We start from the raw sequence: 57,671 nt of genomic DNA, 5'->3' as shown, positions 1-57,671 counted from the left end.
AAGCTTCAAATTTACGTTATAAGATCTTTAGATACTTTAATGTGGCTGGTGCAACTCCAAGTGGTATTATTGGAGAAGATCATCGCCCAGAGACGCATTTAATTCCTCTTGTGTTGCAAGTGGCGTTAGGCCAACGTGAGAAGATTATGATGTTTGGTGATGATTATAATACACCAGACGGTACTTGTATCCGTGATTATATTCATGTTGAAGATTTAGTAGCGGCTCATTTCCTAGGGCTTAAAGATCTACAAGGTGGCGGAGAGAGCGATTTTTATAACTTAGGAAATGGTAATGGTTTCAGTGTAAAAGAAATCGTTGATGCAGTTCGTGAAGTTACAAATCATGAGGTTCCAGCTGAAGTAGCACCTCGCCGTGCAGGCGACCCAGCGCGTTTAGTTGCTTCTTCTCAAAAAGCGAAAGAGAAGTTAGGATGGGACCCTAAGTATGTAAATGTAAAAACAATTATTGAACATGCTTGGAATTGGCACCAGAAGAAACCCCATGGGTATGAGAAATAAGGATTTAAAATTAAAATATAAGAAATTAATTTACTAGTTTAAAAGGTATGTGTTCTATGGCATACCTTTTAAATTTGAAATTGGAGGATAATAGAATGAATTGGAAACAAGAATTTAGTCGCTGGCTTTCTTACGCACAATTAGATGCAGAATTAAAAGAACAGCTAGAAAATATGAAGCAAGATGAGAAGAAAATCGAGGATAGCTTTTATAAAAATCTAGAGTTTGGCACAGGTGGTATGCGTGGTGAACTTGGTGCTGGTACGAACCGTTTAAACGTATATACAGTTCGTAAAGCAACAAAAGGATTAGCAAGCTTTATTGAAAAATTAGGTGAGGAAGCGAAAAAACGCGGTGTTGTTGTAGCCTATGATTCTCGTCATAAATCACCTGAGTTCGCAATGGAAGTTGCTGCTACACTTGGGGCACGCGGTATCACAACATATGTGTTTGAAAGCTTACGTCCAACGCCAGTACTTTCTTTCGCAGTTCGTCATTTACATACAGTAAGTGGAATCGTTCTTACGGCAAGCCATAATCCACCTGAATATAACGGATACAAAGTATACGGTGAAGATGGTGGACAGTTACCTCCAAAAGAAGCAGATGAGTTAATTAGCTACGTAAATGCAGTAGAAGATGAATTAACAGTTGAAGTCGCTGATGTAGAGCAATTAAAAGCTGACGGTTTATTACATATTATTGGACAAGAAGTAGATGATGCATATGCTGCAGAATTGAACAATGTCATCATTAATAAAGAAATGGTGCAAAAGGTCGGCAAAGACTTAAAAATCGTCTTTACACCATTACACGGAACATCAAATATTTCTGTACGCCGTGGTTTAAAAGAAGTTGGATTTACAGATGTGACAGTTGTAAAAGAGCAAGAGTTACCAGATCCAAACTTCTCTACAGTAAAATCACCGAACCCAGAAGAGCACGCAGCGTTTGAGTATGCAATTCGTGACGGTGAAAAGGTAGGCGCAGATGTATTAATCGCAACTGATCCTGACGCAGACCGCCTTGGTGTAGCAGTGCGTAATCATAATGGTGAGTTCCAAGTATTAACAGGAAACCAAACAGGTGCATTAATGCTTGATTACTTACTATCTCAAAAGAAAGAAAACGGAACGCTTCCGGAGAACGGTGTCGTATTAAAAACAATCGTAACGTCTGAGATTGGTCGTACAATTGCAAAAGCATACGGTTTAGATACAATTGATACGTTAACTGGATTTAAATTTATCGGTGAGAAAATTAGACAGTATGAAGAAAGTGGACAATATGAATTCCAATTCGGTTATGAGGAAAGCTATGGTTATTTAATCCGCCCATTCTGCCGTGATAAAGATGCAGTACAATCTGTTCTATTTGCATGTGAAGTAGCTGCATACTACAAATCACAAGGGAAAACGTTATATGACGGTCTATTAGAAGTATTTGAGAAGTACGGCTTCTTCCGTGAAGACCTTGTATCGTTAACGTTAAAAGGAAAAGATGGAGCTGAAAAAATCCAAGAGATGATGGCAACGTTCCGTGAGAATCCGCCGAAAGAAGTAGCAGGCTTAACAGTCGTAGCAGTGGAAGACTATAAAGCAAGCATCGTTACATCTTTACAAGATGGACATAAAGAAGAGATTCACTTACCGAAATCAAATGTGTTAAAATATCAATTAGAGGATGGTTCATGGTTCTGCCTACGTCCATCTGGAACTGAGCCGAAGATTAAGTTTTACTTTGGTGTAAAAGATAGTTCTTTACAAAATAGTGAACAAAAGTTACTTACTATTAAAGAAGACATTATGAATCGTTTATAATAAATTGTGGAAGGATTTGGTTATGTGCCGAATCCTTCTTTTATGATAAAGTTGATTTATTTAATAGGTTGTATGCTGCAAGATAGGATATAAGCTATGACTTGTATAAGAGAGGGTATCGTCGACAAAATATGTTCGACAATACCCTCTCTTTTTTTGTACGATTTTTGCTATACTAAACTGTACTATAATACATGATGGAAGGAGGAAAATAATGAAAATACTTGTGGTTGATGATGAATCGAGTATTCGTAATTTAATTCGGATGCAGTTGGAGATGGAAGGTTATGAAGTATTGGCAGCGGCTGATGGGAGAGAAGCTTTGGAGCGATGGAATGAAGGGCCGGATGTATTGATTTTGGATGTTATGCTTCCGGATACGGATGGGTATGAGTTGCTTCGTTTGTTCCGTGAGAGGGATAGGGATATTCCGGTGCTTATGTTAACGGCAAAGAGTCAGATGAATGATAAGTTGCTTGGCTTGCAGCTTGGTGCTGATGATTATGTGACGAAGCCGTTTAATTATGCGGAGCTTATTCTTCGGGTTAAGAATATGGCGCGGCGTGTAAAGAAGACGGAGGTCGCTGTAAGTCATGAAGTAATTGAGGCTGGAGAGATAGTGATTTGTCCTAAGGAAAGAAAGGTACATGTGAGTGGACAAGAGATTCAGTTAACGTACCGAGAGTTTAATTTATGTCAGTTGTTTGTTTCAAATCCGCAGCGTGTGTTTATGAGGGATGAGTTGCTTGAGAAAGTATGGGGGTTTGAGTATATCGGAAATACGAGAGCAGTTGATATTATGGTGCAGAGACTTCGCAAGAAGCTTGGGACGAGCGGAGAATATATTAAGACAATTTATGGCGTTGGCTATAAACTGGATTGTTAAGTGGTGATGGTATGTCTTTAAAGCGAAATATGGTGTTTGGAATAGTTGGGCTGTTAATTCCGATTTTTGTTCTTTTATATGCAGTTGTTTATATTACGTTAGAAAAGAATATGTATCATAATGCAGCAGATTCTTTAGAAAAGTTAAGTGTAGAAGCACAAATTTATACGATGAATTATTTAGAGAAGGAAGCAGAAGTGGATACGCTTGGTCCGAATTCACTTTTAATTGCGTCGTATTTAGCGAAGCGTATGGATGTCCGTGTGCAGATGATCGGGAAGAATGGCGATGTTGTTGCAGATACACAAAAAGGAGCATTGCTTCACCGTAACATCGACATTGAGAGTTCTTTGAAGGGGAAGAAGTCTTATGTTTTCGAAGAGGCGGATCCCGCTCCCATTCTTTTGTTTTCAAGCCCGGTGTATTATGGAAACGATGTCATTGGAAGTATTCGTTTTATAAATGAGTTAACGGGTGAGAAGGAAGTTTTAACAAATGTGAGCTGGACGTTCTTAATGACGTCCCTTTGTTTAGTAGCTACCGGTATTTTCTTTGCGATTCGTTTGGCGAAGTCTCTTCATAAACCGATTGATCAGTTGAGACAAATGGCACAGAGGCTCGCGAATGGTGATTATAAGAGTAAGATTGAGTTAAATGAGTACGTAGAAATCGCTCAGCTTTCAGCATCTTTTAACGCGATGGCCGATGGAATTGAACTGCATATTAAGCAATTGCAGGAGGAGAAGGAGAAGCAGAAAGATTTCCTAGACCGCATTACGCATGAGCTAAAAACACCGCTAACGGCAATTATCGGTTATGTTGATTTAATTCCGAAGTTACAATCGAAAGAAGATGTACAGGAAAGTCTTCGTTATGTGGCTGTGGAAAGTGAGCGTTTATTATCACTTGTAGAGGAATTACTTAAGTCCTCGAAATATGGAACGAGTACGTTTGAAGTGTCTCCTACAGTTGTGAACATAAAGGCATTGGCAGAGGAAGCAGTTTCAATTGTGAAGCCTCGTCTAAATCAGTTTGAAATTGAAGTGATAAATGAGTTAACAGATGTACATGTTGTTGCGGATTTTGATAAGACGAAGCAAATTTTCTTAAATGTGCTTGATAATGCAATTAAGTATAGTGATGCTTCTCACATTCGTATGAATATAATTGTAAATGAGCATGAGGCGAAGGTTTTTGTTCATGATGATGGGATCGGTATAGATGAAGTGGTGCTTGCAGAGTGGAATGAATCTCCGAAAGGAAAGGCACTTCCTTCTAGTTACGGGAATGGTTATGGTTTGTATATTTGTCAGGAGATTATGAATAAGCAGGGCGGAAGCATGCGGATTGAGAGTAGTGAAGAAATAGGTACTACAATATTCATTACATTTTTGCTTCCGAGAAGGATGGAAGACATAAAAAACTTGAAAGCGGTTAAATGATACATTTATGAAACAATTATGCGGTATTTTCGAAACAACGTTTTTTTATCTTGGAGGTAGGCAGAAATGAAAAGGCTATCATTTCAAATTCTTATGTTTGTCATTTGTATGATTGTTTCTCTTGTTTTGTTTTATGTTATGGAGAAGCAAATCTATAATCGAATTAACATTGTAAATGATAAACAAGCCGTTTTACAAAGGGTGAATGAATCTCTTCCAATTGAAGTGAAAGTAAGACATGAAAAGTGGGGAGAAATTGTTGTAACGGATGAAGTTCGTTTGCATACGATTGTTTCATTCTTTGACCGAATTCGAATAGAGCCTGAGGGCGTTAAGAGCCAAGAACAAGTATTTACTGGAGAAGTAACGTACTTGAATGGACATAAGCGTACTTTTGCAGTAGGTGACTTGTTCCAGTATGGGGAAAATGTATACGGAAAGAATGGCATGGATCCGATGATTTCAGCACTTCAAACGTATTTATTAAGCCTGTATTACACACCAGAGCGTATTAGTGATTTCTTTGCTTCAGCAAAGGATATCGTAGTACGTCAAGGTGATGTGGTACGTACTATCAATCTTACGCACATACTTGATTCTATTCGATACGCAAAGCAAATTACAGATTACGGAGAAATTCAGAAGTTATTACAATCGCAGAATGAACCGATTGCTTATATTACAGCTTATAAAACAGGTAAGCGTGTAAAGAATGATCGTGAAGATATTCTTACGATTTCTGTGTATCCATCGTACTTTGTTGTGCAATATCTCGGTGATAATAACGGAAATGTCATGTATATGAAAAGCTCTCTAGCAGAGTTATTCGTAAAGGAGAATGCGTCATGAGAAAGATAGCCTTTTTCTTCTTTTTGCTAGTAATTGGAGGAGCGATGTCTAGTTGCTCTCGAGATACAACCTCTATTAAATATAGTAAAAATGGTCTCCCTATTTTGGATGATCGTCATATTGTTGCGTATGTAGCGGCTCGTGAGGAAGTTGGTGAAGCGTTACTATCATCATTTTGTAAGCCGCGCGGATGTACGTATGAATTTATTCGTCTTTCAACAGAAGAACTTCTTCGTAGAGTGGAAGAAGAAGCCGGAAATCCGAAGGCGGATATTATTATTGGCGGTACAGTAGATGCGCATCAAATGATGAAGCAAAAAAATCTTTCTATTCCTGTGATAAGCCAACATGCAAATCGTATTTCAAAAACTGTTAAAGATAAAGATGGTTATTGGTACGGTTATGAAGTGGAGAAGCTGGCAATTGCGATTAATAAAGAGCGGTGGAACGAGGAAATAGCGCCGCTCGGTCTCTCGTATCCGTTAAGATGGAAAGATTTATTGAATCCAGTATATAAAGGAAAGATTGTCATGCCCGATCCAAATGTTTCAGGTACAGCATATACGTTTTTTCAATCACTTATTGATACGTTAGGTGAAGAGGAAGCGAAGGAATATGTGAAGAATCTGGCGGAACAAGTTGGAGAAGTAACAGTGAATGGTTACATCCCAGCAGAACTTGTTGCGAGCGGTGAATATATGATAGGCATCAACTTTATGGGAGATCAGAGAATGCTTCAAAAACAAGGTTTTCCGATTTTAAGTAACGAACCTGAGCAAACAGGGTTATCTGTTAATGCGATTTCTAAACTAAAACGTGCACCGAGTGGTATTATTGCGGATTTATTTATTGATTATTGTTTATCAGAAGAAGCGGGGCATATTTTAGAAAAAGTGTCGTTTGGCGTACCAACGATGTTTGCGAAGAATGAGAAAGAAATAGAAGGACAGCCGGTTAGAAGGACGAACCAAAATATATCAAATAGCGGAATAATCGAGATATGGAATAGACAGCGTCTCTCTCTGAAGTGAGAAAAGGAGACGGAAATATATGTTTAAATGGCTCAAGCCAGCACCTGCAATTGAAAGATTGCCAGCGGATATGATCGACCGTGTATATCGATTACTACGTATTCGTGTGTTAATCGGGATTTCAGTTGGATATGCTGCTTATTATTTAGTTCGTAGTAACTTTACGTTATCAAGTACGTATTTAGTACAAGAATATGGTTTTAGCACAGCTGAAATTGGTCTACTAGGTTCAGTAATGGCAATTGTTTATGGATTTAGTAAGTTCTTTATGGGGAATTTATCAGATAAAGCTTTCGCCCAGCGCTTTATCGCAGTCGGTTTATTCTTATCAGGGCTTGTAAATATTTGTTTCGGCTTTGCATCATCATTTGGGATGATTGTTACATTACTTGTTGTTAACGGTATTGTACAAGGTATGGGAGCACCACCTTGTAGTATTGTTATGACGAAATGGTTCTCGAAGAAAGAACGTGGTACGAAAACAGGTCTTTGGAATATTTCACATAACGTTGGTGGAATGCTTGTGCCACCACTTGTCGGAATTGGTGTAGGTATTTTCGGTGAAAATCATTGGCAAGGCGGCGTGTTTATTTTCCCTGCGATTATCGCAATGGTAATTGCAGTACTTGTTTGGATCAATGCGAAGGATACACCAGAATCTGAAGGTCTTCCTCCAATTGATGAGTATCGTAATGACTATGAAAATCTTGAAAAAGCAGATAATGCTAACAAGATGTCACCAAAAGAAATTTTAATGAAGTATGTAGTGAAAAATAAATTTGTATGGTTCTTATGTATTGCGAATGCTTTTGTTTATTTAATTCGTTTCGGTGTTATTAACTGGGTTCCACTTTATTTAACGACAGTTAAAGGATTTTCAAAAGCAGAAGCGCATGCGGCATATGCAATCTTTGAAGGTATGGCAATTCCAAGTTCATTAATCGTTGGTTTTTTAAGTGATAAATTATTTAAAGGAAAACGTATGCCATTATGTATTATTAGTATGGTTGGAGTTGTTATTGGTACGTTTATATATTGGCAAGCAACTAGCGTACTTGTTGTAAGTATTGCAGTTTCTATTATCGGTTGTTTAATTTATGTACCACAGTTCTTAATCGGTTTAAGTGCGATGGAATTAGTACCGAAATTTGCAGTAGGTACGACAGTTGGTATGTGTGGTCTATTCGGTTATGTAGGCGGAAGTCTTGTAGCTAACGCAGCAATTGGTGTTATTGTTGATAGTTCTGGCTGGGATGGTTGTTTCATCTTACTATTAACAGGAGCGGTTTTATCAACAATCTTCTTATTTATTGTTCAACGTGGACATGAGAGAAAAGATCCTAAAGCGGCGTAATATTTTGTTTGAAAAGCTATCCAATTGTGATTGGATAGCTTTTATATTAGAAAAAACAAACAGTATGTAAAATTGCAGTTTAATATGTAAAAGACTTTTGTTACTTAATATAATTTTTTTAGATTCCATAAACCAAATAGATACATGGTTGTACCGAAAAATCCGCCGGCGCAGCCCCAAAGCATAACATCAAATAAAGAAATAGAGATTTCTTCTGAACCTACATAGGGAAGGATATAATTCATAAAAACAAACATTTGAAAGCCCCAAAGCACACCTGCTTTTAAGCCAGCTTTTCTTAATTTTTTCTTGTGTTGTAAATATTCTTCTTTTGTTGCACATTCAGTATCACTTAAACCTTTTTTCTTGAATTTAAAGACTAAATAATTAGCGTAAATCATATTAGATAGAAAAATGAATATTGTTCCTATAGATATTGTGTGGTTCATAGTATCGACAAGTAACATAATAAGCATTACCAACATATTTAGCCACCATAAACCAATTCCAGCTACAGATAATTCTTTATTGATTTCTTGTTTTTGATATTCATCTCTCTCACTCAGTGTTCCAACAAAACTATTATAAACTCTTTCTTTCCATTCAATTTTCATCATTTAATCTCCCTCCCAAAATAGACTGTTTAAATCTGTTTTTAGTGCTTTTGCTAATTCGATACATAAGGCTAAAGAAGGGTTATATTTATTATTTTCAATTAAATTTATTGTCTGTCTCGCCACGTTAACTTTTTTAGCTAACTCTAGCTGCGATAGCCCTTCAGATTTTCGATATTGTTTAACGTTATTCAAATATAACCCTCCCATTTATGGTTGTAGACCTCGTGTACCGAAATGTCATTTATATGTGACATTTTATAATTGAATAAACGAAATGTCAAATATATATGACAAAAATGATAGTAGTACAATTAGGAAAATGATTTTAATAATTTATCTTGGTAAGAAGTTTATTAATAAAAGATGGCTTACATTCATATAAAAAGTACTTGAAAATTCAATTTAAATTATCCTTTTTCCTTTCCTTAAATCTATCTTAAAAGATATAATGTCATATTTCTAATCATTGGAATTTTTGTTACAATATAAATGGATGTGTAAAACTTTGTAAAAAGATTGTAATAATATGTATTTTGTTTTCAGAAAGTTTTATACAATTTTTATATTAAACTATTAAGTTATAAAAAAGGAGCGGTAATATGTTACCAAATACGGTTCGTACTCCAAACAAGAAGAAGAAATGGATTATTATTGGGGTTATTGCACTAATTGTTATTGTAGCGGCAATTAATATTTTTGTTATGCAAGGTAAGAAGAAGGGTGCATCAACAAATGCTGATGCTGTAAGTTTTGAGAAAGTGACAGAGCGTAAGCTGAATAATACGAAGTTAATTTCTGGTCAGGTAAAGCCTGGTAATATTGAAAGTTTTTATGCAGATCCGGCCAAAGGAAAAGTGAAAGATATTGAGGTAAAAGAAGGGCAAGAGGTAGAAAAAGGTACGAAGTTATTCTCTTATGACAATGAAGAGATTAATCTTCAAATGAAGCAAGCTGAGCTTGATCAGAAGATGGCGGATATGCGTTATGATCAAGGAAAAAAGAAGATTGATTCGTTAAAGAAAGAAATTAAGAAGGCGAAAGATAGCGGAGCTGGGAAAGAAGTAACAGATCCGATGGAAGAGCAAGTAAACGAGTTAGAGATAGGACAAAAAACAATTGACCTTGAGAAAGAAAAAGGAAAGTTGCAGAAAGAAGAGTTAAGTAAGAAGCAGAAAGAACTTACGATTTATAGCAATTTTGCTGGTGTTGTTCAAAAGTTAGATAAAGATGCGGCACAAAGTTCATCTCAAGCGTTAGGTGGTCAAGGAAAAGCGTTTTTACAAGTAGCTTCTAAAGATCCATTCCAAGTTCAAGGTACGTTAACTGAGCTTCAAAAGTCACAAATCCAAAAGGATCAAACATTCACTGTAACTGCAAAAGCAAATAATAAGAAGAAGTGGACAGGTAAGATTACAGAGGTAAGTGAGTTCCCAACAAGTGCAGAGATGGCGCAAGCTGGCGGCATGGGTGAAGCAACTCAAAATATGTCTCAGTATACATATAAAGCAAGTCTTGATAGTCAAGATGGTTTATCTCCAGGTTATCATGTTTCATTGCAAGTAAACTTAGAGAATAAGAAGATGATTGCTGTCCCAAGTAAGAGCATTGTAGCAAAAGGCGATGATGCATTTGTTTATGTTGAGGATAAAGGGAAGCTTCGTAAACAAAATGTGAAAAAAGGTTCTACTGATGGAGATTGGACAGAGGTTGTAGAAGGCGTAACAGTGGGGCAAAAGGTGGTTAAAAATCCTTCCGACGATGTGTATGACGGAATGGAAGTGAAAGAGAAATGATTACGTTAAATCATATTGCTAAAACGTATTATCAAGGAAAATTGGCAGTGCCGATTTTACACGGTATTAGTTTAACGATTCAGAGCGGTGAGTTCGTTTCGATTATGGGACCTTCTGGTTCTGGTAAGTCGACGCTTATGAATATTATCGGTTGTTTAGATCGTCCAACAGAAGGTGAATATATGCTGAATGACGTGAATATCTTAACAGCAGACGAGTCAAAGCTTGCTTTAATTCGTAATGAATATATTGGCTTTGTATTCCAGCATTTTAATTTACTACCTCGTCTTTCCGCAGTGGAAAATGTTGAGCTTCCGCTCGTATATGGTGGCGTGAAGAAAGCGGAGCGTCGCAAGCGTGCTTTGGAGGCGTTAGGTAAAGTTGGATTGGCAGATCGCGTGCATCATTTACCAAATGAGTTATCAGGTGGACAGAAGCAGCGTGTAGCGATTGCAAGAGCGATTGCGAATAATCCAACGTTCATTATGGCCGATGAACCGACTGGTGCACTTGATACGAAGTCTGGTGAGCAAGTTATGAATATTTTCACGAAGCTTAATGCAGAAGGTACGACAATTGTTATGGTTACGCATGAAGAGGAAGTAGCAGCGTATTCTTCCCGCCGAATTGTACTGCGAGACGGGAAAGTTACAGAAGATAGAAGGTGTGCGGTATGAGTTTACTAGATAGTATAAAAATTGCCCTGTCTTCTATTTTAGCTCATAAACTGCGTTCAGCTCTTACGATGCTCGGTATTATTATTGGGGTAGGTTCGATTATTACTGTCGTTGCAATTGGGCAAGGCGGGGAAGCGATGCTGAAGTCGAAATTCGCGGGTTCTGGTGGTAATAACCTTATGCCAATTCAATTTAAAGCAGATATTAATGATGAATTTGCTATAGGTGGATTTGAGATACCGAAGTTAACGGAAGAGGATATTTTGGAAGTAAAACAAGTGAAAGATGTTTCACACGTTATTACAACAAATTCGACGACAGAGACACTTGATGTAAATGATAAAAAAGCAAGGCTGAATGTTATTGGTCTTGATAATGAATATTTTGCGGTTAATAAAGTAAAGGTCGTAAAGGGACGTACTTTAAACGAATCAGATATTTCTCATGCAAATAACGTTGTGATGATTAGTACAAAAACAGAGGAGACGTTATTTAAGGATGTAAACCCAGTTGGACAAATTATTGAGATGAAGGGACAGCCAATGCAAATTATTGGTGTGTATACATCTGATAATGAGTTTATGGGATTTGAAATGGAAGAAGCGTTAATCCCTCTTACATTATGGCCTGTTTTATACGGAACAGATGATATTCAAAATATCGCCATTCAAGCTAAAAATGTAGACAATTTAGAAGCAGCAGGGAAACGAGCTGTTGATGTATTAAATAGTCGTAAGCCAAGTGAAATCCCAGGTAAATATGAACTGGTGAATTTAAAAGAACTCCAAGAAAATGTTTCTAAAGTAACTAGCATCATGACGATGATTATCGGTGGTATCGCTGGTATTTCATTAGTCGTTGGTGGTATTGGTGTTATGAATATCATGCTTGTATCTGTAACGGAGCGTACGCGCGAAATTGGGATACGTAAAGCGCTTGGAGCAACGCGTAGTAAAATTTTATTACAGTTTTTAATTGAAGCCGTTATGTTAACACTTCTAGGTGGTTTGATCGGAATTGGCCTTGGGTATGGCGGAGCATATATCGTTTCTACATTCGCAAAATGGCCACCACTCGTTTCATGGGAAGTTGTCGTTGGAGGCGTACTGTTCTCGATGACACTCGGTATTATTTTCGGATTAATTCCAGCAAATAAAGCTGCGAAATTAGATCCAATTGAAGCATTACGTTATGAGTAATTAATAGTGTAGTAGAACTACACATTACCGTTCTAGTGGGCGGTTCGTAGCCTCTATATGAGGAAGTGAACCGCCCGTTAGAACGGGTTATATAAATAGAAGGAGGCGTTATAATGGAAGCTAATATTAATACGCAAGATGTAGGTGCGAAGAAGCCATCATTATTAGGAATGATTACTTCTCCAAGTGAGCAGTTTGAGAGAATGAAGACGAGTAATGCAGTTTGGGGTGCATTTTGGCTACTTGTTTTAATAGCTGGGCTTGTTGGGGGATTTGCTGCTTATGTATATTCTCTAACACCTGAAGCAATTAAGCTTAATAAGGAATTAGGTGTTACTGTTTCAGCTGCAATGACATATGGTATGGGATTTGGGATAATTTCTATTAGTATGGCATTTGTCTTTCTACTTAGTGCTGTGGTGTATAAAGTGTTAATGGTATTTATAAGCAATGATACTTCTTTTAAAAAGTTATTAGCGATTACTGTATATTCAAGTGTTATTTCATTACTAGGTTTATTAATAAATACGATTTTAGCATATATTTTAGGTGGATCAGGTCAAGAAATGTACACTGGCCTAGAGCCAATTTTTGCTTCAAGTAGTGGTGTTGTAAAAGGCATTGTAAGTAAATTTGAAGTGTTTACAATTTGGGGATATGCAGTTACATGGCTAGGTCTTCAAATTACAGCAGGTTTGACTAAAAAGCAGGCAACAATTATTACTATTGTTTTCTTTGTTTTAACTCTTGGAATCGGAGCTTTACAAGGTATGTTCCAATAAGGAAATAAGATAGAAAAGGTGGCTCTTCCAAGAGTCACCTTTTTTATTTTTACCCCTATTTCAAATACCACCAACAAAATTTCAAATACTATCTAGTGTAATTTCAAATTCCGTCGGTAGTATTTGAAATTACTCACAGTGAAATCTTTTCTTTATTTTTATATTGTGAAGGTACCGCGGAATACTAGAAAGGTATACCTTTTAGAAACGGGTACTGTGTGAAGCCAGCGACTTTTAAAGAGGCAGTTGTTTTGTATGAAGGGATGATTGTAAATCAAATAAAGAAATTAGGTATTCGTAAAGATTATGAAGAGTATTATCAATGTGGTTTAATCGGTCTTTGGCATGCGTATGAAAGATTTAATGAAAAGAAGGGGTATTTCCCTGCATATGCAGTTGTAACGGTGCGAGGTTATATATTAGAGAGATTGAAGAAAGAGTTCGCAGTGCAGGAGAGATGTGTATGTGTAGGAGAGTATGAGGATATCTTTCATTTTGAGGACGTTGAAATAAGAGTGAAGGATTTTATGAGCGTGTTAGATGAGAAGGAGAAGTATATTATTTTTGAACGTTTTTTTGTAGGGAAGACGATGGGAGAAATCGCTTTAGAGACGGAAATGACATATTATCAAGTAAGATGGATGTATCGGCAAGCACTCGAGAAAATGCGAGATAGTGTAAAAGGATAAAAATAGAAAATAGAATGGAAGGTAAGGTAAGGAAATACTACCTTCCATTCCATTTATTATTAAGGTGATGAATCTTGCATGTTCATTTGGGATAATACATATCCAGCTTTCCATAATTGCTGGCTTAACTTATGGGGACTAATTTGTATCGTTACGGTAGCTCCATTTGAAAAATGAATTTTAGCTCGTTTAGCTTTTTTGAAAAACTCTATTGTATGAACATGTTTGAAGAAAAGCCAAATGCAATTTGGAGAAGCAGGAGATTCTGTTGGGAAAGCACAAATATATTCTCTATGATTGATCGGAATTGGAACGTTTTGTTTGAATTTAAATTTTGTTTTTACGGCATTACGTCTCCCTTGATAAGTAGAATGAATATTTGTTAGACAAGATTTCTGTATAAGTTGGAGAGCAGTTTGACAGGAGTAAAGATGGTTCCCGCTACTGTCGATAATTTTTGTGCGGTAATAAGGGTGTTTACATGGTTCAAGCATCATTGTAGAACTAGAAATAAAAATGTTGTTTTCATTATCCATAATTCTATATCCTCCCTTATAATTTTCATTCCGAATATAATTATATATAAATTAAGTAAATTTACTGTTAATATTCTATTTCATATTGTAAATTTTGGCTATTCGTTTACAATCAATAGGTGATAGTCTTTCTAATTTGCATCGCTTGTACATATATATGAAAATAGAAAAGAGTAGGCGGTGATATAGTATGAAGAAAAAGTATATTATTATGGCTTTAGTTGTCGTTCTCCTAGTATATTTAGCAAACAGTAATCCGAGTAAGGGCGAATATACAGAATGGGCAGCGAAGCAGTTTATGAAGCGTAATGATGTGAGTAAGAAGCTAGATGAAGTTCAAAAAGAGAATGAAGAGGGTCTCCTTGGCGACTTGGCATCGGCCGGTAAAAAGTTAGCGAAAAAGTATGTTGAGCCACAAGTTGGGTTATTAATTGATCATTATACGAAGCGAAATGATTATATATTCTTCTCAACATATACGACTGAGTTTGATATAGGTGAAGAACATTATAAGTACGTATGCGTCGGTTTCTCAAAGATTTTTATTCCGATTGAAATGCCGAAGAAAAAAGACGAATCTGCAAAATGATGCAGATTCGTCTTTTTCATTTTATAGAGTAATTGGAACTTCAGATACATTTTTTTCTAAAAGGCGAGCTCCCTTTTTTCGTGTATTTTCATCAATGGATGAAAATACAGATGAGGCGAGGATTGTATCCATTACTTGATTTACGACTTGTGCATCGATTGGTGTGATGGGCGTATCGATAGAAAAAACGACTGTTTTTCCATCTTCTTTTGCGAAAATCAACTCTAGTACTTGCATGTGTTATTCCCTCCTTTGTATTTATCAAGCTATTTATGGGATTCGGGTCTGCCGGTTAAATTGCGGTCTAATAATCAGCGGGGATGAATAAAATCCCCACTGATCCGAGTTTTACTTTATAGTTTAGAAAGATCTGATGTGCTTACAAGTTGTACAGCGTGAAGTGGTGATGCTTGTAAGGAAGCTAGAGCATGAGCTACATTGTGTACTTGATCTAAGCTCGCATTTGTTTTAACACGTTTAAATTGTTTGCTCTTGAAAACTGTTTTTCCGTTCTTATCTAATCCGTTGTTTAAGACAAGACGTAAAGTTAAATCCATTACGATTGTTTCAATTGCCATGTGTATCACCTCCTTTCACTTTATAAATAGGGTACAAATGTCATGTTTTGGCGTGAAATTTTTTCTTTTTTTTGGTACCCTTAAAAGATTAAGAGAGGAGAATTCTGGATAATGAATCGTAAATGGTTATTTTGGATTCCTGTATTACTATGGATGGGGCTGATTTTCTATTCTTCGGCACAACCATATAAAAAGCAGGATATGCGTTCAGATATTGAACAATATGTAAATGTTGAATTTGTGAAAGAGCATTTTTCATGGGTATCTATCGATTATGGTGGAGGAACCCCTGTTAGTATTGCGAATAAAGGTGTAGGCGGATTTATTGAGTTTTTCCTTCGTAAAGGTGCTCATTTTATGGTGTTCTTTATGCTAGGTTCATTGATTTATTACGCTTTTCATCGATCAGGTTATTCGAGGAAAAGATGTTTTATATATGCCCTTCTTTTCGTTGCGGGTTATGCAACATTTGATGAGATTCACCAATGGTATACGGGGGACCGTACACCAATGTGGCAAGATTCATTGCTTGATACGTGCGGCGGGTTAACGGGGATTATAATAAGTAATTGGTTTTGGAATAGAAAAAAGCGCTAATCTCATTTCGAGATTAGCGCTTTTTTTTGCGGGGAGTAAAACCTCCACTGATTAAAGTTTCACTTTATCCCGCATTAACGGTCAGTAAGACCCCCACCTCAAAATTCAGCGAAAGCAAAGGAGTTAGGGAGGTGATCAACTGCCCGTAAAAGCCCGATTGGTTCAACTAATAATCAGTGGGGATGAACAAAACCCCCACTGATTAAAGTTTCACTTTATACACCAAGTAATTCTTTTAGTTCGTCTGTTGATAGTTCAGTCATCCAGCTATCGCTTGTGATGACCGCATTGTTTAGAGATTGTTTTCTTTCTAGCATTTCATCAATTTTTTCTTCTAATGTTCCTGTTGTAATAAGTTTGTGAACATGAACAAATCGTTTTTGACCAATGCGATATGCGCGGTCTGTTGCTTGATTTTCCACAGCTGGATTCCACCAACGGTCGTAGTGAATGACATGGTTGGCAGCGGTTAAGTTTAATCCTGTTCCGCCAGCTTTTAAGGATAAGATGAAAATGTCATACGTTCCGTTTTGGAACTCCTCAATCATCTTGTCGCGATCTTTTTTCGGCACACTACCGTTTAAGAAGAGGACACGCTGGCCGAATTTTTCTTCTAGCACACGTTTTAGCATGTTCCCCATGCCGATGTATTGAGTGAAGATGAGGCAACTTTCATTTTGATCTTTTATATTTTCGATGAGCTCCATTAACGTTTTTGTTTTCATAGAGCGTTCAACGACATTTTGTGGCTCTTCTTCTTTTAAATAAAGAGCTGGATGATTACAAATTTGTTTTAGCTTGTTCAGCATAAGTAATATAAAGCCGCGTCTTTCAATTCCACTTAATCCTTCGACATTTTGCAGTGTATCTTGAACAAGTTGTTCATATAAGGAAGCTTGTTCACCAGTAAGAGGACAGTAAGCTTTTTGTTCTTGTTTATCTGGTAAATTTAATGCGACTGTTTGATCTTTCTTCGTTCGGCGCAGTAAAAATGGTGAGATAAACCGTTGAACTTGCTGGATTTTTCCTTCATCACGATCTTTTTCAATCGGTGTGACGAAGCGACGTTGGAATTGCCCTAAGCTTCCGAGATATCCATGATTAATAAAGTCGAAAATGGACCAAAGTTCAGCAAGGCGATTTTCCATCGGCGTACCAGTTAAAGCGATTTTGTGATTTGCTTGTAAGTTTCGTACTGCTTTCGACTGTTTCGTATGTGGGTTCTTAATATTTTGTGCTTCATCCAAAATAACAGCATCCCAGCATAATGAAGTTAGTTCTTCCTCATCGAGCTGAGCCAATGCATAAGATGTTAATACAACATCTGCCGATTGAAGGAAATCTTCAAATGAATTGCCTTTATCTCTATTACTTCCGTAATGTAATTGAACACGTAAATTCGGTGCGAAACGCTCAAATTCTTTTTGCCAATTTCCAAGAACAGATGTCGGCGCTACGATTAATGCAGGGCCTGTTTTGAGATTGTTTTCTTTTATATATAGTAAGTAAGAGATTGTTTGAATACTTTTCCCGAGTCCCATATCGTCAGCTAGCAATGCTCCAAATCCAAGCTTTCGTAAATATAATAGCCATTCAATGCCGTGTTGTTGATACGGACGAAGTGTTGCATTTAGTGAAGTAGGGACATCTACTTTTGGAATATCTCCAATATGAAGTAGCTTTTGGAATAGTTCCTCATAATATCCATCTAGTTCGATTTCAATATCAGTAAACGGACTATCATCTTCTACAATTTCTGTTTCAGCCGTATTTGATAAATGTTGTTGCAAAACATCTTTCATCTCTAGTCCGTATTTATCGGCACGGTTCATGAGTTTCCTTACTTCTTCGATAAAGGCTGGATCTAGTCGCATCCATTGACCGTTTATATTAAATAGACGTTTGTTTTGTTCAACGAGTTCAAAAAACTCGCTTTCTGATAAATCAATGCCGTTCGTCGAAATTCGCCAGTCAAAATTAACGAGCGTATTCATACCGAAGAACGATTGTGTTTGTACTGTATTTTGCTTCAGCTGGACACGTAATTTCGGTTTTGTTGCTTTTAAATTTTGCCACCATGATGGTAGTAAAATTGTAATGCCGGCTGCAAGTAATTCATTGCTTGCTTCTGTTAAGAAGTTCCACGCTTCGCTTTCAAAGAGCTCATTTCGGAACGTATCTCCTTCTTTTAACCACGGTATGAGCTTACTAAAACCTTCTTGTGTTTCTGTAATACGTTCTTCGTAATCGTGCCATCTTTTCGGTAAGGAATCGATGTTTTCGTATACATATATGCGATGCGCCCCGCGCTTTGGTGTCACGATTGTTTCAAGCTTCCACATTTCAAATTCTTCTTGTGGTTCTTGCAGTCTTAGTCCGATTGTAAACGGAAGATCATCTTCAATATAACCAATTTTTCGAAGCCAATCTTCTTCATGTAGTGCTGTTTCCAATTGTCTTTTCGTAAAGTCGTAATGTTCATATAGTCTTTTAGCATCTTCCCAGCCGTCATTTGAGCGATTATCTTGTAATATGCTTTCATTAACTGCTGCTGAGAAAAGAGATGCTAATGTGTCATCTTCAATTGGCGTATTTTGAACTTTCCAAGATGGTTGTTTGGGCCAGTGCTCCATATCTGGTACGAAGCTACCACTCGTAAAGGCATCCCATAATTCATTTGCATCTTTTGTAAGTGCTGTAATAGGGCCGTTCAGTTGAATATGTGCAAAGGAATTCATTGGTTTGTTTGCAATGTATTCAAAGGCTTGTGCATTTGTTAGTAGCACACCTTGTTTTCCTTCGAAGGTTGCTTCTTTTAGAAACGTACCGTAGAAAGAAGTGGAGTGCCATGTGAATGCATTTCGTTTCCAACTTGTTACGGATAATGGAGTACCGCTGTCATCTTCTCCCCAAAGGAACCAACCTTGACTAACATGCTGGAGCCTAATTGTTACTTCAGTTTGATTGATCATCGATTAATTTTCCTTTCCGTAATTCCTCTTGTAGTGCACGCAGACGTGAATGGAGATTGGCGATGTGAATAATGAAAGCATCCCATTCATCGGTGCGTTTTAATCGTTTATATAATGTACGTAATTTCTTTAAGTAACGAACTGCGCGTCTATATGATTTACGATTTCGTTCTTCAATTGCTTCTACAGCAGCAAGATGATAAAGAGGAAGTGCTGCTTCTGGTGCTTCTTTCTCAATATCTTTCAGTGGTTCTTTTAACAGTTCAATTGCTTCAAACCCATATAAGAGATGAAGCTCTGCCCATGTGTGATACTGTTTTTTCGCGAGTACGTACTGTTCATAGTTTGTGAAACTATACGGTAATAGTTCTTGTAAAATCATTTCAAAACCAGCTTGTTCATTTGTATGTGTTGCGTATGTTTCATACATGATTACAAATAGCCGAACGATATCTTTTATAAAAATCGTATTTTCGTGATCTTGGAGCGTTTTCTTTACTTGTTTATACGTAAAGGAAAGCCAGTTTTTTGCACGATCCCACTGCATGGCACTTAATAGTTCTTCTAACCAATAGAAGTATAGACTCACAACAGAAGCAGGCTGTTTTTTTAGTAAGTCCATCGCTAGTAGATCTTCTTCATTTAAAAAGAGAAGGTGAGAAGACGCTAATGCTTTAGATAGTGGATTGATTTTCGTATCGATTCGTTTTTCTTCCTCTTGTATTTTCTCTTTATTGTTTAAAAGTTCACTCCATATGTGGCGATAAATGAAAAATCGCTCTTGTGTATAAGCGTCGGTAGAGAAGAATACTTCATGAACAAGACGAGCTGTTTCTTGCAAAATTATTTCAGACTCTGAAGGAATCGCTTCTGATTGTAAGTCCCGAACGATGGATTCCACTTTGTCTACAAATAGGCGAACGACATTAACAGGTTGGTGATAAGAATACGTTTTGTTTGCTTCGAATGCCTGGATTTCTTCTAATAATTTTTGAAAGCAGTAAAGTGCTGCATGTAACCTGAATAATTCATGTATGGCGATGACGCGCGGAGCTTTCCGCTCAAGCTTCGTATAGAAATCTGTAAAGATACTCATAAGAAAATACATTTGTTTATAAGTAAGGCGAGCTTGTTCTTTTTTAAATGATTCATATTCTTTTTCAAAATATGATTCCCAACTTTTATAATCCGTTTCTTCAAAAGCTGATGATTGCAATACTTGTCTTGCAGTTCGAATAGGAGGAAGGGAAGGTTTCGTATTATTTTTAAATAAAGTTAATACATCTCCTACTTGCCCGAAACTAGACGCTGCAGATAGTAATACAGCGAGCATATGCTCACATTGTGTTGGTGCGAAGCAATCACAATAACTTTCAGCGACATTACGAATCGGAATATGAACGCTATATACGTTGCCTTCCGCATCTACAGTTCCTGATAGTGTATAACCATCAAAGTCAACGTTGTAGACAACACCACTACGATATAGGTGCCGAGCTGTAGCGACATGTTCCTGATCAGCTGTTTGCTGTGGATCTAGTCCTTGAACGAACTCATTCGCAATCATCATAATTTCATCTTTCGTAATTGAGTGTTGCAGCATAATATTCCTCCGTACACATATTTCTTTCCTTTACCATTATAAACAAAAAATGCTCAAAACAGAAAAAATGAAATTTGGATTACATAACTTGAAAATCATGGTAATATATAAAATGTTAATTTCATATATGAATATATATGTATAGGAGGAGAAATGATTTGTCAGATTTACAGACGAAGTTAGGTAGTGGAATGAATAAGTTACAAGAAGGAATAGAACAAGGGAAAATGAAGTTGCAAGTTGCACAAGAAATTGCTCAATTGAAAAAGGGAATGCAAGTGCAAATGCAGAAAAAAGCAGAGGTTCTATTAGAGGTTGGACAGCAAGTGTATGTTCAATTAAGAGGAAGTGGAGTAAATGAAGCGAGCTTAAAAGAAATGATTGCTCCAGTTCAAGAATTTGATGTAGCTATTTATCAAGCAAGAAAGCGCATTGTTGAATTGCAAAAACAACAAGGTGAAAAAGCTACATGTGAATGTGGTGGACCTTTATCAATAAATGATAAGTTTTGTGGTTCGTGTGGAAAGCCTAACCCGATGTTAGCAGTAGAAAATGAAGGTGAAACGGTAAATTGTATTTCATGTAATGAGCATATCGATAAAAACTCTACTTACTGTCCAGTTTGTGGAATTAAGCAAAGTGGGGAGTGAATTAAATGTATTGTCGCACATGTGGAAAACAACATGGTGAAGAAGTAAATTATTGCCCAAATGAAGGTAGTATGGAGATTGCAGGAGCTATAGATGCAGTAACATTAGAAAAAGATACTGCAAAATACTGCAGAGGTTGTGGCAGTGAAAATGCTCAAAAAAATTTATATTGTCAAAAGTGTGGGTATTCTTTATCTGTTGTGAAGAAAAAAGAACAAACTGTAAAATTGCCTACAATGGATGGTGCTCCTAAAGTTGAATTTAAAGCAGATAAAGCCGTTTTACAAAAAGGTTTTATTGGTGGGGCTGTTGCAAGTATTCTCATGTTAATTGCTGGTTGGATTGGTAGTTTATTATTTGCCTCTATGTTAAGTGAGATGTTTAGCAAATTTGCGAAAGAATTAGAAATGTTGCCAAGTTTTTATTCGAGTGCAACTTCTACGATGTTAAGTTACCATTTACTTGGTTTTACAGCTAACGATGATAGTGGATTGATATTTTCTTTATCTTGGCATACTCCATTTACATTATTATTAATCATTCCATTTATTATTTTCGCTGGTACAGGAATTTGGTTAGGGAAACAGCATGTTGCGAAAACGATTAAAGATCAAATCTTTATGGCAGCAACAGTTGGTATTATTTATGGAGTCTTTTTATTCATTATAAGTTTTATAGCATCACAATCTTTTGCAATCCCATTCTCAGAAGCAGGTAAGATTACGGTTGGCTATTCAGCGATGAAGAGTTTATTGAGTGGTTTTGTATGTGGGACATTATTTACCTTATTAGGATTTATTGCTCATACAAGCAAAAACAATATGGCAGCAGCATTTCAAGAGTTAATGCCATATGGAGCGTCTGTTTATTACGGTGTTTCGGCTATGATAAAAGGACTTTTAGTAACAGCAGTAGCGGTTTGTATTATGGCGTTAGTAAGTAAGGAAGACGGTATTGAACCATTAAAAGAAATAACAACTTTAAAATCTGAAAGTACATTATTAGCATTAGAGTTAACACCTCAATTATGGAGTATGGCTCATTTTGCGCCGTTAGAAGTATCAAGTCCAGCACTTAGTAAGGAATTTACTAGAATTGGTAAGAAATCAAATGCATATGAGAGCACACTATCGTTTTCATTTATATCAGGCGTCTCTGTAAATGGCGTAGAGCTTAGAGAGATATTGATTTCAAAAGGAGCAAATGAGGAAAGCCTTGCAGAATTTGATAAAGTGAATAACGTATTCCATTACGGTTTATTACTACTTATTATTCCATTGTTCTTTATGTTTAGAGCGGGAAGAAAGTTAGCTAAATTACCGACTGCCAATATATATATTACATTAGCGGTATGCAGTGGTTCTTACACAATTATGATGATTGTAATGAATATGATTTCTAAGTTCCAAATTAATGTTTCAGGAACTGTAACAAGTTTATTTGGAACAAGCGGAACAGTACTATCTATGCAAAATTCATTTACATATTTAATTTTGTTTAGTTTTATTGTGACATATGTAGCGGCATTTGCTGGAATGAAATTAGCTAAAAAATAGGAGGAGAGCACGTTGAAGTTTTGTGGAACATGTAAAAAGAATGTTGCAGACCATTTGAACTTTTGTCCTGAGTGTGGGAGTAAAGTAGAAGTAATCGTTGATAACACTGCTGCTTCATATACAGAATTACAAAGCGAGACAAAACCAGTGAAAAGTAAGAAAAATTTATTTTTAATCATTGGTTTTGCCATTATTGCTGCATTATTATTTGGGGCATATAAATTTGGAGCATATAAGTTTTCAAAAGAAAAGCAAGTAAATGTAATGATTGAAGCATTCCAAAAGAAAGATATTGATGCAATTGATGAGTTTGTAAAAGCAAATGATTCAAGCTTAAAGATTAAGACAGAGGATCTTAAAGCGTACATGCGTTATTTAAAAGAGAATCCTTCTTACAACAAACAATTACTGTCTTATTTACAGAAAGAGACAGTAGATCAAAAGTTAACAAAAGATAAATCTTCATTTAAGGACGGGGAAATAGTAGAAGAGGGAAAAGAGTGGTTCTTATATCCAAAGTATAAGTTCAGCATGAAATCTTATTATATGAGCGTTAGTACAACTGCAAAAAATGCAGAAATATATGTGAATGACAAAAAAGAAGCAGAGCTTTCTAGTGATAAAACTTCGAAAGAGTTGGGGCCATACTTCCCAGGTACATATGTTGTAAAGGCAACGGCGAAGACAGAACTTACTGAATTAGAAACAGAGAAAGAAGTAGATTTAGCGGATGAACAGAGCGAGAAGGTGAAAGTGGATTTATCGCTTGAAGGCAAGTATGTAAGCATTTCTTCTGATGAAAGTGATGCAACTGTATTTGTGAATGGGAAAAAACGTGGAAAATTAAATTATGGAAGTTATAAACTTGGTCCTGTACCAACAGATGAAACAGTAGAAGTGCATTTAGAGAAAACTACTGATCTTGGTGTGATGAAATCTGAAAGTGTTAAAATTGGAGACCAAAGCACATATTACTTAAAATTCCCGAAAGAAACATCAAGTTCAGCAGTGGGCGAATTTGTAAGAAATCATATTTATGATAACGTACGTGCAATTTCATTAAATGATTTTAGTTTAATTGAAAATAATTATGATAAGGGCGGGAAATCGTATAAGGAAGACCGTGATTATATACAGTATTTACACAAAAAAGGAATTACAGAAGACTTATTAACGATGGAAGTTCGTAATGTAGAGCGTCAAAGTGCTACCAAATATAAAGTAACGACATATGAAGAGTATCATATTCGTTACGGTGATGGATCTGTGAAGTTCAAAAGTTTTAATAACGAACATATTGTAACTGTGAATGGAAATGGAAAGATGTTGTATCATTCTCTTGGTGCAAATAATACGTTGAAATCAGAAGATGTATCTGGTCCAACTCGTTAATATGAGAGAAGCTGTTCAATATTTGAACAGCTTCTTTTTTGTAGCTAAATCGATATTTCGTGTCGAACCGTTGATATATCGTAAGTTATGATAGATATAATCGAAAAATCGTTGATATGTTGCGATTTATGATAGATATAATTGAAAAATCGTTGATATATTTTTTTACAATTATGAGTGTGTTTCCTTTAGTATCGCTTGTACATATGGATCATGTAATATTTGCTCTATAATTGGTAACATGTTTTGTTCAAATGGAATGTCGATAGGAAATGGCTTTTGAGAGCCTGGTTTTATTCCATATTGCACAATTTTGTAATGTGTATTGTTTTCAGACTTGAGCACAATTAACTTATAGCGGTTATCATCGCCAGCGAGTGAAAAATCAATAGAAGTAGCGTTATATGTCACTTCATCTTTATATATGTACGGTTTTGGCGTACCAATCCAGTCTACTTTTACTTGCACATTCATGGGCGTAGCCTCCTTATATGTATTATAAATAAATAAAAGCCAGCTCTCAATAAAGAGAACCGGCTTGTAATTTAGCAGTCATTGGTTATTTTAAAATTTTCACTTTAACAGTTTTGCGTCCCCATTTTTGAGCAGCGCTATCTGATCCAAGTAAGATATCAATACGGTTACCTTTAATTGCACCACCAGTATCTCCAGCGATAGCTTCTCCGTAACCTTCTACCCATACTTTAGATCCTAATGGGATTACTTTCGGGTCAACAGCGATCATTTTCATGTTTGGATTCGCAGTTAAATCATGACCCATTGCAGTTAATACACGGCCGCCATATGTGCCACCGTTTTCGCTCGGGTGAGCTGTATATGCTGTAGCTACAACTGTTAACTCACGACCACCAGATGGTGTGCTAGTTTCAGCAGCTTTCACAGCAGGCTTAGCAGCTGGTTTTGCTTGTGCTACAGGTGCTTGAGCCTTAGCTGGTGCTGCAGCTTTAGCAGGAGCAGTTGTTTCTTGTTTCTCAATTACAGGTGCTGTACCTGTTAAGAAAGGAACATGAACATAAGCTGTTTTCCCGTTATATTCAAATTGTAACCACTCATTTTGTACTTGGTTCGTTGTTTCGATTACATCGTCTTTCTTCAACTTTCCAAGAACCTCTGAGTTTGTGTTCGCTTCAGCACGTACGTTTAATACGTTAGCTGTTACGTAGTAGATGCTTTTTGTGAACTCTGCACTTACGAATGCGTCTTTACCGTCTAAAGTAATTTTTGACCATCCGTTCTCTGTATTTTGAACATCTATTTTATTACCGTTTAGTAATTTACCGACAACTTTTGATTCAGTAGTAGGGTTTTCGCGTACGTTTAGTACGTCTGTTGTTACAACAGTTTCTGCATTAGCAGATGATGTGAAAATCCCAAGACCAAAAACTGCTGCTGTTGCTATACCAATTAATTTTTTCATGATAGCCTCCATTGCGTTTGTTTTCGTGTCCTCATTATAGCAACAGATTTTTTCGGATTTGGGGAAAACACACAATTACAAACCATTCGTAATAAGTCGTTAACATCCTGTAATATAACAAAAAATATAGGAAAGCGTTTTTCATTCTATATGACTCATAGGTTTCTAGTTATATTCAAAATATTTAATACAACATGTTTTTTTCGACGTAAATAAAAATATTACAGGAATGTTACATGATGTTTACTAAACGATTACATTCCTTGAGTATTTTACCGTTTTATGGGTAATATAGTTATATAAACATAAACATTTTGTTTGTGAAGCTATAAACACGTGCTATATACTAGCAAAAAAACCGCATAATTGTTACAAAACGAAAGGGTTGTAAGGAAGAACTTTGCCCTTTTTTACATATGTAACACATCCTTTTTTAGGAAAATACATTCCTATCCGCGTTTTTCTCACACAATTTGACAGCAGTATTTCTAACTTGTAGCTCTTGCAGAGTGAAAAGGTTATACGAAAGGTAAGGCTGTCCATAAGAATTCGAATTGGTGAAGGTGAAAGTAAGAAAATCACCGCAAAATTATAGTTTTCTATCCGATTTTACATATCGGAATTTATGTTATTTACAAAAGCGAAACCTACGAAGGGGGATTTGATGAGGAAACTGACAAAAACATTCATCGTTTCATTAACATTATGTATTGCATTTACAATTTGGGGGATTATTCCCGAATCTATTATTGGAAAAGGTAGCTTAGGAAATGTAACAACCGCAATTCAAACTGCATTAGTTAGTAAGTTCGGGTGGTTTTATATTATTTCCGTGTCTATTATTTTAGGTGTGTCTATCTTTTTAATTGTTTCGAAATACGGTTCTATTCGTTTAGGTAAAGATGATGATGAACCTGATTATAGTTATATGACATGGTTTGCTATGTTATTTAGTGCTGGTATGGGTATTGGCTTAGTTTTCTGGGGCGTTGCCGAACCATTAAACCATTTATACGCACCTCCGTTTGGAGATAGTGCAACTGAGGAAAGTGCGCGCCTTGCACTGCGTTTTTCGTTTTTCCATTGGGGATTACATCCTTGGGGACTATATGCGTTTGTAGCGTTATGTATTGCTTACTTTACTTTTAGAAAAGGAAAAGCAAGTACGATTAGTGCGACAGTAGGTCCGTTATTTAAGGGCGGGGAACACGGGCGTATTGCTCATTCATTTGATGTGTTAGCTGTTTTCGCAACTGTATTTGGTGTTGCAACGTCATTAGGTCTTGGTGCGAAACAAATTGCAGGTGGTGTTAGTTATTTAACATCTATCCCGAACTCATTAACGACTCAGTTAGTTATTATTGCAATCGTAACAGTATTATTTATGTTATCTGCGCAAACAGGTCTTGATAAAGGAATTAAATATTTAAGTAATACGAATATTATTTTTGCATTTGCACTTATGATCATTGTATTATTTGCAGGTCCAACAAACTTTATTATGAATTACTTCACTTCAACAATCGGTTCTTATATTCAGGAATTGCCAAGTATGAGTTTCCGTTTAAGTCCATTAGACGAAGGTGGGAATCAATGGATTCAGTCATGGACAATTTTCTATTGGGCATGGTGGATTGCGTGGTCACCGTTCGTAGGTACGTTTATTGCTCGTGTTTCACGAGGTCGTACAATTCGTGAGTTTGTTATCGGTGTGTTACTTGTGCCGACCGTAATTGGTGCACTTTGGTTCTCTGTGTTCGGCGGTACTGGTATTCATATGGAGCTGTTTGGTGATGCACATATCTTCGACAAAGTGAAAGAAATGGGAACAGAAGTAGGATTATTCGCTATGTTCGATCAGATGGGCAGCTTTGGATCAGCTTTATCAGTTTTAGGTATTTTACTTATTGCAACATTCTTTATTACATCTGCAGACTCTGCAACATTCGTTTTAGGGATGTTAACGACACATGGTAGTTTAAACCCACCAAATCGTATTAAAATGATTTGGGGTATCGTTCTAGCCGCGATAGCTTCTACGCTATTATATATTGGCGGATTAGAAGCCTTACAAACGGCAGCTATCATTGCAGCATTCCCGTTCGTCTTTGTTATTTTCTTTATGATGGCAGCATTATTTAAAGAGTTACAAAAAGAAGGGCGTATGAAGCGTCATTAATAATAGAAGGAAAAGAGCTGATTTCATATCAGCTCTTTTTTATTTCTCTATTTGCCTGTAAAAGTACAATTGGTGATGGCTAATGAAAGTTTCACTTTATATAGAAGGAATTTGAAATGTGGGTAAGGGAAATAAAATACTTTACCATATAAGTAGTATGCCTTTTATACGAAGAAAAAACGATAGGTTTCGACAATTTTCGATATTTTTCAAATTCTATTCATATTTTTGACAAAAAATTGTCGGAAATGTGTTGTCACGTTTATATATATGTGCTATATTATTTCCTGTAAGCGATTTCAAATAGTTTTAAAGCGCATTCAAGGGGGACATCTAGAATAATGAAACGTTACGAAAGAAAGTGGAAGCATATTTGTTTGAAACGTGTGGCACATCGTAGTGTCCAAGAAAGCACGGAACCTAAGACTGAAACGCGCAAAGAACAGCAAGAGAAGCAATTGGTTCTACAAAAATAGCAATCACTTTTTCGTATATAAATGAAGGTCGATCGTTCGTTGGGGGATGGACGTGAAATTACTTTCAGCTAAGGGGTATTGTCTGATATATAATTTATACGGCAATAAATAAGCACAGAGCATACGGCGCTCTGTGCTTATTGTTATTATTTATCTTTTTTGAATCGAACTGTTTTATCCCAGCCAATGACTTGTTTCTTACTCTTTGCACGTAAGTATAGGATTAAGCTACGAATAAATAAGTACGTAAAGAGCTGTGCGTACGTAAAGTACATAATAACGCTAATAAAAATATTAGTCGGTGTAAAGGTTCGTTCGACACTCTGGGCACTAAATAATTGAGAAACATATGTAATATATGCGACATACCACATAAATAGTAGCGGGATGCTATATTGAATTTGGAATATCCCGAGTAGCCCAATTACAAACCAAACGTTTGAAATGATTAGGAATAGCCAAAATACAACATACACTAGAACTTGTTGTAAGGAATGAACAAGCAGCTTTCCTTTAAAGAAACTTAATGACGAGAACATTTTTTCTAAAATGTATAAATTCCCTTGGAGCCAACGTGTACGTTGTTTAATAAGAATTTTTAAATGCTCTGGTTCTTGTTCCCAAGTAACTGATTCTGGGACGATTGGTAAGAGATAACCTTTTTGTGTAATTCTTAATGTTAATTCAGCATCTTCTGCAATTGCATAAGGGTCATAGCCACCAAGCTCTTCTAGTGCGGAGCGACGAAGAAGCATATTTGTTCCTGTCAGTGAGCCTGTTTGGAATAGTAACCAGCGTCCAGATTGCATAAGGAGCTGGAAGATTTGAAATTCCAGTGAAATCATTCGCGTCAGCCAGTTTCGCTTTTCGTTTACTGTACGAACATGTCCAACAGCTCCAACAGCATCTTCAGTTGTTTCAGCGTGCTCTACAAGCATTCGCAGTGCGTGTGGTTCAGGTTGGTTATCTGCATCGTACACACAGAAGTATTCACCATCTGAAATACTAAGCCCATAGTTTAGTACACGTGATTTACCCTTCGGTTCACCGGGGGGAACACGAATATGACGAATATGAGCATAAGCTTTGTCGAAATCATCGCCGATTTCAGGTGTTTCATCTTGAGAGTTATCATTTAATAAATAAATAGTTAGCTTTCCAGGATATTCAATCTTCGCCATCGCCTCTAAAGTATCTTTAATAACGACGCCTTCATTATGGGCAGGTATGAAAATATCGACGCTCGGATAATGTTCTAGCGTACGATCTTTTCGTTTGCTATTTCGATGAATTAAGCCCGCAATTGTTAAGAAAGAGTAGTAAACGAGTAAACCAGAGAATAGAAAGGCCGTAAAAATAAGTACATATTTAATTGAAAATGTGATACTAATCCAAAAAACGAGTACGCAAAACAGAAGGAATAAAAGAAGTATAACGAGAGTCATCATAACAGTGTCTGTCCTTTGTTTCCAATGTGCTCGCGTGAAATTTTTATATCTCGGATTGCTTCAGCAGCAAGCCATTGCTCCATTTTTGGCTTTAGGCGGTTCATTACAATGTCAGCACCAGCTTCATTTGTGTTTTGTAATAAAATAACTAGCGTATTATTATCATATTCAGCAGCAAGGTCAAAATCATTCCTTACCGTTTCAACTAATAAGGAAGCTACACGGTCCATAACACTTTCCTTCGTATATTTACTAAAGGGAGTGAAATCAAAGTAAATGATAACGCCTGTTTCATTACGACGATTCATTGCAGTTGTTAATAATGCTTGGCGTCTCTCGAATTCTTGTCTTGTTAGTAATTTTGATTCTCCAATATATTGTTCTAACGTTCTCACACGCTCAGTTAAAGTTTTATTTTCATGAATCACTTTTTTCAATAGGTGAGTTGTTATATATACAATGAAGAAGTTAGCTGCCATCAGGAAGTGGATAATCATATATTGCCATTGATCTGATGTACTCCATAAATGAAGCCATGCTTGATAGAACAAATAAAATACGGAAATAATGGTTCCTAGTATGAAGAAAACAAATGCTGTTTTGTCAGCTAAAAATAAGAATAGCACATTTACGATTACGTATATTATTGTAAAAATAAGAGCATGCTCATATTTCGTCACATGTACAGTAGTAAAATAAAATACAATTTGTAAAATCCACATAGAGAGGATTTTATAGAACTTATCTTTCACAAAACTTTCCTCCTTAAAGCTATTTCATCAATAGATACTTGTAGTATGCGCAATTATTAAGAAATTGACCATGTCGTTACATTCTTTTGAAGGGCAACAACAAGTAGTATTTCTATTTTCATTAGAAAAATAAAAAGACTTAAACATTATTGTATCATAATGTTCTTATATTTGGCATAAAGTGATTAATAGATGCATAAAAGACATTTGGATTGCATGAAAAAAGTCTCCTCTTGTAGAAAGAGAAGACTCTATATAAGTTTATAGGAACATCATACCTGCAACTGCTGCATTTAAGAAGTTCGCTAATGTACCAGCGATAACTGCTTTAATCCCTAATTGTGCAATTTGTTTACGGCGAGTAGGAGCTAACGTTCCTGTTACACCTAATTGAATTGCGATAGAAGAGAAGTTTGCGAATCCACAGATTGCGAATGTTAAAATTAGATTTGTTTTGTCAGAGAACTCTGCCATGTGTGGTCCTAAGTTTGCGTATGCAACGAATTCGTTGATTGCAAGTTTTTGACCAATAAAGCTTGCTGCTTGTACAGCTTCACCAGGAGAAACTCCGATTAAGATTGCAAATGGTGATAATAAGTAACCGAAGATTAAATCAAGGCTAAGTTTAATATCGAACAGAGAACCAATCAATCCTAATAATCCATTTAATAAAGCGATTAATGCGATGAAAGCCATTAACATTGCTGCTACGTTAATAACAAGTTGCATACCTTCAGATGCACCGCGTGCAGCTGCATCGATAACGTTTGCGTCTTCACGTTCTGTAGAAAGTTCAACGTTATTATCTACTTTTTCTGTCTCTGGCATAATCAATTTCGCAATTAATAAGCTTGATGGAGCTGCCATTATTGCAGCTGCTAATAAGTGCTCTAATGGAATACCCATTGCTGCATAACCGACGAGAACAGATCCAGCAACAGCTGTCATACCGCTTACCATAATAGCGAAGAATTCACTATTTGTTAAACGTGCTAAGTAAGGTTTAATTAAAATTGGAGCTTCAGTTTGTCCTAAAAATACAGTCGTTACTGAGTTTAAGCTTTCTGCTTTAGAAGTTCCAAGAAGTTTACTTAATGCGCCACCAACGACGCTAACAAATTTCTGCATAATACCAAAATGATATAAGATTGCTACTAATGAACTAATAAATACGATTGGAAGTAGTGCTTGAATAAAGAATACAAATCCCCAAGGTCCTTTTGCGTTGACTAAATCCCCAGCAACGAACTTAATTCCCTCGTAAGAAAAATTAATTAATCCTTGAACACCGTCAGCAGCGTGTTTTAAACCTGCTTTACCAGCATCCCATCGTAATACGATAAATGAAAATGACATTTGTAATGCTAGCGCGATTAAAATTGTGCGCCAATTAATAGCTTTGCGGTTGGAAGATAGTAAGAATGCAATTGCTAATACTCCAATCACGCCGCCAATTCCCCATAAAAGATTCATGCAGTGTATGCTCCTTCCTCATAGTAAAAACAGTGTATAAACCAGTTGTCTATACGTTTACGAATATAACATCTTAAGTAACTTATCATAATGGACATCGGAGGTCAAACGTCTAATGAAAAGTTTAAATAAAAAGAAAATTCTTCAAAAAAACACATATGAAATAAATAGACATGAAATAGGTTATGTTTTTTATGGGAATATATACATTATGATAACGTTATGCATTGTTTTTGCAGAATAAAGTGTATGAAATGGAAGAATGGATACATTATTTTTGTAGAGAGAAGGTAGGAGAAAGGGAGTAATATGTTGAACTCATAGCAAAAAAGCCTTCTAGTAAACTAGAAGGCTTTGAAACTATTAATTAAGGTGCTTTCGTGTATCCTAAGAAGTGGCTCTTCCAATAAGAGTTACTTAATGAAGCGATTGCTACACCTTTATCTCCAGCTTGGATAAATGATCCGCCCCCAAGGTAGATACCCATGTGAGAAGGACCAGATTTATAAGTGTTTTGGAAATAAATTAAGTCACCAGGTTGTGGACTTGAAGTTTTTGGTAGGCTACTCCAATATCCTGCAACACTTTGGCGGCTAATGTTATGACCAAATTTCTTAAATACGTGGTAGATGTAACCACTGCAGTCAACACCGTTAGCAGAAGTTCCGCCCCAAACGTATGGTACACCTTGCATTGATTTTGCGTATGCAAGTACGGAAGAACTGTCGCCGCTATTATTACCTGTATTATTATTGTTGTTGTTATTGTTTTGATTGTTATTTTGGTTATTGTTAGGCTTATTATCTACTGCGCCTCCAACTGGTGTTTTAGATAGGTAACGTGTTCCGATATAACCAGTTTGACCGTTGTAGTTAATTTTGCTCCATCCAGAGTTTTCAGAGATTACTTGAACCTTCTGACCTTGTGGAAGTGCGCCTATGATTCTATAATTTGTACCTTCGCCGCTACGTACATTTAGTGCAGAAGCATTAATGTAGTAGTCACCAATCGCACCTTGGTTAGGTTGTTTTGGTTGCTCAGGAGTAGTAGTGCCACCTTTAACGAATTTTACAAATTCGCTGCTAACAAAGCCTGTTTTTCCTTGGTAATTTACTTTAAACCAACCGTTTTCAGATCCAACTACGTTTAATGTTGTACCGTTTAAAACGCCACCAATTACACTATGGTAAGCGGCAGGGCCTGTACGAACACGTAAAGATGTAGCGTTAACTACGTAAGAACCGCCAGTTTGAATACTTCCATTATTGTTTTGCTCTTGTTTGTTGCCTTCTGTAACGTTTTCGTTAGAACCGCCTTTTGTTACGTAGTCTTTGCTTATATAAGCAGTTTGTCCTGCGTAATTGATTTTGAACCAATCTTGAACTTCGCCGACAACTTGTACTACTTGTCCTTTTTTGACAGAACCTACAGTTGTGTGAGAAGTGCTAGGACCTGTACGAACGCGAAGGGAAGATACATTTACTGTATAGTTTCCGCTTGCTGGTTTTACTTCTTGGTTGTTATTATTCGTATTGTTGTTTGAAGAACCCCCATTAGAAGAACCGCCAGATACGAATTCGCCACTTACATAACCTACTTGTCCATTATGGTTAATTTTCACCCAACCATTTTCTTGTCCAATTACGTTTAATGTTTGTCCTTCATATACACGTCCAGAAACAGAACTAGAAGTGTTAGGAGCTGTACGTACACGTAATACATCAGCGGTAACTTTATTATTTCCACCTGTGCTTACATTGTTGTTTGCTGCTCCACTTTTTGATACAAATTCGCCACTAACAAAACCTGTTTTTCCGTTAATGTTAATTTTGAACCAACCATTTTCTTCGCCAATCACGTTTAGTGATTGACCGTTATAAACGCGTGAGATGATGTCGTGAGAAGTGCTTGATCCCGCACGAACATGTAAGACGCTCGCGTTTACCGTATAAGATGAGTTGTTTGACGCAGAAGCTTGGACAGTTGTAGCAGCCTTTTGTGTATTTTGTTCAGGTGCAGCTTGAACACTATCAAGTGTAGGTGCTGCTCCTCCTGCTACAGACACTGCCGCAAGACCGGCAAGATACTTTTTCATAATTTGTCGATTCCTTTCTGTCTGTAATGTAGTGAAGAAATATTTACCAACTGTTAAAAATTCTAAAGAGCATGTCGATTACTGTCAAGGCTTATGTGGGAATCTGAATATGACAAAAAGATTACAAGAAAAAATCAAGGCATAAATTTACACCTTGATTTCCATTTAAATGCATATATTGAATGTGAAAGGACAGAAATTATTCGGGTTTAAGAAGATGCCATATTGGATTGTAACAAGATTTGATTAAATGATTTTTGCAGTTTTTTGGTGATAGGCCCAACTTGCCCATCTTGAATCGCGGTTCCATCAAGGTGGGTCATTGGTAAAATTTCAATCGTTGTGCCTGTAAAAAAGCATTCATCTGCTTGATAAACGTCACGAACGCTGAAAAGTTCTTCCTGTACAGGTATGTGAAGAGTATTCGCTAAAGAAAGGACATATTGACGAATAATGCCATTTAAAATAAGGTGATTGGCTGGATGTGTGTAAAGAGTTCCGTTTTTAATTAAAAAGAAGTTGGAATGGCTTCCTTCCGTTATAATACCATTCCTTACGAGAAGTGCCTCTTTACAGCCTTTTCGTTCAGCTTTCGTAGCAGCTAGTACGTTTGGTAATAAATTTAATGATTTAATGTCACAGCGTAGCCATCGAGTATCGGGTTCTGATATAGCGCGTATACCATATTCAATCCATAACGCTGGTCTTTCTTTTTTTGTAATATAGGCATAAATTGTTGGAGGGTTGTCATATGAAAATATATGTGTGCGAGCTTGTACACCACGAGATACTTGCAAATAAATTGTGCCATCTTCATGGAAATGATTTCGTTCAATTAATTTGTAAAGTAAAGTGATGAGCTCAGCTTTTGAGAAAGGGAGCGATAATTCTATTTCTTCCATGGATCGATATAATCTCGTTATGTGCGGATCTAATAAATGAAAGTTCCCTTTATATAGGCGAATAACCTCGTAGACACCATCTCCGAACTGCGAACCTCTCTCTTCAAGTTCTATGTACGTTTGTTGTTTTGTTGTATCAATAACTTCATCATTCCAAAGTACAAATTTTTCGTATGCCAATTTCCGTCCCATCCTTTCGTAAGTACGTAAGTAACGTGAAACTTTCATTCATGCGACATAAAAATCACTATAGTAATTTTTATGTAAGCAATTCTCTACATATGACCGTATATGTATTTGTAAATCATAGAGAAGTAAGGATGATTTACCCCGCATTCACGGGCAGTAAAACTTTCACTTAAAAATTAGGGTGGAGCAAAGAAGTGAATTGGGCGAATAACTGCCCGTAGCTGCCCGATTGGTGAGGGCTGATTAAAGTTTCACTTTACAGCATTTTGTATATACAAATTCGAAAATAAGAATGAGAATCCTGCTTTTAAATAAAAAAAAGCAACATTCTTATGGAATGCTGCACAAGGAGGGTAGCTATCTTTCATAGGGACATTGTCTCGTTGAATGTTTTGTGTATGGAAACAAAACATGTTGAAAGACAATTATAAGAAAGTAGAAACAAAAGATTTACACACTTCTTTAAGGGATCTTACGAAAGATGAGAGATAAGAAATATGTAGAACCTCGTTTACATATTTTATTATAGAGATTCTTCATTAACACTATGTGAATATTTGGTAAAGGTTATGTAATTTTAAAGTTAATGAATATAAGTAGTTGTATGGAAGAAAATAAAAAAAGAGGCTGAGATTACTCAGCACTCTTCTTTTCTTCTTTAATAACTGTTTTTACTTCACCAGTTTTGATCTTATTACTTTCAGAGAAGCGAAGTAAGTCACCTTCAATGATTTTATCAGACATGTTCAATTCATTTTGGGCGCGATCAATTAGTGGTTGAGATTCTTCTTTCGGTAATTGTACAACTTCGCCAGTAGCACGGTCATAGAATGTACTGTTTGTGTACATGTATTTATCTGTAACGAAGCTACCGTCACGAAGAACAACGAATCCTTTATTATCAGGTGAGAATACATCATGACCGAATCGAACGTCATTTGTAGAATCTACACCAAGTAAGTTTAGAATAGTTGGTTTAATGTCAATTTCACCAGTTGGTTTCGAAATTGTTTTACCTTCTTTTTGACCTGGAACGTGAATAAACATCGGTGTTTTTTGTAAGTTCATATGGTCAAATGCAGTGATTTCTTCTTTTCCTAAGAACTGTGCCATTGCACGGTTATGGTTTTCAGAAATACCGTAGTGGTCACCGTAGAATACGATTACTGAGTTGTCGTAAATACCTTCTGCTTTTAGACGCTCAATAAAGTGTTTCATTGCTTCGTCTAAGTAACGAGCAGTTACCATGTAACGGTCAAATACTCCATCACCAGAATTGTATTCATCGATTAATTTTGTACTGTCATCGTAAGTGAATGGGTAATGATTCGTTAAAGTAAGGAAGCGAGTATAGAATGGTTGCTTCACTTGTTTTAACATATCAATAGATTGATCGAAGTATTCGATATCTTTTAATCCCCAATTTAATTTTGTTTCTGGCGTAATCTTGTAATCAAGCTCGTTGTAGTAACGATCATAACCAAGTGCTGGATACATAATGTTACGGTTCCAGAATGTTGCGTTGTTTGCGTGGAATACCGACGTGTGATACCCTTGCTGACGTAAAATTTCTGGAGTTGCTGTATATTCATTGTTACCGTGTGTGAAGAATACAGCACCACGGTCTAGTGGATATAACGAAGTATCTACTAGGAATTCAGCATCAGATGTTTTACCTTGACCTGTTTGATGGAAGAAGTTATCAAAGTAATAACTTTCTTTCGTAAATTGGTTTAAGAATGGTGTAACTTCTTGTCCGTTAACTGTTGCACCAATTAAGAATGTTTGTAATGACTCAAGAGAGACAACAATTACGTTTTTCCCTTTTGCAGTACCGAACATATTTGGATCTGGTTTACTTTGTGTTGTTTTTACGTAGTTCTCTGTTTCTTGTAATTTACTACCGTCAGCGAATGCTTTTTGTGAACTTGATTTTGCTTGTAAGCCAAGATCGTATACTTGGTGTACATATAATCCTAAGTTTTTAACAAGCATAACGCGGTCGAATGAACGTGTTAATAGTTCTGGGCGTTCAGCTTCTGCAAGTCCTAAGTTTGCGAAGAAAATAGCAACTGTTGATACGAAGTATAGAGAACGCATCGGGCGTGCTACACGCTCTGTAGGTGCAAAGTTCTTCATTTTCTTCAATAGAACGAAGAATATGATAATGTCTGCAAATGCAAGGATAATTTTGTAGTTAAATAATTCTTTCACACTAGAACCTAAACTTCCGAAGTTAGATGTTTGTCCTAGCACCGGTAATGTAACGAAGTCATTGTAGAATCCGTAGAACATTACGTTACCAACAAGAACGATTGTTAAGACAAAATTAATTCCAAGTGCTATATAGTTACGTTTTTTCCCTTTTGCAAATAATGCAAGACCAACAAGCAGTAATGATGCTGCTAATGGGCTAAGGAATAAAATGAATTCTTGCATGAAAGATTCAAGTTTTAAGTCAAAGCTTGTGCGTGTAATAAGGTAAGTTTTCAGCCATAAGGCTAAAGCTACGAATACAGTGAAACGCACATTTTGAAATTGTGATTTCAAGGTTTCTTTCATTCATTTCCACCCTTTCTCTATCAGGCTTGGTCGATTTTGGAGCGAAAAATGCTAAAATAAAAAATACATAGTTTTCTTGGCCATAATTAAAGGTTCTATATTCACCCATATACGACTATAACTATGCATACCCTTTTGGTTTCTTTTGTTGCTCATAAGCATAACGTCATTTCTGTATTATACAACAAAATTCATTTCTGAGAAACACTATAACATTTTACATTTTTTGTATAAGATTTGTCACTACCAGAGAAAACTTTAACATTCGTTTATATGTCCGTCAACTAGAAAATATAACAAAGGTAGAGCAGAATGTTAAGTGGAAGTGAAAATTTTCTTTGTTGAGAAATAAGAAACGAAGATGGGTAAGGGTTATCTAGAAATCTATTATATGAAGGAAATCGTGTGAAAATTAACGAACACTTGTTCTTTTTTAGTTTGTTTGTTACAATGAAAGTTCATTGATAGGTTTTGTGTAATTTCCATGAACTTTTACTGATAACATATTGTAGCTTATTTCTTTTTAAAAATAGGGAGGCTTTTTACATGAAACAAAAATTTTCAGTTGAAGCGTTTTGGAAGAAAGTAAAACATGTTGCAAAGCAAGCAGGGCAGTCGGTCATTTATGCAAGTTTATTACTGTTTTACGTTTTGCAAAGACCCGATGTTCCAAAACGAGTGAAAATTATTGTAATTGGAGCACTTGCTTATTTTATTGCACCGATTGATGCGATTCCAGATTTCATTGCTGGAATTGGCTATACGGATGATTTAGGGGCGTTAACGGCCGCACTAATACAGGTGTCGTTATACGTCAATGAAGATGTGAAAGATAAGGCACGAGTGAAGTTGGCAGAATGGTTTGGTTCGGATATAGACACAACATTTATCGATCAGAAATTAGGTCAATAGGTGAAATCTGTCATGAGGTGACAGGACGAACGTAAGCGAGGAAGTGCATTATGCCATCAGGAAGAACGCATACGAAAATAAACTTAATATCCCTTCCGGTTGTTTTGTTTTTGCTCTTTTCGTATGGATTAACAAATTTTGATTTTTTATTAACTTTTGCAATTGGTTTTTTAGTAGGTACTTCATTTTTAACACCAGATTTAGATACGTACAGTAATGCTTATAACAAATGGGGTTTCTTACGTATATTTTGGTATCCTTATAAGAAAGTAATGCCACATCGATCTTTCTTTACGCATACGATTATACTTGGTGATGTGATTCGTATTGCGTACATGTTAATTGTCTTTTCTCCATTTTTATTACTATTAAATGTAATCGCATTGGATGGTAATTTAATAGAAATTGCGCAGAAACATGAGGTTGAAATTGTAACATTCTTAATGGGAATTGTTGTGGCAAGTACGCTCCACATTATAGCGGATAAAGTGAATACACGCCGAAAGAAAATGATGAGAAAAAAGAAGAAACGCAGAAGATAAAGTGAACGAATTAGGAAAAGGGCCCCTTACAATTTGCAAGGGGCCCTTTTTAAACAAACATTTGTTTAAAATTAAGCTTTCAGCACTTTAATTCCTTTTACAATGTTCCAGATGAAGTAGTATAAGCTGATGATTCCGCAAATAGCTAAGACAATCATTGATCCAATTCCAAGTGTTACATCTGGTTGATCAGATCCAAGACCCATAATTCCTAAAATAGTTACGCCAATGAATGTAGCGATACTTGGAATGATGTGTGTCCATAGAGCACGTTTTGCATGTGGTTTTGTTTCAGCGTCTCCTACAATCCAAACGATAATAGGGAATAAGATAGGGGCAAATAGTACACTAAAGTATGATAACGCAGCTAATATTTTATTTCCGTTCATATATATCACCTCATAAATAATTTCTGTTGTTATACTATTATTATGCAATAATTTTGGCAAACTTCCTATCGATGAACATTACAAGAACGTGACGATTTTGTAAGATTTTCTGTTAAATAATAAAATTTTCAAAAAAATCTTTTTTAATAGAAATTGTTATGGTACAGTATAAATGAAAGTTGTTGAAAACGTTTTCTTAAACGTTTTTTTATTTTAGACTTAAAGGTATGATGACCTGATAGTCTATTGATGGGGTTATTCTATTCAAAAGGGGATTCTTTAGGGGGAGAGAACAATGAACACATGGACACAAGTTTATGATCCATTCGGAAACATTTGGATTTCGGCAGCGGTCGCACTTATTCCGATTATCTTTTTTTTCTTAGCTTTAGCAGTTTTCCGCATGAAAGGGTATGTGGCAGGATTTATTACAGTTGTACTTACAGTTTTAGTAGCGTTATTCGCTTATAAAATGCCGTTCACGATGGCAATGGCAGCGACCGGATATGGTTTCTTATACGGATTATGGCCAATTGCTTGGATTATCATTATGTCGGTATTTTTATATAAAATTTCTGTGAAAACAGGTCAATTCGATGTGATTCGTGCATCGGTATTATCGATTACGAACGATCATCGTCTACTCGTTATTTTAATTGGATTTTCATTTGGAGCATTTTTAGAAGGAGCGGCAGGATTTGGGGCACCAGTAGCGATTACAGCAGCACTTCTTGCGGGGCTTGGGTTAAATCCTTTATACGCAGCAGGTCTTTGTTTGATTGCAAATACTGCACCAGTGGCGTTCGGAGCGATGGGAATTCCGATTACAGTTGCTGGACAAGTAACAGGTATTGATCCACATAAAATTGGACAAATGGCTGGGCATCAATTACCGTTCCTATCATTATTTGTGCCATTCTTTATCGTATTTTTAATGGATGGATTTAAGGGGATACGACAAACGTGGCCTGCGTTATTTGTAGCGGGTAGTTCATTTGCGATTACGCAGTTCATTACAGCGACATTTTTAGGACCAGAACTTCCGGATATTACATCGGCACTTGTAAGTTTAATTAGTTTAGCGCTGTTCTTAAAAGTTTGGCAGCCGAAAGAAATATATCAATCTGGGCAAGCAAATAGTGAAGTAGCAGCAACAACGACAGCGGCATCGATGCCGAAATTAACGTTTGGAAAAGTAGTGAAGGCATGGTCCCCATTTATCGTATTAACGGTTATGGTAGTCATTTGGAGCCAAAGTTTCTTTAAGGCATTATTCACTCCAGGAGGGGCTTTAGAAAGTCTTGTATTTAAGTTTGAAATTCCAGGTCTGCATAATCTAGTAATGAAAGCAGAGCCAATTGTAAATAAACCAACGCCTTACGAGGCAATTTTGAAGTTTGATGTATTATCGGCAACCGGAACAGCGATTTTAATTGCGTGTATCATTTCCATGTTTATTTTGAAAATGAATGTAAAAGATGCAGTAGTGACATTTAAAGAAACGTTAAGCGAATTAAAAATGCCAATTCTATCTATCGGATTCGTACTAGGGTTTGCATTTATCGCAAACTATTCTGGTCTATCTTCCACGTTAGCGTTAGCATTAGCCGGAACTGGCGGCCTATTCCCGTTCTTCTCACCATTCTTAGGCTGGATTGGCGTATTCCTAACAGGGTCTGATACGTCTGCGAATGCACTGTTCTCAAATTTACAAGCCATTACAGCGCAGCAAGTCGGCGTATCTGAAGTGCTTCTCGTTGCAGCAAATACAACAGGCGGTGTAACAGGTAAAATGATTTCCCCGCAGTCGATTGCGATCGCTTGTGCAGCGGTTGGTCTTGCTGGAAAAGAATCGGATTTGTTCCGTTTTACAGTGAAGCATAGCTTATTCTTCGTAATTATTGTTGGTATTATGACGTATGTGCAGGCGTATTATTTAACGTGGATGATTCCATAAAGAGAAAAAGAAATAAACTTTGAATTTTTCAGATTATGGTGTATGATGGGAAAGTATTGAAAATTAAATCAGTGATAAACTAGGGGTGCCTAACGTATGCGTAGGCTGAGAGAGAAGCGCGTGATCTTCTTAACCCTTTGGACCTGATCTGGCTCGTACCAGCGTAGGGAAGTTAACGGCTTTACATAATGATGTCTTTATGAGCCAGGTCCTTATTTTTTTATGGACCTGGCTCTTTTTATTTTGGCATGCGCTGGCCATATCTCGTCCTTGTCACGAACAGGGGGGCAATAAAATTTATGAAACAATCTGTTTCAGCTGAGCAAATTGAATTGAAATCGAGTTTACCAGGGAGTAAGAAAGTATATGTGGATGGACCACGAGAAGGCATGAAAGTACCGATGCGTGAGATTGAACAAAGCGAAACAAATGGCGTTCCAAATCCGCCAATTCGTGTGTATGATACGAGCGGCCCTTATACGGATCCTGAGTATAAAGTGGAGTTAGAAAAGGGGATTCCAACGCCGCGCCATTCTTGGATTATGGGGCGTGGTGATGTAGAAGCATACGAAGGGCGTGAAGTGAAACCAGAGGATGACGGTGTGAAAGTGGCTTCGAAACATACACCTGTTTTCCCGCAAATGGATCGCCAGCCACTTAGAGCAAAGCAAGGTGCAAACGTTACGCAAATGCACTATGCACGTAATGGCATTATTACTTCTGAGATGGAATATGTTGCGATTCGTGAAGGGGTAGAGCCGGAGTTTGTTCGTAAGGAAATCGCAGAAGGCCGCGCTATTTTACCAGCGAATATTAATCATCCAGAAGCTGAACCGATGATCATCGGGCGTAACTTCCATGTGAAGGTAAACGCGAATATCGGAAACTCAGCTGTATCTTCTTCGATTGCAGAAGAAGTAGAGAAGATGACGTGGGCTACTCGCTGGGGTGCAGATACGATTATGGATTTATCTACAGGTAAAAATATTCATACGACGCGTGAGTGGATTATTCGTAACGCGCCTGTACCAGTTGGAACTGTACCGATTTATCAAGCGCTGGAAAAAGTAAACGGAATTGCAGAAGATTTAACGTGGGAAGTATATCGTGATACGTTAATTGAGCAGGCGGAGCAAGGCGTTGATTACTTTACAATTCACGCTGGTGTATTGCTTCGTTACATTCCAATCACGGCAAAGCGTACGACAGGTATCGTTTCGCGCGGTGGTTCGATTATGGCGCAGTGGTGTCTATTCCATCATAAAGAAAACTTCCTATATACTCACTTTGAAGAGATTTGTGAAATTATGAAGCAGTACGATGTTTCGTTCTCTCTTGGAGATGGATTACGTCCAGGGTCTATTGCAGATGCAAATGACGAAGCACAGTTTTCTGAGCTTGAAACACTTGGCGAATTAACCAAAATTGCTTGGAAACATGATGTGCAAGTTATGATTGAAGGACCTGGACACGTACCGATGCACTTAATTAAAGAGAATATGGAGAAAGAGCTTGATATTTGTCAGGGCGCGCCGTTTTACACACTTGGGCCGCTAACGACAGATATTGCACCAGGTTATGACCATATTACATCTGCAATTGGAGCTGCTATGATTGGCTGGTTTGGAACAGCGATGCTTTGTTATGTAACGCCGAAAGAACATTTAGGTTTGCCAAACAAAGATGATGTACGCACGGGTGTTATTACGTATAAAATTGCAGCGCATGCGGCTGATCTTGCGAAAGGACATAAAACGGCTCATCAGCGTGATGATGCACTTTCAAAAGCACGCTTCGAATTCCGTTGGCGCGATCAATTTAATTTATCTTTAGATCCTGAACGTGCGATGGAATATCATGATGAAACGTTGCCTGCAGAAGGGGCAAAGACAGCTCACTTCTGTTCAATGTGTGGACCGAAGTTTTGTAGTATGAGAATTTCGCATGATATTCGTGAGTATGCAAAAGAAAATGATTTAGAAACGACAGAAGCAATTGAAAAAGGAATGAAAGAGAAAGCAGAAGAATTTAAAGAAGCTGGTAGTCATTTATATCAATAATATGTTACACCTCTTTACTTGATTGATCACACTGTAGTACCTAACTTTATTATAGAAGAAGCCCCATTTGCTAAGACGGTAGCAAATGGGGCTTCTGTTGTTTATAAGGCAAAGAAGAGATGTACCCAGTAGAATAAGAGGAATAGTGTGACGACTGTTGTGAGCGGGATAACGATAAGGGATACACTTAAATAGTCTTTCCATTTTACTTTAATTTTGTTTTGTTTCAGAATATACATCCAAATGAGTGAAGCTAGTGTACCAATTGGTAGTAATAGTGAACCGATGTCACTACCAATGATGTTTGCAAGATAGATTGTTTTTAATGTGACTGGATCTAGTCCCATTTCTGTTAATGTGATTGTACCAATCATAAGGGCAGGATGGTTATTGAAGACGTTAGAGAGGATGGATACAAGTCCGCCCATTGCAAAGCTAGCATAGAGTAGATGCTGATTCACAATTGGCTCGAGCCATTGTACAAGTGCAGCTGTTAATCCTGCGTTGTGGAGTCCGTAAATAATGACGTACATAGAGAAGGCGAAAATTAAAATGTGCCACGGTGTCTTTTTCAAAATGTCGACAGGATTTGTTCGTAAGTAGTACCATCTCCAAATGAGAAGAACGAGTGAACCAAGTACTGCAACGATTTCAATTGGGATGGATAAGAAGGATGCAACGAATAGAAGACAGCGCATCAGGAAGACGAAACCTAATACTTTTAACATGAATCTTGTCCGTTTTTGTTTCGTATCAACAGAATTATTTCCTTTTAGTGGATGGAAGTTTTTCGTGAAGAAAATTTCTTCAATATCATATGAAGAAACAGGTAATTTTTTCGGAAGTTTTTTCTTCAAAACTGTATACATGAGCCATGACATAAATAATAAGCCTAATGTTGCAGGTACAAACATCATAGCAGTATGCATATAAAGAGTCATATTAACGATATTTAATGCAATTAAGTTTACGATATTACTTACACCAATTGGTGCACTAGATGCGGTAGCGATTAAAGCTCCGCTTAATAAATAAGGAATTTGTTGATGTGGTTTTAATTGAAGGTTTTTTAGAAGAAGAATTAAAATGGGAGTTGTAATTAAAATACTACCGTCGTTATTAAATAAAAGAGTCATAAGAAAACATAATAATTGAATATACCAGTATAGACGGCGTCCAGAACCTTTCGCTAGATTTGCCAGTTTCGCTGCGGACCAATGGAAGAAGCCGAAGCTTTCTAATATAACTGCCATGACGATGGTCGCTAATATTGTTATGGAAGCACCGCCAATTTTACTTATAATATCCATGACGTCTGGTTTTGATACAAGTCCAGTAATTATGATGATACCAGCTCCGATTGCTGCTGGCCACGCCTCATTCAAACCTCGAGGCCGCCAAAAGATAACGATCATCGTTAAGAAGAATACAATAATAGTAATCCATATTTCAATGCTCATATTTTGCCTACCTTTCTATTTTCCCTTGAACAGATGTAGCTTGTCTCAAGTTTATATTGGTAGTATATTCAGCAAAAAATAAGAAGAACTAGACGTATAACGAGATGAAGCGAATATGTGTTTTTCAAGCTAAAGGACAAGTGTCACTCGTAGTGAAATAACTATTGTGATAGGAGTCTATAAATTGATTGGGCAGTAAGGTAGTAAATGAGATTTATATGGGCAATTATGGAGATATATTGGCGCAACTTAAAATATATCAGCGATTATTGAAATATATCGGCGCAACTTAAAATATATCAGCGATTTTTAAAATATATCGACTTATCGACAAAACATGACAAAAGGAGTCTATTCCAAAATGCCTTTTGGGACAGACTCCAAGACTATATTATTTTTCCTTCAAAAAAGTACGATCCTTCAAGAATAAATTCCAGAAGAAAATAAATCCTGGTAATAAAATTGCAATCCCAATTGCGTATAGAATGAGCAGTGCATAGAACGTTTCTGTCGTTGTAAAGCTTGTAAATACAGTTACGTCAGGATAAATAATATACGGTAAATGGGCGACGCCGTAAGCGTAGCTTGCAAATGCATATTGAGCGACGACAGCTAAAACGGCAATGCGAGGGTATCCTAGTGTATTGTATTTTTTGTTTGTCCACCAAAGGGACGAGTATCCGATAACGAATAAAACAATAGAAACTGTAAACCACGGGAATTGCTTTATTAATCCTTGCATAAGCCAATGTGTTTCTGGATCCATTACAACGAGAGCGATGATCGCTGTAACGAGCGTTGCAGGACCAAGAATGATAGCATTTCTTCTATAAATTCTATACGTATCTTCTGAACTTTGTTCTCTCGCAAAATCAGCGAGAAAGAGAGAGGAGAGAAACAGTTCAGACGTTAGTCCGAAGAGCATATAACAATAGATAACCGGGCTAGAAAGAAGTTTTCCATACAAGAGTACTTCTTTTCCTTCAGACATTGTAATATAGGCCCCCTCTGTAACGGGTAAAACGGTAATTAATAGTGCTGGAATTAAGAGACCAGTAATACCTGAAATAACCCGAAGAAGGTACTGATATTTTGGCAAGGAGTAAGCAAATACCATAAACGTACTACGTACTGCAACGAGCACTAAAATTAACATAACTGGTACGAACATTACTGTCGCAAGAGTAAAGGCCGCTTTCGGAAAGAAGCCGAGAAATGCGACAACGACGAAGACGAGAAACGTATTTGTTACCTCCCAAGTTGGTGATAAGTACCGATTCGCAAGTTTAGCAGCGAGCGTCGGATGTTTTGCGTATACCATGCCCCAAAAACCAGCTCCAAAATCGATGGACCCTAGTATACTGTATACGAAAATAAGGGCCCATAAGATGATGATTGCAATACTTTCCTCATGCATGAGAATCGCCTCCTTGGTGTTGTAAATCATTCTTTAATGGATGTCTTCTAAAGAATGTCCGTAGAACAATGACTGTTAAAATAGCGAGTCCAATATATAAAATGATGAACAAAACAAATAAAGGACCGACGAAATCGGCGCGTGTAGATGCATCGACGGTACGTTGCATACCATAAATTGTCCATGGTTGACGACCGCTACAACTGAAAATCCATCCGAATTCAATACCGAGCATCATAATTGGTCCGCATGCGGCAGCCCCCCAAAGTAGCCACTTCGGTAGTTCTGTTCCCTTTTTTCGGTAAACGAAGTACCAATATAAGAGCGCAATTGCTGCAACTGCAAAGGTAAACGCAGCGGTGCCGACCATTAAGTTGAATAGTGTATGTGTATAAAATGGTGGCCATGTTTCTTGGGGAAATTCCTTTAGACCTTTTACGACAGTGCTAGGGTCTAATCCCACTAATAAGCTAAGCATGTTGGGAATTTCAAGTGCATAGTTTAGTTCAAGTGTATTGGGATCCACAACTCCGCCAATGGATAGCGGTGCGTGTGATGTCGTTTCAAATAAAGCTTCAGCAGATGCAAGTTTTTCAGGTGAGTGTTTATGTAAGGCGATCGCTGATTCATGTCCTGAAAGCCACATCGTAGCGCCTGTAATAAATGTAACGACAAGCCCTAATAGTAGCCCTTTTTTATGATAAGCAATTTCACGTGTACTTAAATTTTTCTTCAATAATTTAAATCCAGCGATAGAAGCAATGACAGCCGCACCAGTTGCATAAGCCGTAATAACAACATGGAATGCACTTGTGCCAAAACTTGGATTAAAGAATGCTTTCCACGGATCAACGTTAAAAACAGATCCATCTGGATTCATTGAAAAGCCTGCTGGTGTATTCATCCATGTATTTGCTGATGTAATGAGCACGGCGGATGCCGTGGCACCAAGCATGACGAAAAATAGCGAGATTAATCTCATAAATGGAGGAAGTTTATCAGCTGCATATACGTAAATCGACATGAATAAAGCCTCCAAAAAGAAGGCGAAAATCTCAATTTGGAAGGGAACAGAAATAACTTGCCCAACAATTTTGGCGAAACCAGGCCAAAGAAGTGAGATTTGCACACCAACAATTGTTCCAGTTGGAATTGCTACACCGAGAAGAATAGCAAACGCCTTTGTCCATCTTTTCGCCATAATGGCATAGTCGGAGTCTTTCTTCCAGTGATAGAGTATTTCGCTTATAAAAATCATCAATGAAAGACCGACACCAAGTGTTGCAAAGATAATGTGGAATGCTAATGAAGAACCAAAAAATGCTCTTGCTAATGTTACCGTATCCATATGTAAACTCCTCTTCTTTTTTGCCATTATTTTCTGATTGAATTGGAAGATTTATTCAAAAAAACTACCAAAAATATATATGTATTTAAAAAGTGAATATGATAATATAATGTTGTAATATTTTGAATAGAAAGAAATAAATAGTTGGTCATGTTTTGTTTGTTTTTTGCTCAGGAATCTTTTATAATCTTTTATGCGAACATAAGTTCTGTTTTTCGGAATCAAGAAGTTTATGTGAAATGGAGAGGGTGTTTTATGTATCCTGAAGTCATTAAAAAGATGGCATTTTCAAAAGAGCATAGAGATTTATTATTGAAGCTATATAATAAAGAAATTACACGTCGTGAATATGATCGACTTGTACAATCGCTATATAAACCTTCTAAAGAGGTTTGCGGGGGATAGAAATGCGGGAGACAATCTAATAGATTGTCTTTTTTAAATTTATGTATGTTCTGATAAAATTAAGGTTAGCCTTACTAGGGAGGTGAAAAGATTGCGGAAACGTTTATATATAGGGATTGGAGTTATCTTCTTAATCGCTTTAGGTGGAATTGTATTTTGGTCAGCTTTACAAGGAAACCGTACAGAAAATTTTATTTTAAGACATATGGTGAATGACAATGGAACACTTGCCACGTATCGTTTAGTAGATACTAAGGCAGGTACGGGTGAAGCTAAGGGACGCGAAGCTTTATCAGAATCGGCGGGATTATGGTTACAGTATACACTTGATAAAGATAATCAGGCGTTATTTGATGAGCAAGTAAAGGTTATTCAAGATAATTTCATATATAAGAATCATATCGTTTTATGGAAACTCTCTGAAAAGGGAGAGAGGCAGTCAGCTACAAATGCACTTATAGATGATCTTCGTATTATAGAACAATTATATCGTGCTTATGAAATGTATAAGGAAGAGCGTTATAAAAACCTTGCCGATCAATTAAGTGATGCTGTACTTCGTTATAATAAAAAAGATAATTATTATGTTGATTATTATGATGCAGATGCAGGGAAACAAAATAATTTTGTAACAACATCATACATAAATCCGCGTGCATTCTCCTATATGAAGAAGTACGGCAAAGTTTCTGCTCAGCAATATCAGGAAGTCGTTCAATTTTTAGCAGATTATCCAAGGCATGGCTGGGCATTCCCAAAAGAGTATAAAGAAGATGGTACATTTACGTACGATAAAGAAGTGAATCTTATTGACCAATCATACGTTGCATATCATCGAAGTTTAGGTGGTCTTTCATCAGCTGCTTATTTGGAATTTATAAAAAAGAAGTTCCAGGAGGATGGAAAGCTATACGGTCGTTACAATTTAGAAACGGGAAAACAAACTGTGAATTATGAATCGCCGGCCGCGTATGGACTAACGATTTTGTACGTACTACAAACAGGTGATACAAAGTTTGCGAAGGAATTGTATGATCATATGGCCACATTCCGAAATGACAACGTATTTAGTAGATATTACGGTGGATATGTAACAGGTGAAAATAATAATACGCATATTTTTGATAACGTACTACCACTTTTAGCTGAAATGGAATTAAAGAAGAGTGAACAATAAAAGGTGCCACCATATGAGGGTGGCACCTTTTATTTGTTCATATAATTTTACGTCCTAATATTAGAGAAGTAGTCAATCACGAATTCACGGAATTGCTGAGCTGTTTTTGATAAGTAGCGTTTTTTTGACCAACTTAATCCGATGGTTCGCTGACAAGTGGGTTCAATAATACGCAACTTGCTCGATGCTAAAGTAGAGTTTTTTAATAAAGTTAAACTTGGAACAAAAGCGATGCCGAGACCTTGCTTAATGAGGTCGCTAATCACGGTCGGTTCATCGACTTCAAAAGCAATATGTGGAGTGAAACCAGCTTCTTTACAAAATTCATCCGTTAAGTGTCGAAATCCATAACCAGTGTTCATACTAATGAACGGTTCGTCCTTTACTTCATGGAGGTGGATATTTTCTCGGCCTGATAAACGATGGCCTGAAGGGACGACTAAGAAAATTTCTTCTGTAATAAGTGGTTCCCAAACAATTTCTTCTCCTTCAATTGGCACAGAGGAGATACAAAAGTCAATTTCTATATTATCTAGTTGTCGTTTCATAGAAGGAGTGGATGCCAGAAATTGTTGGAACCGAACGTTAGGATGTTCTAGTAAAAAAGAGCCAAGTAGTTCTGGTAATATTCTCGGAATAGAAACGGCTAGTGTAATAGAGCTTTGTTGTAATTCGGCTAAATCTTTAATTTCTCGTTCCCCTTCGCTTAATTCATGAAAAATACGCTCTACTCGTTTTAAAAATACTTTTCCGAAAGAATTTAAAGTAATCTGTCGACCTTGGCGATCAAATAAAGGAACGCCTAAATCCTTTTCGAGTCTAGCTATTGTTTTGCTGAGTGAAGGTTGTGCGATATGCAATTCTTCAGCTGCCTTTGTCATATGTTCTAGTCGTGCGACTGTCTGAAAGTATTTTAACTGGAGCAGTTCCATTTCGAGTCTCCTTTCTATAGACCAAAAGGAATGAATTAATAATTAAAGATGTATTATACAGTATGGAAAGTGACGTGTATAGTAAATCTGTTAAACCATTCTAATGGTGTTAAATTCGGAGAAGGAGTATGTTTCATGAAGGGAATTCAACTTGTATTTAAAGATTGGAAAGCGATGTGGCACCATAAACATGGACGTATCGCTTTAATTTTTTTATTAATCGTTCCGTTAATTTATTCAGGATTCTTTTTAGCTGGATATTGGGATCCGTACGGAAAATTAGATAAATTACCTGTTGCGGTTGTGAATTTAGATAAAGGTGCTGCGATGGATGAGAAAACAATTCATGCAGGAGACGATTTTGTAAAAAATTTAAAGGAGAATAAAGAACTGGCTTTTCATTTCGTATCAGAAAAAAATGCTGATGAAGGGCTAAAAGAAGATAAGTACTATATGGTTGTTACGATTCCAGCTGATTTCTCTAAAAAGGTAAGTACACTTATGGATGAGAAACCAGAACCAGCACAATTGCAGTACAAAGTAAATCCGGGTAAAAACTTTGTAGCAGCGCAAATTGGAACGACAGCTGTTGAAAATATGAAAACAAAAATTTCAAATAGTATTACGAAATCTTATACAGAAGGTGTGTTTTCAAAGTTTCAAGACTTAGCACAAGGGTTGAGTGATGCAAGTAATGGTGCTGGGAAGTTACATGAAGGAACGACAGATGCAAGAAATGGGGCAGATCAGCTTGCAGATGGTATTCATCGTTTAAGTGACGGGACATCAAAAGTGAAAGAGGGAAGTGAAAAACTTGCTTCTAGCAAATCAGCCTTAACTGACGGAGCGAATGAGCTAAGTCAAGGAGCAACTTCACTTCATAGCGGTATGGAGTTATTAGCACAAGGTGAAAAAACGTTACAATCAGGGGTTAGTGAATTAAGTGCTGGTACAAATGAATGGGTGAATGGAAATGAAAAACTTGCTGAAGGGCAAGCGAAAGCGGACAATGCGGCAAATAGTGTAAAACAACAATTAGAAGAGTACGTGAAAAATCATCCAGAAGTGCAGCAAGATCCCGCTTTTCAAAAAATTGTTGCTACGTCTAATGGACTAGCTAAAGCAACAAGTACTTTAAATAATAGCCAACAACAATTGACACAAGGTGCGCAGAAGCTTACTGACGGTCAACATAAGATTGAAGAAGGCATAAATACATTCGGAGTTAAGTTAAATGAAGCTACTGCTGGAACGAAAAAGATAGCAGATGGTGCATCGAATTTGGCTGATGGATTTACGAAGTGGGGAAATGGATTTACATCACTACAAGAAGGTGTAAATCAACTTGCGAGTGGCGGAACAGAGCTGAATCATGGTGCTGATCAGTTAACGAACGGACTTGTTAAACTTGATGATGGTGCGAAAGAACTTTCTAGGAAATTAGGAGAGGGCGCAGAGAAGATAGCGGATATTCGTAATGATGATGCACGCAATACGATGTTCTCAGAGCCAGTTCAGTTAGTGAAGTCAACAGTTTCTGACGTTCCTAACTACGGTTCAGGCATTGCACCATATTTCTTATCGCTTGCATTTTATGTTGGCGGAATTATGGCATCGAATATTTTACCGCTTGGCCGCAGACAAAATATGAAGGTAAGCGGAACGGTACATTTTATTAATAAACTAGGATTGGTATATTTAATTGGACTTATTCAAGCGCTACTCGTAGATGTAGTTGTGCTAGGTGTTATGAAATTAGAAGTCGCAAGTGTGCCACTTTTTGTTTTATCAAGTATTGTTATTTCCTTTACGTTCATGACATTTATTCTTATGCTAGTAACAGTATTTGGTCTTGTTGGAAAGTTCTTAGCGGTAACGCTTCTTGTCCTGCAGTTAGCGACGAGCGGGGGGACTTTCCCAGGAGAATTAAATATAGCTGTTCTTAGCAAAATTGGACAATTTCTCCCAATGTCTCATTCTCTTAGAGGATTACAAGATGTTATTTCTTTAGGAGATTGGTCGCAATTACAAATGCAAATTTTAATATTGTTATGTTATCTCGTTGTTGCCGGTGGAATTGCTTGGGTCACGAGCCATATACAGCATAGAGAAACGAATGCAGAACAAGTTTCTTAAAATGAAATAAGCTATCCGATTTTTTCGGATAGCTTATTTTTTATTTGCGTTCCATTACTGCAAAGTAATTATTTTCATTATCAGCAAAGTTGAATGCTCTACCAGTAGGTAAATCTACAACCTGTCCAACTGTGACATTTTTCTCAGAAAGATCTTTATATAGACGGTCTAAGTCATTTGAGAAGAACATAAGTGAAGGTGTATTTAGGTTTAGTTCAGGTTGCATCTTCGCGATTAACGCTTTATCGTGAAGGACGATGCTTGTTCCTGCTTCTTTCGCCGGTGCAATTTCAATCCAGCGGAATCCGTTTCCGTTATTTTCTTCCGCAATGATTTGGAACCCTACTTTTTCTGTCCAAAATTGTACTGTTTCGTCTTGGTTATTTACATATAGCATAATTTGTCCAACTTGATTAATCATAGGTGTCTCTCGCTTTCTTTTTATATGCGTATTATTATATCAAATATATGGCTTGAATAGTTTTTTATGATTTTTTCGGAATACAACCTTCGTCCATTTCATCTTTGTTGTAGGAGAAGGACCTGTAATCCAAGTATGAAATGGTATTGTGCTACAAATGACCATTGTTGAAATAGAGATAATAGCCGTTAACACAAATAGTAATAGGGCATATAATATAGTATTTTCTTGCAGTGTGAATAAGGAAAGAAGTTTTGTGCATAGTTGCAAGAAGAATAAATGAGCTAAATAAGCACCATACGTGTAATTACCAATGAAACGTAACGTTTTATATAAGAAACCACGACGCTGTACTATCATAATAGATAACACATACAGTATGATAATTTCGCATACGATATATAAAAACATAGATGGTTTTAAATAGGTAGAAACAGTTAAATGAATAGAGTTTGCTCCGTAAAAACTAAACAACTCATAATTGATGAATAAAAATAAGATGAAAAATAATATTGTTATAAGCGGGATATGTTTCATGACGAATAGACGCCAAGTTTTTAGTGCTACAGCGGCAATGCCGCCCATAACGAAATAGAATGAGTAGAATAGAAATGATCGATCTGTATAATGTAAAATTGTTGAACTTGTTAATTTTTCTCCATTAAAAATATAGTGAGAAGAGAACCACATTAATAGAAAATATAGGCAAGCGAAAAAGGTCATATATTTATATATGTCTTTTTTATTTTCTGTTCGTTTTTGAAACCAATAAAAAAGTGTGCATAGTAAAGGGAACAATAAGTGAATTTGGAACATCATAATAACGTACCAAAGATGGGGAGCGGCTGTTCCGAGTAATAAACTTTTTATTCCACTTTGTAACGTAATAAGATCATTTGTTGTTAATAAGTAAAGAATAGACCAAAAGAAATACGGAATGAGTAAGTGTATCGCTTTTTCGGAAATATATTCTTTATATACTAATTGCTTTGTATAGTGACGAATTAAGTGAAATCCAACGATAAATATGAATGCTGGTGCTGAGAATTTTGCAAGATTAAATAGCATGCCCATAATGAGGGATTGCTCAAGTAAGACATTTCCTTGATTCATTGTATATAATAAAGAACTTTGCAAAACGACAGCGAGAAATGCAATGCTTTGCAAAACTTTAAATTCAGGTGCGCTTTGTGTCATCGTTTCCATCTCCTTTTCCATACATGATTATAGTACGGAGAATGGATAATGGATGTGGAATATTTGTGAAGATTTTAACAAATTTGTGGCGAGAGAGAATGAGTGGTATCGACTAACCAATAAACAAAGACAAAAAGAGGATGCTTTAAATGAGCATCCTCTTTCTTTCTATTAAGCAAATTTGTTTTTGATCCAATTCTTACCTTCTACAAGGCGAGCTGTCATTACGGCACAAGCGTTATCTGCCGTTACGTTTAACATCGTTGCAGGTGGATCAATGATTGTACTAATTGCTGCGATAATTGGCAGTGCTTCTGGCGGGAAACCGTATAGAGATACGATTAACATTTCACCGATCATACCACCGCCTGGAATAGCACCCATTACTGTTCCTACTAATAGAGAAACAACAAGTGCGATTGCTAATGTTTTCGGTCCTTCGAATTCCATGTTGAAAATACCGAATAAGAAAGCAATTTTTAATACGCCACCTAAAACAGAGCCGTCTTTATGAAGTGTAGAACCAAGAAGGACAACTGTTTCACGAACGTCTGAAGAAATACCCATTTTCTTCGTTGCTTCTAAGTTCGCTGGAATACTTGCGGCACTACTACAAGTTGCAAGTGATGTAACTGTAGGAGAGACCATGTTCTTCCAAAATACTTGTACACCTTGTTTGCGACCTGCAAGGTATGCATAGAACGTGAAGAATACAAAGAAGTAGATAAGAGAAGCTGGATAGTATACCATTGCTGCTCGGAAGTAAGTTCCAAGAAGTTGTGGTCCGAATTCACCAACTAATGCTGCGAAGTAAGCAGCAAGTCCGATTGGAGCGTAGTACATAATGAAAGATACAACCTTCATTGAAATCTCTGCACCAGCTTGTAGGAATGTAGCGAATGGCTTTCCTTTTTCGCCAACTGCTGAAGTTGCAATCCCCATTAAGATAGAGAAGAAAATAAGAGCTAACATATTTTCACGAGATAGTAACTTCGAGAAGTCAGATACTGTTAAAATACCGACGATTTGATCTGCAACACTAACAGCTTTGCCGGCTTTGTCAGGTTGTGTTAGTTCTAGTACAACACCTTGTGCTGGCGGGAATACTTTCACAACAATAATCATAAAAATAGCAGCTAAAATACTTGTAAATAAGAAAGTCCCAGCCATGCTAGACATAATTTTACCGAAACGTTTTAATCCATCCATATTAGCAATAGACGATGCGATGCTAAAGAACACTAGAGGTACAACAATCGTAAACATTAAGTTTAAGAAAATATCACCAAGCGGCTTTAAAGCAACTGCATCGGCACCCATGAAATAACCAATGAAACCACCAATTAGGATAGAAGATAATAAAATAAGTGGAAAGCGATATGCCTTCATAAATATATCCTCCTATCAATTAAAAAAATCATACTGAATCATTATAGCGAGTTAGAGTTCTCTTTACTAGGAGAATACGGATAAATGGAATAGCGCGAAAACCAAGAAATTTTTGTTTTTAAGCTCGGCATACAGCAGGAAATCTAGACATATATATTTGTAACCTAGTGGTGGCAAGGAGTGCACCATAATTTAGGTAGAGAAAAAAGGGGAGGGAAGCGGGATGAATATTTTACTTTGCTGTGCAGCGGGAATGTCTTCCAGTTTGATTGTTACAAAGATGGAGAAAGCAGCAGAGACAAGAGGGATAGAAGTAACAATCTGGGCAGTATCAGGTTCTGAAGTGAATAGTCATATTGATAAAGCTGATGTCCTTTTACTTGGACCGCAAGTACGTTATTTATTACCGAAAATGAAAGAATTATGTAAGGATAAAGGGATACCTGTTGATGTCATTCAATCTGTTCATTACGGACTTTGTAATGGAGAAGCTATCTTGCAAGCAGCTTTGTCAATGAAACCATGAGGAGAGTGGGATAGATGATACGGTTTTTAGAGAAGTATGTGATGCCGGTAGCAGGGAAGGTTGCAGAGCAGAGGCATTTACAAGCAATTCGAGATGGAATTATTTTAACGATGCCTTTCTTAATTATTGGATCGTTTTTCCTCATTATTAGTGCACTGCCGATACCCGGATATAACGAGTTTATGGCAGGTTTGTTTGGTGAGAATTGGCAGAGAGCTTTAGGGTATCCAGTTAGTGCAACTTTTAATATAATGGCTTTAATAGCTGTTTTTGGAATCGCTTACAGGCTTGGAGAGTATTATAAAGTGGATGCTTTAGCATCCGGGGCATTGTCGCTTGTGACGTTTTTACTTGCGACGCCATTTCAAGTTGCATATATTATACCAAGTACAAAAGAAAGTGTACTTGTAGAAGGCGCTATCCCAGCTGCATTAATGGGAAGCCAAGGGTTATTTGTAGCAATGATTATTGCACTTATATCTACTGAACTGTATCGATTTATTGTACAAAAAAAGATAATTATAAAGATGCCAGAGACAGTTCCACCAGCTGTCACGCGTTCATTTGCGGCACTTGTTCCAGGATTTATTGTTGTAACAGTTATTTGGATTTTACGCTTAATTATAGAAAATACTTCTTTTGGCAGTATCCATAATATTGTAGGACAAATTTTACAGGAACCACTTAGTGTACTTGGTGCTAGTCTTTGGGGCGCAATAATAGCAGTTATTCTCGTTCATGTTCTTTGGTCGTGTGGAATTCATGGTGCTACTATTGTTGGTGGTGTAATGAGCCCTGTTTGGTTGTCGTTAATGGATCAAAACCGAGTTGCTTTTCAAGCTGGGCAAGATGTACCAAATACGATTACGGCACAGTTTTTTGACTTATGGATTTATATGGGCGGTTCTGGTGCAACGCTTGCTCTAGTTGTTGGAATGTTACTATTTGCACGAAGTCAACAATTAAAAAGTTTAGGGAGATTGTCAATTGCACCTGGTATATTTAATATTAATGAGATGGTAACTTTTGGTATGCCGATTGTGATGAACCCACTTTTACTAATTCCATTTATATTAGTTCCAGTTGTGTTAACAATTGTTTCGTACTTTGCAATGGAATGGGGATGGGTGGCACGTCCGAGTGGGGCCGCTGTACCTTGGACGACACCTATTCTTTTTAGTGGATATTTAGGATCGGGCGGGAAAATTTCAGGTGTTATTTTACAACTTGTTAACTTTGCGCTAGCATTCTTCATTTATTTACCGTTCTTAAAAATATGGGATAAACAAAAACTGGCGGAAGAAAAGGGGGAGTAAAGAACTACAATGGATACGATAGAGACGAAAGCTTTTCATTTAATCTTGCATGGGGGAAACGCGAGAAGTTGTTCAATGGAAGCAATTGATTGTGCGAAGCGTGGGGAGTTTACAGAAGCTGAAGCTAAATTACAAGAAGCACTAGAGGAATTAAAAGAGGCGCACCGTGTACAAACGGAGCTTATCCAGAAAGAAGCTGGTGGCGAAAAGACCGAAGTTACTCTTTTAATGGTACACGCGCAAGATCATTTAATGAATGCAATTACGGTGAAAGAATTAGCGAGTGAGTTTGTAGAGTTATATAGGAAGATGTCGGTGGATGAATGAACCTTGCTTATGCAAGGTTTTTTTATCTTGAATTAACGGGCAGTAAAACACCCACTAATTAAAATTTCATTTTATGTATGTGCCTGTACCATCAGCGAAATGTTCATCCCACT

General features: G+C 36.8%; 51 protein-coding genes and 1 riboswitch (1 of these 52 running past the window's edge). Of the genes, 28 read left to right on the top strand and 23 right to left on the bottom strand.

The window, feature by feature from the left end; translation table 11 throughout:
* The 7 genes from galE to pgtP all read left to right on the top strand — a co-directional run.
* On the top strand, nt 1-521 hold the 3' portion of the coding sequence (gene galE / locus ACZDYH_RS20635) for a UDP-glucose 4-epimerase GalE (RefSeq protein WP_050292812.1). 472 nt of this gene lie to the left of the window's left edge; 521 of the gene's 993 nt are visible here — the last part of the coding sequence; its start codon lies off the left edge, out of view; it ends in the stop codon at nt 519-521.
* A 95-nt stretch (nt 522-616) separates the two neighbouring features.
* Complete coding sequence (locus tag ACZDYH_RS20630; RefSeq protein WP_001104219.1) at nt 617-2,341, top strand: phospho-sugar mutase; 1,725 nt, start codon at nt 617-619, stop codon at nt 2,339-2,341.
* A 214-nt stretch (nt 2,342-2,555) separates the two neighbouring features.
* Nucleotides 2,556-3,227: a response regulator transcription factor gene (locus ACZDYH_RS20625; RefSeq protein ID WP_000699557.1), complete on the top strand. Its 672-nt coding sequence runs from the start codon at nt 2,556-2,558 to the stop codon at nt 3,225-3,227.
* Nucleotides 3,228-3,238: 11 nt separating this feature from the next.
* Nucleotides 3,239-4,669 (top strand): HAMP domain-containing sensor histidine kinase, encoded by a 1,431-nt coding sequence (locus ACZDYH_RS20620; protein ID WP_074553771.1) that lies wholly within the window; start codon nt 3,239-3,241, stop codon nt 4,667-4,669.
* Between the two features lie 66 nt (nt 4,670-4,735).
* On the top strand, nt 4,736-5,518 hold the full coding sequence (locus ACZDYH_RS20615; protein WP_000826616.1) for a DUF3919 family protein: 783 nt from the start codon (nt 4,736-4,738) through the stop codon (nt 5,516-5,518).
* Nucleotides 5,515-6,549 carry an ABC transporter substrate-binding protein gene (locus ACZDYH_RS20610; protein ID WP_001225641.1) on the top strand — a complete coding sequence of 345 codons (1,035 nt, stop codon included), beginning with the start codon at nt 5,515-5,517 and terminating at the stop codon, nt 6,547-6,549. Before ACZDYH_RS20615 ends, ACZDYH_RS20610 begins: the two co-directional genes overlap by 4 nt.
* A 19-nt stretch (nt 6,550-6,568) precedes the next feature.
* A complete protein-coding gene (gene pgtP / locus ACZDYH_RS20605; protein ID WP_000477601.1) occupies nt 6,569-7,903 on the top strand; it encodes an MFS transporter in 1,335 nt (444 codons plus the stop codon).
* 104 nt (nt 7,904-8,007) lie between these two features.
* Here pgtP and ACZDYH_RS20600 read toward each other — a convergent pair whose 3' ends face one another.
* Nucleotides 8,008-8,520, bottom strand: coding sequence for a DUF3278 domain-containing protein (locus tag ACZDYH_RS20600; protein ID WP_000975596.1), 513 nt, complete (start codon nt 8,518-8,520; stop codon nt 8,008-8,010).
* Nucleotides 8,521-8,712, bottom strand: coding sequence for a helix-turn-helix transcriptional regulator (locus ACZDYH_RS20595; RefSeq protein ID WP_001067016.1), 192 nt, complete (start codon nt 8,710-8,712; stop codon nt 8,521-8,523).
* A gap of 407 nt (nt 8,713-9,119) precedes the next feature.
* Between ACZDYH_RS20595 and ACZDYH_RS20590 the strand changes: the two genes are divergently transcribed.
* From ACZDYH_RS20590 to ACZDYH_RS20570, 5 genes are all read left to right on the top strand, one after another.
* Nucleotides 9,120-10,313 carry an efflux RND transporter periplasmic adaptor subunit gene (locus tag ACZDYH_RS20590; RefSeq protein WP_000937326.1) on the top strand — a complete coding sequence of 398 codons (1,194 nt, stop codon included), beginning with the start codon at nt 9,120-9,122 and terminating at the stop codon, nt 10,311-10,313.
* The gene (locus ACZDYH_RS20585) at nt 10,310-10,990 is read left to right on the top strand and encodes an ABC transporter ATP-binding protein (RefSeq protein WP_000631604.1); all 681 of its coding nucleotides are present in this window, start codon (nt 10,310-10,312) and stop codon (nt 10,988-10,990) included. The genes ACZDYH_RS20590 and ACZDYH_RS20585 overlap by 4 nt, the downstream gene beginning before the upstream one ends.
* Nucleotides 10,987-12,189 (top strand): ABC transporter permease, encoded by a 1,203-nt coding sequence (locus ACZDYH_RS20580; protein ID WP_061113496.1) that lies wholly within the window; start codon nt 10,987-10,989, stop codon nt 12,187-12,189. The genes ACZDYH_RS20585 and ACZDYH_RS20580 overlap by 4 nt, the downstream gene beginning before the upstream one ends.
* A gap of 113 nt (nt 12,190-12,302) precedes the next feature.
* Nucleotides 12,303-12,971 (top strand): YknW family membrane protein, encoded by a 669-nt coding sequence (gene yknW, locus ACZDYH_RS20575; RefSeq protein WP_088859676.1) that lies wholly within the window; start codon nt 12,303-12,305, stop codon nt 12,969-12,971.
* Between the two features lie 218 nt (nt 12,972-13,189).
* A complete protein-coding gene (locus tag ACZDYH_RS20570) occupies nt 13,190-13,660 on the top strand; it encodes a sigma-70 family RNA polymerase sigma factor (protein WP_063538118.1) in 471 nt (156 codons plus the stop codon).
* A 59-nt stretch (nt 13,661-13,719) separates the two neighbouring features.
* Here ACZDYH_RS20570 and ACZDYH_RS20565 read toward each other — a convergent pair whose 3' ends face one another.
* A complete protein-coding gene (locus ACZDYH_RS20565) occupies nt 13,720-14,196 on the bottom strand; it encodes a competence protein ComK (protein ID WP_000368312.1) in 477 nt (158 codons plus the stop codon).
* A 190-nt stretch (nt 14,197-14,386) separates the two neighbouring features.
* Here ACZDYH_RS20565 and ACZDYH_RS20560 point away from each other — a divergent pair, with 190 nt between their 5' ends.
* Nucleotides 14,387-14,785 (top strand): DUF4359 domain-containing protein, encoded by a 399-nt coding sequence (locus ACZDYH_RS20560; protein ID WP_000731405.1) that lies wholly within the window; start codon nt 14,387-14,389, stop codon nt 14,783-14,785.
* A 21-nt stretch (nt 14,786-14,806) separates the two neighbouring features.
* On the opposite strand, the gene ACZDYH_RS20555 is transcribed toward ACZDYH_RS20560, so the two are convergent.
* On the bottom strand, nt 14,807-15,022 hold the full coding sequence (locus tag ACZDYH_RS20555) for a DUF2922 domain-containing protein (protein ID WP_088859674.1): 216 nt from the start codon (nt 15,020-15,022) through the stop codon (nt 14,807-14,809).
* Between the two features lie 116 nt (nt 15,023-15,138).
* A complete protein-coding gene (locus ACZDYH_RS20550) occupies nt 15,139-15,363 on the bottom strand; it encodes a DUF1659 domain-containing protein (RefSeq protein WP_000963861.1) in 225 nt (74 codons plus the stop codon).
* A gap of 111 nt (nt 15,364-15,474) precedes the next feature.
* On the opposite strand from ACZDYH_RS20550, the gene ACZDYH_RS20545 reads away from it, so the two are divergent.
* On the top strand, nt 15,475-15,960 hold the full coding sequence (locus ACZDYH_RS20545; protein ID WP_001080709.1) for a VanZ family protein: 486 nt from the start codon (nt 15,475-15,477) through the stop codon (nt 15,958-15,960).
* Nucleotides 15,961-16,175: 215 nt separating this feature from the next.
* Here ACZDYH_RS20545 and ACZDYH_RS20540 read toward each other — a convergent pair whose 3' ends face one another.
* Both ACZDYH_RS20540 and ACZDYH_RS20535 read right to left on the bottom strand, forming a co-directional pair.
* The gene (locus ACZDYH_RS20540) at nt 16,176-18,932 is read right to left on the bottom strand and encodes a DEAD/DEAH box helicase (protein ID WP_000610115.1); all 2,757 of its coding nucleotides are present in this window, start codon (nt 18,930-18,932) and stop codon (nt 16,176-16,178) included.
* Nucleotides 18,916-20,535 carry an SWIM zinc finger family protein gene (locus tag ACZDYH_RS20535; RefSeq protein WP_016123792.1) on the bottom strand — a complete coding sequence of 540 codons (1,620 nt, stop codon included), beginning with the start codon at nt 20,533-20,535 and terminating at the stop codon, nt 18,916-18,918. Before ACZDYH_RS20535 ends, ACZDYH_RS20540 begins: the two co-directional genes overlap by 17 nt.
* Before the next feature lie 158 nt (nt 20,536-20,693).
* On the opposite strand from ACZDYH_RS20535, the gene ACZDYH_RS20530 reads away from it, so the two are divergent.
* From ACZDYH_RS20530 to ACZDYH_RS20520, 3 genes are read left to right on the top strand one after another with little or no spacing between them, the layout of a single operon-like run.
* Entirely contained in the window at nt 20,694-21,185 is a 492-nt protein-coding gene (locus tag ACZDYH_RS20530) for a zinc ribbon domain-containing protein (RefSeq protein WP_001281753.1), read from the top strand.
* Nucleotides 21,186-21,190: 5 nt separating this feature from the next.
* On the top strand, nt 21,191-22,741 hold the full coding sequence (locus ACZDYH_RS20525) for a zinc ribbon domain-containing protein (RefSeq protein WP_000271647.1): 1,551 nt from the start codon (nt 21,191-21,193) through the stop codon (nt 22,739-22,741).
* Between the two features lie 12 nt (nt 22,742-22,753).
* On the top strand, nt 22,754-24,133 hold the full coding sequence (locus ACZDYH_RS20520; protein ID WP_088859673.1) for a zinc ribbon domain-containing protein: 1,380 nt from the start codon (nt 22,754-22,756) through the stop codon (nt 24,131-24,133).
* A gap of 171 nt (nt 24,134-24,304) precedes the next feature.
* Here the strand turns inward: ACZDYH_RS20520 and ACZDYH_RS20515 are convergent, their stop codons facing one another.
* Both ACZDYH_RS20515 and ACZDYH_RS20510 read right to left on the bottom strand, forming a co-directional pair.
* Nucleotides 24,305-24,607: a DUF3910 family protein gene (locus ACZDYH_RS20515; protein ID WP_088859672.1), complete on the bottom strand. Its 303-nt coding sequence runs from the start codon at nt 24,605-24,607 to the stop codon at nt 24,305-24,307.
* Between the two features lie 85 nt (nt 24,608-24,692).
* The gene (locus ACZDYH_RS20510) at nt 24,693-25,571 is read right to left on the bottom strand and encodes a cell wall-binding protein EntA (protein WP_000733328.1); all 879 of its coding nucleotides are present in this window, start codon (nt 25,569-25,571) and stop codon (nt 24,693-24,695) included.
* Between the two features lie 664 nt (nt 25,572-26,235).
* Here ACZDYH_RS20510 and opuD point away from each other — a divergent pair.
* Nucleotides 26,236-27,750, top strand: a complete 1,515-nt coding sequence (gene opuD, locus ACZDYH_RS20505; protein WP_001229103.1) for a glycine betaine transporter OpuD — start codon at nt 26,236-26,238, stop codon at nt 27,748-27,750.
* A 622-nt stretch (nt 27,751-28,372) separates the two neighbouring features.
* On the opposite strand, the gene ACZDYH_RS20500 is transcribed toward opuD, so the two are convergent.
* The 6 genes from ACZDYH_RS20500 to ACZDYH_RS20475 all read right to left on the bottom strand — a co-directional run bounded on the left by ACZDYH_RS20500 (nt 28,373) and on the right by ACZDYH_RS20475 (nt 37,647).
* Nucleotides 28,373-29,674, bottom strand: coding sequence for a glycosyltransferase family 2 protein (locus ACZDYH_RS20500; protein ID WP_000988751.1), 1,302 nt, complete (start codon nt 29,672-29,674; stop codon nt 28,373-28,375).
* Nucleotides 29,671-30,426 carry a nucleotidyl cyclase domain-containing protein gene (locus ACZDYH_RS20495; protein ID WP_000653217.1) on the bottom strand — a complete coding sequence of 252 codons (756 nt, stop codon included), beginning with the start codon at nt 30,424-30,426 and terminating at the stop codon, nt 29,671-29,673. The genes ACZDYH_RS20500 and ACZDYH_RS20495 overlap by 4 nt, the downstream gene beginning before the upstream one ends.
* Nucleotides 30,427-30,687: 261 nt before the next feature.
* Entirely contained in the window at nt 30,688-31,899 is a 1,212-nt protein-coding gene (locus ACZDYH_RS20490; protein ID WP_001051015.1) for a NupC/NupG family nucleoside CNT transporter, read from the bottom strand.
* Between the two features lie 367 nt (nt 31,900-32,266).
* Entirely contained in the window at nt 32,267-33,994 is a 1,728-nt protein-coding gene (locus ACZDYH_RS20485) for a C40 family peptidase (protein WP_474887075.1), read from the bottom strand.
* 209 nt (nt 33,995-34,203) lie between these two features.
* On the bottom strand, nt 34,204-35,088 hold the full coding sequence (locus tag ACZDYH_RS20480; protein ID WP_080342281.1) for a D-amino-acid transaminase: 885 nt from the start codon (nt 35,086-35,088) through the stop codon (nt 34,204-34,206).
* A 630-nt stretch (nt 35,089-35,718) separates the two neighbouring features.
* Nucleotides 35,719-37,647: an LTA synthase family protein gene (locus ACZDYH_RS20475; protein WP_000665350.1), complete on the bottom strand. Its 1,929-nt coding sequence runs from the start codon at nt 37,645-37,647 to the stop codon at nt 35,719-35,721.
* Between the two features lie 546 nt (nt 37,648-38,193).
* Between ACZDYH_RS20475 and ACZDYH_RS20470 the strand changes: the two genes are divergently transcribed.
* Nucleotides 38,194-38,559 (top strand): YkvA family protein, encoded by a 366-nt coding sequence (locus ACZDYH_RS20470; protein ID WP_000810369.1) that lies wholly within the window; start codon nt 38,194-38,196, stop codon nt 38,557-38,559.
* Nucleotides 38,560-38,609: 50 nt separating this feature from the next.
* Entirely contained in the window at nt 38,610-39,101 is a 492-nt protein-coding gene (locus tag ACZDYH_RS20465) for a metal-binding protein (RefSeq protein WP_001139061.1), read from the top strand.
* A gap of 71 nt (nt 39,102-39,172) precedes the next feature.
* Here ACZDYH_RS20465 and ACZDYH_RS20460 read toward each other — a convergent pair whose 3' ends face one another.
* The gene (locus tag ACZDYH_RS20460; RefSeq protein ID WP_001014099.1) at nt 39,173-39,490 is read right to left on the bottom strand and encodes a magnetosome magnetite crystal formation protein family; all 318 of its coding nucleotides are present in this window, start codon (nt 39,488-39,490) and stop codon (nt 39,173-39,175) included.
* 295 nt (nt 39,491-39,785) lie between these two features.
* Between ACZDYH_RS20460 and lldP the strand changes: the two genes are divergently transcribed.
* Complete coding sequence (gene lldP / locus ACZDYH_RS20455) at nt 39,786-41,447, top strand: L-lactate permease (RefSeq protein ID WP_001099333.1); 1,662 nt, start codon at nt 39,786-39,788, stop codon at nt 41,445-41,447.
* A 71-nt stretch (nt 41,448-41,518) separates the two neighbouring features.
* Nucleotides 41,519-41,634: riboswitch (TPP riboswitch) on the top strand.
* A 112-nt stretch (nt 41,635-41,746) separates the two neighbouring features.
* Nucleotides 41,747-43,507: a phosphomethylpyrimidine synthase ThiC gene (thiC, locus tag ACZDYH_RS20450; RefSeq protein ID WP_000814485.1), complete on the top strand. Its 1,761-nt coding sequence runs from the start codon at nt 41,747-41,749 to the stop codon at nt 43,505-43,507.
* A gap of 101 nt (nt 43,508-43,608) precedes the next feature.
* Here the strand turns inward: thiC and ACZDYH_RS20445 are convergent, their stop codons facing one another.
* The 3 genes from ACZDYH_RS20445 to cydA all read right to left on the bottom strand — a co-directional run bounded on the left by ACZDYH_RS20445 (nt 43,609) and on the right by cydA (nt 47,732).
* Nucleotides 43,609-44,967 carry an arsenic transporter gene (locus ACZDYH_RS20445; RefSeq protein ID WP_000021123.1) on the bottom strand — a complete coding sequence of 453 codons (1,359 nt, stop codon included), beginning with the start codon at nt 44,965-44,967 and terminating at the stop codon, nt 43,609-43,611.
* 391 nt (nt 44,968-45,358) lie between these two features.
* Nucleotides 45,359-46,384, bottom strand: coding sequence for a cytochrome d ubiquinol oxidase subunit II (locus ACZDYH_RS20440; RefSeq protein ID WP_000544187.1), 1,026 nt, complete (start codon nt 46,382-46,384; stop codon nt 45,359-45,361).
* A complete protein-coding gene (gene cydA, locus ACZDYH_RS20435) occupies nt 46,377-47,732 on the bottom strand; it encodes a cytochrome ubiquinol oxidase subunit I (RefSeq protein ID WP_000381978.1) in 1,356 nt (451 codons plus the stop codon). The genes ACZDYH_RS20440 and cydA overlap by 8 nt, the downstream gene beginning before the upstream one ends.
* Before the next feature lie 255 nt (nt 47,733-47,987).
* On the opposite strand from cydA, the gene ACZDYH_RS20430 reads away from it, so the two are divergent.
* Both ACZDYH_RS20430 and ACZDYH_RS20425 read left to right on the top strand, forming a co-directional pair.
* Nucleotides 47,988-48,137, top strand: coding sequence for a hypothetical protein (locus tag ACZDYH_RS20430; RefSeq protein ID WP_000283180.1), 150 nt, complete (start codon nt 47,988-47,990; stop codon nt 48,135-48,137).
* 91 nt (nt 48,138-48,228) lie between these two features.
* A complete protein-coding gene (locus ACZDYH_RS20425) occupies nt 48,229-49,314 on the top strand; it encodes a transcriptional regulator (RefSeq protein WP_474887070.1) in 1,086 nt (361 codons plus the stop codon).
* 47 nt (nt 49,315-49,361) lie between these two features.
* On the opposite strand, the gene ACZDYH_RS20420 is transcribed toward ACZDYH_RS20425, so the two are convergent.
* Nucleotides 49,362-50,246 carry a LysR family transcriptional regulator gene (locus ACZDYH_RS20420; RefSeq protein WP_000421926.1) on the bottom strand — a complete coding sequence of 295 codons (885 nt, stop codon included), beginning with the start codon at nt 50,244-50,246 and terminating at the stop codon, nt 49,362-49,364.
* A gap of 135 nt (nt 50,247-50,381) precedes the next feature.
* Between ACZDYH_RS20420 and ACZDYH_RS20415 the strand changes: the two genes are divergently transcribed.
* Nucleotides 50,382-52,382, top strand: a complete 2,001-nt coding sequence (locus tag ACZDYH_RS20415) for a YhgE/Pip family protein (protein WP_434713124.1) — start codon at nt 50,382-50,384, stop codon at nt 52,380-52,382.
* A gap of 40 nt (nt 52,383-52,422) precedes the next feature.
* Here ACZDYH_RS20415 and ACZDYH_RS20410 read toward each other — a convergent pair whose 3' ends face one another.
* From ACZDYH_RS20410 to ACZDYH_RS20400, 3 genes are all read right to left on the bottom strand, one after another.
* Nucleotides 52,423-52,803: a VOC family protein gene (locus tag ACZDYH_RS20410; protein ID WP_000610162.1), complete on the bottom strand. Its 381-nt coding sequence runs from the start codon at nt 52,801-52,803 to the stop codon at nt 52,423-52,425.
* A gap of 39 nt (nt 52,804-52,842) precedes the next feature.
* Complete coding sequence (locus ACZDYH_RS20405) at nt 52,843-54,000, bottom strand: acyltransferase (RefSeq protein ID WP_434713122.1); 1,158 nt, start codon at nt 53,998-54,000, stop codon at nt 52,843-52,845.
* A 171-nt stretch (nt 54,001-54,171) separates the two neighbouring features.
* The gene (locus ACZDYH_RS20400) at nt 54,172-55,389 is read right to left on the bottom strand and encodes a dicarboxylate/amino acid:cation symporter (RefSeq protein WP_000649376.1); all 1,218 of its coding nucleotides are present in this window, start codon (nt 55,387-55,389) and stop codon (nt 54,172-54,174) included.
* A gap of 223 nt (nt 55,390-55,612) precedes the next feature.
* Here ACZDYH_RS20400 and ACZDYH_RS20395 point away from each other — a divergent pair, with 223 nt between their 5' ends.
* The 3 genes from ACZDYH_RS20395 to ACZDYH_RS20385 are packed head-to-tail and all read left to right on the top strand — an operon-like array spanning nt 55,613 to nt 57,558.
* A complete protein-coding gene (locus tag ACZDYH_RS20395; RefSeq protein ID WP_001023557.1) occupies nt 55,613-55,915 on the top strand; it encodes a PTS sugar transporter subunit IIB in 303 nt (100 codons plus the stop codon).
* Nucleotides 55,916-55,929: 14 nt separating this feature from the next.
* Complete coding sequence (gene celB / locus ACZDYH_RS20390) at nt 55,930-57,231, top strand: PTS cellobiose transporter subunit IIC (protein WP_000617789.1); 1,302 nt, start codon at nt 55,930-55,932, stop codon at nt 57,229-57,231.
* Between the two features lie 9 nt (nt 57,232-57,240).
* On the top strand, nt 57,241-57,558 hold the full coding sequence (locus ACZDYH_RS20385; protein ID WP_000379645.1) for a PTS sugar transporter subunit IIA: 318 nt from the start codon (nt 57,241-57,243) through the stop codon (nt 57,556-57,558).
* Nucleotides 57,559-57,671: the final 113 nt, after the last annotated feature.

The sequence above is a fragment of the Bacillus sp. EB V-12 genome (assembly GCF_056158125.1).
Note: the sequence above shows the minus strand (reverse complement) of the source record. Positions and strands in the feature narration are given on the sequence as shown.

Excerpts from the sequence above, each read along its gene's own strand:
- ACZDYH_RS20440 (WP_000544187.1), bottom strand. The coding sequence starts at position 46,384 with ATGCATGAGGAAAGTATTGCAATCATCATCTTATGGGCCCTTATTTTC.
- ACZDYH_RS20430 (WP_000283180.1), top strand. The coding sequence starts at position 47,988 with ATGTATCCTGAAGTCATTAAAAAGATGGCATTTTCAAAAGAGCATAGA.
- ACZDYH_RS20475 (WP_000665350.1), bottom strand. The coding sequence starts at position 37,647 with ATGAAAGAAACCTTGAAATCACAATTTCAAAATGTGCGTTTCACTGTA.
- ACZDYH_RS20610 (WP_001225641.1), top strand. The coding sequence starts at position 5,515 with ATGAGAAAGATAGCCTTTTTCTTCTTTTTGCTAGTAATTGGAGGAGCG.
- ACZDYH_RS20445 (WP_000021123.1), bottom strand. The coding sequence starts at position 44,967 with ATGAGCATTGAAATATGGATTACTATTATTGTATTCTTCTTAACGATG.
- ACZDYH_RS20410 (WP_000610162.1), bottom strand. The coding sequence starts at position 52,803 with ATGATTAATCAAGTTGGACAAATTATGCTATATGTAAATAACCAAGAC.
- ACZDYH_RS20555 (WP_088859674.1), bottom strand. The coding sequence starts at position 15,022 with ATGCAAGTACTAGAGTTGATTTTCGCAAAAGAAGATGGAAAAACAGTC.
- ACZDYH_RS20620 (WP_074553771.1), top strand. The coding sequence starts at position 3,239 with ATGTCTTTAAAGCGAAATATGGTGTTTGGAATAGTTGGGCTGTTAATT.
- ACZDYH_RS20385 (WP_000379645.1), top strand. The coding sequence starts at position 57,241 with ATGGATACGATAGAGACGAAAGCTTTTCATTTAATCTTGCATGGGGGA.
- ACZDYH_RS20420 (WP_000421926.1), bottom strand. The coding sequence starts at position 50,246 with ATGGAACTGCTCCAGTTAAAATACTTTCAGACAGTCGCACGACTAGAA.
- ACZDYH_RS20525 (WP_000271647.1), top strand. The coding sequence starts at position 21,191 with ATGTATTGTCGCACATGTGGAAAACAACATGGTGAAGAAGTAAATTAT.
- ACZDYH_RS20480 (WP_080342281.1), bottom strand. The coding sequence starts at position 35,088 with ATGGGACGGAAATTGGCATACGAAAAATTTGTACTTTGGAATGATGAA.
- ACZDYH_RS20600 (WP_000975596.1), bottom strand. The coding sequence starts at position 8,520 with ATGATGAAAATTGAATGGAAAGAAAGAGTTTATAATAGTTTTGTTGGA.
- ACZDYH_RS20560 (WP_000731405.1), top strand. The coding sequence starts at position 14,387 with ATGAAGAAAAAGTATATTATTATGGCTTTAGTTGTCGTTCTCCTAGTA.
- ACZDYH_RS20545 (WP_001080709.1), top strand. The coding sequence starts at position 15,475 with ATGAATCGTAAATGGTTATTTTGGATTCCTGTATTACTATGGATGGGG.
- cydA (WP_000381978.1), bottom strand. The coding sequence starts at position 47,732 with ATGGATACGGTAACATTAGCAAGAGCATTTTTTGGTTCTTCATTAGCA.
- ACZDYH_RS20615 (WP_000826616.1), top strand. The coding sequence starts at position 4,736 with ATGAAAAGGCTATCATTTCAAATTCTTATGTTTGTCATTTGTATGATT.
- ACZDYH_RS20460 (WP_001014099.1), bottom strand. The coding sequence starts at position 39,490 with ATGAACGGAAATAAAATATTAGCTGCGTTATCATACTTTAGTGTACTA.
- ACZDYH_RS20590 (WP_000937326.1), top strand. The coding sequence starts at position 9,120 with ATGTTACCAAATACGGTTCGTACTCCAAACAAGAAGAAGAAATGGATT.
- ACZDYH_RS20500 (WP_000988751.1), bottom strand. The coding sequence starts at position 29,674 with ATGATGACTCTCGTTATACTTCTTTTATTCCTTCTGTTTTGCGTACTC.
- ACZDYH_RS20510 (WP_000733328.1), bottom strand. The coding sequence starts at position 25,571 with ATGAAAAAATTAATTGGTATAGCAACAGCAGCAGTTTTTGGTCTTGGG.
- pgtP (WP_000477601.1), top strand. The coding sequence starts at position 6,569 with ATGTTTAAATGGCTCAAGCCAGCACCTGCAATTGAAAGATTGCCAGCG.
- ACZDYH_RS20405 (WP_434713122.1), bottom strand. The coding sequence starts at position 54,000 with ATGACACAAAGCGCACCTGAATTTAAAGTTTTGCAAAGCATTGCATTT.
- ACZDYH_RS20535 (WP_016123792.1), bottom strand. The coding sequence starts at position 20,535 with ATGCTGCAACACTCAATTACGAAAGATGAAATTATGATGATTGCGAAT.
- ACZDYH_RS20625 (WP_000699557.1), top strand. The coding sequence starts at position 2,556 with ATGAAAATACTTGTGGTTGATGATGAATCGAGTATTCGTAATTTAATT.
- ACZDYH_RS20470 (WP_000810369.1), top strand. The coding sequence starts at position 38,194 with ATGAAACAAAAATTTTCAGTTGAAGCGTTTTGGAAGAAAGTAAAACAT.
- ACZDYH_RS20540 (WP_000610115.1), bottom strand. The coding sequence starts at position 18,932 with ATGATCAATCAAACTGAAGTAACAATTAGGCTCCAGCATGTTAGTCAA.
- ACZDYH_RS20465 (WP_001139061.1), top strand. The coding sequence starts at position 38,610 with ATGCCATCAGGAAGAACGCATACGAAAATAAACTTAATATCCCTTCCG.
- thiC (WP_000814485.1), top strand. The coding sequence starts at position 41,747 with ATGAAACAATCTGTTTCAGCTGAGCAAATTGAATTGAAATCGAGTTTA.
- ACZDYH_RS20585 (WP_000631604.1), top strand. The coding sequence starts at position 10,310 with ATGATTACGTTAAATCATATTGCTAAAACGTATTATCAAGGAAAATTG.
- celB (WP_000617789.1), top strand. The coding sequence starts at position 55,930 with ATGATACGGTTTTTAGAGAAGTATGTGATGCCGGTAGCAGGGAAGGTT.
- ACZDYH_RS20550 (WP_000963861.1), bottom strand. The coding sequence starts at position 15,363 with ATGGCAATTGAAACAATCGTAATGGATTTAACTTTACGTCTTGTCTTA.
- lldP (WP_001099333.1), top strand. The coding sequence starts at position 39,786 with ATGAACACATGGACACAAGTTTATGATCCATTCGGAAACATTTGGATT.
- ACZDYH_RS20515 (WP_088859672.1), bottom strand. The coding sequence starts at position 24,607 with ATGAATGTGCAAGTAAAAGTAGACTGGATTGGTACGCCAAAACCGTAC.
- ACZDYH_RS20395 (WP_001023557.1), top strand. The coding sequence starts at position 55,613 with ATGAATATTTTACTTTGCTGTGCAGCGGGAATGTCTTCCAGTTTGATT.
- ACZDYH_RS20400 (WP_000649376.1), bottom strand. The coding sequence starts at position 55,389 with ATGAAGGCATATCGCTTTCCACTTATTTTATTATCTTCTATCCTAATT.
- opuD (WP_001229103.1), top strand. The coding sequence starts at position 26,236 with ATGAGGAAACTGACAAAAACATTCATCGTTTCATTAACATTATGTATT.
- ACZDYH_RS20415 (WP_434713124.1), top strand. The coding sequence starts at position 50,382 with ATGAAGGGAATTCAACTTGTATTTAAAGATTGGAAAGCGATGTGGCAC.
- ACZDYH_RS20490 (WP_001051015.1), bottom strand. The coding sequence starts at position 31,899 with ATGAATCTTTTATGGGGAATTGGCGGCGTGATTGGAGTATTAGCAATT.
- yknW (WP_088859676.1), top strand. The coding sequence starts at position 12,303 with ATGGAAGCTAATATTAATACGCAAGATGTAGGTGCGAAGAAGCCATCA.
- ACZDYH_RS20580 (WP_061113496.1), top strand. The coding sequence starts at position 10,987 with ATGAGTTTACTAGATAGTATAAAAATTGCCCTGTCTTCTATTTTAGCT.
- ACZDYH_RS20485 (WP_474887075.1), bottom strand. The coding sequence starts at position 33,994 with ATGAAAAAGTATCTTGCCGGTCTTGCGGCAGTGTCTGTAGCAGGAGGA.
- ACZDYH_RS20630 (WP_001104219.1), top strand. The coding sequence starts at position 617 with ATGAATTGGAAACAAGAATTTAGTCGCTGGCTTTCTTACGCACAATTA.
- ACZDYH_RS20565 (WP_000368312.1), bottom strand. The coding sequence starts at position 14,196 with ATGGATAATGAAAACAACATTTTTATTTCTAGTTCTACAATGATGCTT.